59 protein-coding genes, 1 tRNA gene and 1 pseudogene (2 of these 61 cut by a window edge) are annotated in these 55,786 nt (G+C 68.6%); 30 read left to right on the top strand and 31 right to left on the bottom strand.

Annotation, left to right across the window (positions count from 1 at the left end; translation table 11 throughout):
* The 5 genes in view from JNB_RS12690 to JNB_RS12710 are tightly spaced (at most 42 nt apart) and all read right to left on the bottom strand, a layout consistent with a single transcriptional unit that may run on beyond the window.
* Positions 1-606, bottom strand: partial view of a hypothetical protein gene (locus JNB_RS12690; protein ID WP_050766620.1) — the beginning only. 717 nt of this gene lie to the left of the window's left edge; the window shows 606 of its 1,323 coding nt (coding positions 1-606); its start codon is at positions 604-606; its stop codon lies beyond the left edge, outside the window.
* Positions 603-2,222 carry an AAA family ATPase gene (locus JNB_RS12695; RefSeq protein WP_009776892.1) on the bottom strand — a complete coding sequence of 540 codons (1,620 nt, stop codon included), beginning with the start codon at positions 2,220-2,222 and terminating at the stop codon, positions 603-605. The genes JNB_RS12690 and JNB_RS12695 overlap by 4 nt, the downstream gene beginning before the upstream one ends.
* Positions 2,219-2,806 (bottom strand): hypothetical protein, encoded by a 588-nt coding sequence (locus JNB_RS12700; protein ID WP_040883789.1) that lies wholly within the window; start codon positions 2,804-2,806, stop codon positions 2,219-2,221. The genes JNB_RS12695 and JNB_RS12700 overlap by 4 nt, the downstream gene beginning before the upstream one ends.
* A gap of 6 nt (positions 2,807-2,812) precedes the next feature.
* Positions 2,813-4,033, bottom strand: coding sequence for a toxic anion resistance protein (locus tag JNB_RS12705; protein WP_009776894.1), 1,221 nt, complete (start codon positions 4,031-4,033; stop codon positions 2,813-2,815).
* Positions 4,034-4,075: 42 nt separating this feature from the next.
* The gene (locus tag JNB_RS12710) at positions 4,076-4,726 is read right to left on the bottom strand and encodes a LemA family protein (protein ID WP_009776895.1); all 651 of its coding nucleotides are present in this window, start codon (positions 4,724-4,726) and stop codon (positions 4,076-4,078) included.
* Between the two features lie 334 nt (positions 4,727-5,060).
* Here JNB_RS12710 and JNB_RS21940 point away from each other — a divergent pair.
* From JNB_RS21940 to JNB_RS21950, 3 genes and pseudogenes are all read left to right on the top strand, one after another.
* Positions 5,061-5,474: pseudogene (locus JNB_RS21940) on the top strand (AAA family ATPase); the annotation flags it as partial.
* Between the two features lie 144 nt (positions 5,475-5,618).
* Positions 5,619-6,341, top strand: a complete 723-nt coding sequence (locus JNB_RS21945) for an ATP-binding protein (protein ID WP_237700765.1) — start codon at positions 5,619-5,621, stop codon at positions 6,339-6,341.
* Positions 6,338-6,529: a hypothetical protein gene (locus tag JNB_RS21950; RefSeq protein WP_040883791.1), complete on the top strand. Its 192-nt coding sequence runs from the start codon at positions 6,338-6,340 to the stop codon at positions 6,527-6,529. The genes JNB_RS21945 and JNB_RS21950 overlap by 4 nt, the downstream gene beginning before the upstream one ends.
* On the opposite strand, the gene JNB_RS12725 is transcribed toward JNB_RS21950, so the two are convergent.
* Positions 6,493-7,155, bottom strand: coding sequence for a TetR/AcrR family transcriptional regulator (locus tag JNB_RS12725; RefSeq protein ID WP_009776898.1), 663 nt, complete (start codon positions 7,153-7,155; stop codon positions 6,493-6,495). The two genes, JNB_RS21950 and JNB_RS12725, sit on opposite strands and share 37 nt — an antisense overlap.
* 138 nt (positions 7,156-7,293) lie before the next feature.
* Between JNB_RS12725 and JNB_RS12730 the strand changes: the two genes are divergently transcribed.
* Positions 7,294-7,908 (top strand): NADPH-dependent F420 reductase, encoded by a 615-nt coding sequence (locus tag JNB_RS12730; RefSeq protein WP_009776899.1) that lies wholly within the window; start codon positions 7,294-7,296, stop codon positions 7,906-7,908.
* 7 nt (positions 7,909-7,915) lie between these two features.
* On the opposite strand, the gene JNB_RS12735 is transcribed toward JNB_RS12730, so the two are convergent.
* The 3 genes from JNB_RS12735 to JNB_RS12745 all read right to left on the bottom strand — a co-directional run bounded on the left by JNB_RS12735 (position 7,916) and on the right by JNB_RS12745 (position 10,166).
* A complete protein-coding gene (locus JNB_RS12735; RefSeq protein ID WP_040883792.1) occupies positions 7,916-8,104 on the bottom strand; it encodes a hypothetical protein in 189 nt (62 codons plus the stop codon).
* Positions 8,105-8,132: 28 nt separating this feature from the next.
* On the bottom strand, positions 8,133-9,170 hold the full coding sequence (locus tag JNB_RS12740; protein ID WP_009776900.1) for an acyl-CoA desaturase: 1,038 nt from the start codon (positions 9,168-9,170) through the stop codon (positions 8,133-8,135).
* An 87-nt stretch (positions 9,171-9,257) separates the two neighbouring features.
* A complete protein-coding gene (locus tag JNB_RS12745; protein ID WP_040883793.1) occupies positions 9,258-10,166 on the bottom strand; it encodes an RNA polymerase subunit sigma-70 in 909 nt (302 codons plus the stop codon).
* Positions 10,167-10,248: 82 nt separating this feature from the next.
* Here JNB_RS12745 and JNB_RS12750 point away from each other — a divergent pair, with 82 nt between their 5' ends.
* The gene (locus JNB_RS12750; RefSeq protein WP_009776902.1) at positions 10,249-10,617 is read left to right on the top strand and encodes a nuclear transport factor 2 family protein; all 369 of its coding nucleotides are present in this window, start codon (positions 10,249-10,251) and stop codon (positions 10,615-10,617) included.
* 17 nt (positions 10,618-10,634) lie between these two features.
* Here JNB_RS12750 and JNB_RS12755 read toward each other — a convergent pair whose 3' ends face one another.
* On the bottom strand, positions 10,635-10,985 hold the full coding sequence (locus JNB_RS12755; RefSeq protein WP_009776903.1) for a YciI family protein: 351 nt from the start codon (positions 10,983-10,985) through the stop codon (positions 10,635-10,637).
* A 131-nt stretch (positions 10,986-11,116) separates the two neighbouring features.
* Entirely contained in the window at positions 11,117-12,334 is a 1,218-nt protein-coding gene (locus JNB_RS12760; protein ID WP_009776904.1) for a hypothetical protein, read from the bottom strand.
* A gap of 125 nt (positions 12,335-12,459) precedes the next feature.
* Here JNB_RS12760 and JNB_RS12765 point away from each other — a divergent pair, with 125 nt between their 5' ends.
* Positions 12,460-13,332 carry an alpha/beta fold hydrolase gene (locus JNB_RS12765; RefSeq protein WP_237700656.1) on the top strand — a complete coding sequence of 291 codons (873 nt, stop codon included), beginning with the start codon at positions 12,460-12,462 and terminating at the stop codon, positions 13,330-13,332.
* Positions 13,333-13,366: 34 nt separating this feature from the next.
* On the opposite strand, the gene JNB_RS12770 is transcribed toward JNB_RS12765, so the two are convergent.
* From JNB_RS12770 to JNB_RS12780, 3 genes are read right to left on the bottom strand one after another with little or no spacing between them, the layout of a single operon-like run.
* Positions 13,367-14,407 carry an ABC transporter permease subunit gene (locus JNB_RS12770; RefSeq protein WP_009776906.1) on the bottom strand — a complete coding sequence of 347 codons (1,041 nt, stop codon included), beginning with the start codon at positions 14,405-14,407 and terminating at the stop codon, positions 13,367-13,369.
* The gene (locus JNB_RS12775) at positions 14,404-15,324 is read right to left on the bottom strand and encodes an ABC transporter ATP-binding protein (protein ID WP_009776907.1); all 921 of its coding nucleotides are present in this window, start codon (positions 15,322-15,324) and stop codon (positions 14,404-14,406) included. Before JNB_RS12775 ends, JNB_RS12770 begins: the two co-directional genes overlap by 4 nt.
* The gene (locus JNB_RS12780; RefSeq protein ID WP_237700657.1) at positions 15,321-15,695 is read right to left on the bottom strand and encodes a GntR family transcriptional regulator; all 375 of its coding nucleotides are present in this window, start codon (positions 15,693-15,695) and stop codon (positions 15,321-15,323) included. Before JNB_RS12780 ends, JNB_RS12775 begins: the two co-directional genes overlap by 4 nt.
* A 155-nt stretch (positions 15,696-15,850) precedes the next feature.
* On the opposite strand from JNB_RS12780, the gene JNB_RS12785 reads away from it, so the two are divergent.
* Positions 15,851-16,912, top strand: a complete 1,062-nt coding sequence (locus JNB_RS12785; protein ID WP_009776909.1) for an MBL fold metallo-hydrolase — start codon at positions 15,851-15,853, stop codon at positions 16,910-16,912.
* Between the two features lie 13 nt (positions 16,913-16,925).
* On the opposite strand, the gene JNB_RS12790 is transcribed toward JNB_RS12785, so the two are convergent.
* Entirely contained in the window at positions 16,926-20,168 is a 3,243-nt protein-coding gene (locus JNB_RS12790) for a P-loop NTPase fold protein (protein ID WP_083784483.1), read from the bottom strand.
* Positions 20,169-20,294: 126 nt separating this feature from the next.
* On the opposite strand from JNB_RS12790, the gene JNB_RS12795 reads away from it, so the two are divergent.
* Entirely contained in the window at positions 20,295-21,098 is an 804-nt protein-coding gene (locus tag JNB_RS12795; protein WP_009776911.1) for a hypothetical protein, read from the top strand.
* Complete coding sequence (locus JNB_RS12800; protein WP_148232415.1) at positions 21,095-21,760, top strand: hypothetical protein; 666 nt, start codon at positions 21,095-21,097, stop codon at positions 21,758-21,760. Before JNB_RS12795 ends, JNB_RS12800 begins: the two co-directional genes overlap by 4 nt.
* Here JNB_RS12800 and JNB_RS12805 read toward each other — a convergent pair.
* Complete coding sequence (locus JNB_RS12805) at positions 21,750-22,706, bottom strand: SDR family NAD(P)-dependent oxidoreductase (RefSeq protein ID WP_009776913.1); 957 nt, start codon at positions 22,704-22,706, stop codon at positions 21,750-21,752. The two genes, JNB_RS12800 and JNB_RS12805, sit on opposite strands and share 11 nt — an antisense overlap.
* Before the next feature lie 40 nt (positions 22,707-22,746).
* Here JNB_RS12805 and JNB_RS12810 point away from each other — a divergent pair, with 40 nt between their 5' ends.
* The 4 genes from JNB_RS12810 (at position 22,747) to JNB_RS12825 (ending at position 25,065) form a co-directional block, all read left to right on the top strand.
* Positions 22,747-23,088 (top strand): MmcQ/YjbR family DNA-binding protein, encoded by a 342-nt coding sequence (locus tag JNB_RS12810; protein ID WP_009776914.1) that lies wholly within the window; start codon positions 22,747-22,749, stop codon positions 23,086-23,088.
* Positions 23,089-23,251: 163 nt separating this feature from the next.
* On the top strand, positions 23,252-23,899 hold the full coding sequence (locus tag JNB_RS12815; RefSeq protein WP_009776915.1) for a hypothetical protein: 648 nt from the start codon (positions 23,252-23,254) through the stop codon (positions 23,897-23,899).
* Positions 23,900-23,988: 89 nt separating this feature from the next.
* A complete protein-coding gene (locus JNB_RS12820; protein ID WP_009776916.1) occupies positions 23,989-24,564 on the top strand; it encodes a dihydrofolate reductase family protein in 576 nt (191 codons plus the stop codon).
* A gap of 39 nt (positions 24,565-24,603) precedes the next feature.
* Positions 24,604-25,065, top strand: a complete 462-nt coding sequence (locus JNB_RS12825; protein ID WP_009776917.1) for an SRPBCC family protein — start codon at positions 24,604-24,606, stop codon at positions 25,063-25,065.
* Between the two features lie 18 nt (positions 25,066-25,083).
* Here JNB_RS12825 and JNB_RS12830 read toward each other — a convergent pair whose 3' ends face one another.
* A complete protein-coding gene (locus JNB_RS12830; RefSeq protein WP_009776918.1) occupies positions 25,084-25,899 on the bottom strand; it encodes an LLM class flavin-dependent oxidoreductase in 816 nt (271 codons plus the stop codon).
* Positions 25,900-26,102: 203 nt separating this feature from the next.
* Between JNB_RS12830 and JNB_RS12835 the strand changes: the two genes are divergently transcribed.
* The 3 genes from JNB_RS12835 (at position 26,103) to JNB_RS12845 (ending at position 28,653) form a co-directional block, all read left to right on the top strand.
* Entirely contained in the window at positions 26,103-26,888 is a 786-nt protein-coding gene (locus tag JNB_RS12835) for a DDE-type integrase/transposase/recombinase (protein ID WP_237700658.1), read from the top strand.
* A 195-nt stretch (positions 26,889-27,083) separates the two neighbouring features.
* Entirely contained in the window at positions 27,084-28,196 is a 1,113-nt protein-coding gene (locus JNB_RS12840) for an IS110 family transposase (RefSeq protein WP_009774909.1), read from the top strand.
* Between the two features lie 13 nt (positions 28,197-28,209).
* On the top strand, positions 28,210-28,653 hold the full coding sequence (locus JNB_RS12845; protein WP_256364585.1) for a transposase: 444 nt from the start codon (positions 28,210-28,212) through the stop codon (positions 28,651-28,653).
* Positions 28,654-28,692: 39 nt separating this feature from the next.
* Here JNB_RS12845 and JNB_RS12850 read toward each other — a convergent pair.
* The 3 genes from JNB_RS12850 to JNB_RS12860 form a co-directional block, all read right to left on the bottom strand.
* Positions 28,693-28,775: transfer RNA gene (locus JNB_RS12850), tRNA-Leu, on the bottom strand.
* A gap of 52 nt (positions 28,776-28,827) precedes the next feature.
* The gene (locus JNB_RS12855) at positions 28,828-30,066 is read right to left on the bottom strand and encodes a glycosyltransferase (RefSeq protein ID WP_009776921.1); all 1,239 of its coding nucleotides are present in this window, start codon (positions 30,064-30,066) and stop codon (positions 28,828-28,830) included.
* The gene (locus tag JNB_RS12860; protein WP_009776922.1) at positions 30,063-30,674 is read right to left on the bottom strand and encodes a MerR family transcriptional regulator; all 612 of its coding nucleotides are present in this window, start codon (positions 30,672-30,674) and stop codon (positions 30,063-30,065) included. Before JNB_RS12860 ends, JNB_RS12855 begins: the two co-directional genes overlap by 4 nt.
* A gap of 169 nt (positions 30,675-30,843) precedes the next feature.
* On the opposite strand from JNB_RS12860, the gene JNB_RS12865 reads away from it, so the two are divergent.
* Complete coding sequence (locus JNB_RS12865; protein ID WP_009776923.1) at positions 30,844-31,353, top strand: DUF4188 domain-containing protein; 510 nt, start codon at positions 30,844-30,846, stop codon at positions 31,351-31,353.
* A gap of 65 nt (positions 31,354-31,418) precedes the next feature.
* On the opposite strand, the gene JNB_RS21730 is transcribed toward JNB_RS12865, so the two are convergent.
* Positions 31,419-32,579 (bottom strand): NYN domain-containing protein, encoded by a 1,161-nt coding sequence (locus JNB_RS21730; RefSeq protein ID WP_009776924.1) that lies wholly within the window; start codon positions 32,577-32,579, stop codon positions 31,419-31,421.
* 232 nt (positions 32,580-32,811) lie between these two features.
* On the opposite strand from JNB_RS21730, the gene JNB_RS12875 reads away from it, so the two are divergent.
* Genes JNB_RS12875 through pknB form a run of 6 tightly spaced genes read left to right on the top strand, consistent with a single transcriptional unit; the run spans position 32,812 to position 40,397 of the window.
* Complete coding sequence (locus tag JNB_RS12875) at positions 32,812-33,738, top strand: DUF3662 and FHA domain-containing protein (protein WP_009776925.1); 927 nt, start codon at positions 32,812-32,814, stop codon at positions 33,736-33,738.
* Positions 33,739-33,756: 18 nt separating this feature from the next.
* Positions 33,757-34,302 (top strand): FHA domain-containing protein, encoded by a 546-nt coding sequence (locus JNB_RS12880; protein ID WP_009776926.1) that lies wholly within the window; start codon positions 33,757-33,759, stop codon positions 34,300-34,302.
* 3 nt (positions 34,303-34,305) lie between these two features.
* On the top strand, positions 34,306-35,700 hold the full coding sequence (locus JNB_RS12885; RefSeq protein ID WP_009776927.1) for a PP2C family serine/threonine-protein phosphatase: 1,395 nt from the start codon (positions 34,306-34,308) through the stop codon (positions 35,698-35,700).
* A complete protein-coding gene (locus tag JNB_RS12890) occupies positions 35,697-37,079 on the top strand; it encodes an FtsW/RodA/SpoVE family cell cycle protein (RefSeq protein WP_009776928.1) in 1,383 nt (460 codons plus the stop codon). Before JNB_RS12885 ends, JNB_RS12890 begins: the two co-directional genes overlap by 4 nt.
* Positions 37,076-38,533 (top strand): penicillin-binding protein 2, encoded by a 1,458-nt coding sequence (locus JNB_RS12895; protein WP_009776929.1) that lies wholly within the window; start codon positions 37,076-37,078, stop codon positions 38,531-38,533. Before JNB_RS12890 ends, JNB_RS12895 begins: the two co-directional genes overlap by 4 nt.
* A gap of 7 nt (positions 38,534-38,540) precedes the next feature.
* Entirely contained in the window at positions 38,541-40,397 is a 1,857-nt protein-coding gene (gene pknB / locus JNB_RS12900) for a Stk1 family PASTA domain-containing Ser/Thr kinase (RefSeq protein WP_009776930.1), read from the top strand.
* Positions 40,398-40,583: 186 nt separating this feature from the next.
* Here pknB and JNB_RS12905 read toward each other — a convergent pair whose 3' ends face one another.
* The 4 genes from JNB_RS12905 to JNB_RS12920 are packed head-to-tail and all read right to left on the bottom strand — an operon-like array spanning position 40,584 to position 42,983.
* Entirely contained in the window at positions 40,584-41,255 is a 672-nt protein-coding gene (locus JNB_RS12905) for an aminodeoxychorismate/anthranilate synthase component II (protein ID WP_040884802.1), read from the bottom strand.
* Positions 41,256-41,293: 38 nt separating this feature from the next.
* Positions 41,294-41,506 carry a hypothetical protein gene (locus JNB_RS12910; RefSeq protein ID WP_009776932.1) on the bottom strand — a complete coding sequence of 71 codons (213 nt, stop codon included), beginning with the start codon at positions 41,504-41,506 and terminating at the stop codon, positions 41,294-41,296.
* Positions 41,506-42,237, bottom strand: coding sequence for a class E sortase (locus tag JNB_RS12915; protein ID WP_040883796.1), 732 nt, complete (start codon positions 42,235-42,237; stop codon positions 41,506-41,508). Before JNB_RS12915 ends, JNB_RS12910 begins: the two co-directional genes overlap by 1 nt.
* Complete coding sequence (locus tag JNB_RS12920) at positions 42,234-42,983, bottom strand: DUF881 domain-containing protein (protein ID WP_009776934.1); 750 nt, start codon at positions 42,981-42,983, stop codon at positions 42,234-42,236. The genes JNB_RS12915 and JNB_RS12920 overlap by 4 nt, the downstream gene beginning before the upstream one ends.
* Before the next feature lie 67 nt (positions 42,984-43,050).
* Between JNB_RS12920 and JNB_RS12925 the strand changes: the two genes are divergently transcribed.
* A complete protein-coding gene (locus JNB_RS12925) occupies positions 43,051-43,305 on the top strand; it encodes a cell division protein CrgA (RefSeq protein ID WP_009776935.1) in 255 nt (84 codons plus the stop codon).
* 268 nt (positions 43,306-43,573) lie between these two features.
* Here JNB_RS12925 and JNB_RS12930 read toward each other — a convergent pair whose 3' ends face one another.
* The 3 genes from JNB_RS12930 to JNB_RS12940 form a co-directional block, all read right to left on the bottom strand.
* Complete coding sequence (locus JNB_RS12930) at positions 43,574-44,503, bottom strand: rhomboid family intramembrane serine protease (RefSeq protein WP_148232417.1); 930 nt, start codon at positions 44,501-44,503, stop codon at positions 43,574-43,576.
* Positions 44,504-44,513: 10 nt separating this feature from the next.
* Positions 44,514-45,500 carry an IS481-like element ISJs1 family transposase gene (locus JNB_RS12935; RefSeq protein ID WP_009776937.1) on the bottom strand — a complete coding sequence of 329 codons (987 nt, stop codon included), beginning with the start codon at positions 45,498-45,500 and terminating at the stop codon, positions 44,514-44,516.
* A gap of 293 nt (positions 45,501-45,793) precedes the next feature.
* Positions 45,794-46,312 carry a peptidylprolyl isomerase gene (locus tag JNB_RS12940; RefSeq protein WP_009776938.1) on the bottom strand — a complete coding sequence of 173 codons (519 nt, stop codon included), beginning with the start codon at positions 46,310-46,312 and terminating at the stop codon, positions 45,794-45,796.
* A gap of 174 nt (positions 46,313-46,486) precedes the next feature.
* On the opposite strand from JNB_RS12940, the gene JNB_RS20560 reads away from it, so the two are divergent.
* Entirely contained in the window at positions 46,487-47,470 is a 984-nt protein-coding gene (locus JNB_RS20560) for a hypothetical protein (RefSeq protein WP_009776939.1), read from the top strand.
* 97 nt (positions 47,471-47,567) lie between these two features.
* Positions 47,568-48,686, top strand: coding sequence for a PLP-dependent cysteine synthase family protein (locus tag JNB_RS12950; protein ID WP_009776940.1), 1,119 nt, complete (start codon positions 47,568-47,570; stop codon positions 48,684-48,686).
* A 31-nt stretch (positions 48,687-48,717) separates the two neighbouring features.
* Here the strand turns inward: JNB_RS12950 and JNB_RS12955 are convergent, their stop codons facing one another.
* Positions 48,718-49,116, bottom strand: coding sequence for a hypothetical protein (locus tag JNB_RS12955; protein WP_148232418.1), 399 nt, complete (start codon positions 49,114-49,116; stop codon positions 48,718-48,720).
* 191 nt (positions 49,117-49,307) lie between these two features.
* On the opposite strand from JNB_RS12955, the gene JNB_RS20565 reads away from it, so the two are divergent.
* Complete coding sequence (locus JNB_RS20565) at positions 49,308-52,328, top strand: carboxypeptidase regulatory-like domain-containing protein (RefSeq protein ID WP_083784484.1); 3,021 nt, start codon at positions 49,308-49,310, stop codon at positions 52,326-52,328.
* An 80-nt stretch (positions 52,329-52,408) separates the two neighbouring features.
* Here the strand turns inward: JNB_RS20565 and JNB_RS12970 are convergent, their stop codons facing one another.
* Positions 52,409-53,269, bottom strand: a complete 861-nt coding sequence (locus tag JNB_RS12970; protein WP_009776943.1) for a LysR family transcriptional regulator ArgP — start codon at positions 53,267-53,269, stop codon at positions 52,409-52,411.
* An 87-nt stretch (positions 53,270-53,356) separates the two neighbouring features.
* On the opposite strand from JNB_RS12970, the gene JNB_RS12975 reads away from it, so the two are divergent.
* From JNB_RS12975 to JNB_RS20570, 3 genes are all read left to right on the top strand, one after another.
* Positions 53,357-53,971: a LysE/ArgO family amino acid transporter gene (locus JNB_RS12975; protein ID WP_009776944.1), complete on the top strand. Its 615-nt coding sequence runs from the start codon at positions 53,357-53,359 to the stop codon at positions 53,969-53,971.
* A gap of 22 nt (positions 53,972-53,993) precedes the next feature.
* Positions 53,994-54,383, top strand: coding sequence for a PPOX class F420-dependent oxidoreductase (locus JNB_RS12980; RefSeq protein ID WP_009776945.1), 390 nt, complete (start codon positions 53,994-53,996; stop codon positions 54,381-54,383).
* 170 nt (positions 54,384-54,553) lie between these two features.
* Positions 54,554-55,630, top strand: a complete 1,077-nt coding sequence (locus JNB_RS20570; protein WP_148232419.1) for a PD40 domain-containing protein — start codon at positions 54,554-54,556, stop codon at positions 55,628-55,630.
* A 7-nt stretch (positions 55,631-55,637) separates the two neighbouring features.
* On the opposite strand, the gene JNB_RS12990 is transcribed toward JNB_RS20570, so the two are convergent.
* A protein-coding gene (locus JNB_RS12990; protein WP_009776947.1) for a glycoside hydrolase family 13 protein crosses the window boundary here: on the bottom strand, positions 55,638-55,786 show its 3' end. It continues 1,507 nt past the right edge of the window; 149 of the gene's 1,656 nt are visible here — the last part of the coding sequence; its start codon lies off the right edge, out of view — the gene reads right to left on this strand; it ends in the stop codon at positions 55,638-55,640.

Below are 55,786 nucleotides of genomic sequence, written 5' to 3' on the forward strand. Positions count from 1 at the left end.
CGTCACGAGGTTGTCGACGAGCGGCAGGGCGGTGCTGCGCAGTCCGGTGCTTGCCTGGTTGAGGTAGGCGGCGCCGACCGGGAACCCCTGCCGGTTGTTGGCCCGAGCCAGCTCCATCGAAGAGGTGTAGGTGAGGACGGCCTCGTTGAGGGCGGCGAGCGCTGCCCGGTCGGCCGGCTGGGCCTGCGCCGCATCGGTCAGCGTGCGCTCGACCTCGACCAGGGCACTGTCGTAGGCCGCGCGCTGCTCGGCCGGCTCGAGCCCACCGACGAGGAAGGCGTTGGTGGCGAGCGCGTCGGCGCGCAACAGGTTGACCTTGATGGTCTGGACCCGGACGAGCTGGGCGGTGTCGGCCGAGGCCGCTCGGGTGTCCTGCCACGTGTTCAACAGCATGAGCGCCGTGAGGGTTGAGGCGAGGACGCAGACGGCGGCAATGACCAGACGCCACTGGGCCAGCCAGCCGGGCGTCGTGGAGGTGGTCCTGCTGGCGCCGGTCTGCCGGCCGGTCACGGCACCCGGAGCGGAAGGTGCCGTGGCAGCGGGAGCCGGCACACCGGCATACGCCGTCGTCGTTGTTGCCTGCGCGACTCCTGCGGACTGACTCATGACGCCTCCTCCCCCGTGGGCTTCGGCTCAGTCTGCAACAACTCGGCCCCCACCGGTGGAGGTCCGTCAGACAGGTCCTCCGCCTCCAGGGAGCGCAACTGCTCGACGGTGGGCTCGTCGATCTCCCGCAACCGCCAGGCCTGGTGACCGACGGCGGCCTCGAAGACGTTGCGCGCATAGCGGCCGTTGCCGAAGGACGCGTCCCGGGCCTGCTCGCCGAGCAGCTCACGGAATCGGGCCTCGACGGCATCGGTCACGTCGTAGTCGCCGCCGGTCGCGATGCCGCAGAAGATCGCGACGAGCTCGTCGTCGGTGTAGTCCACGAAGTCGATCGTCGTCCGGAAACGGCTGGCCAGGCCGGGGTTCTGCGCGATGAAGAACTGCATCGGCACGGGGTAGCCGGCCACGATGACGACGAGGTCGTCGCGCTTGTCCTCCATCTCCTTGACGAGGGTGTCGACGGCCTCGGTGCCGTACTGGTCGCCAGCGAGGGAGTACGCCTCGTCGATGAACAGGACGCCGCCCATCGCGGACTTCACGACCTCCTGGGTCTTCATCGCGGTCTGCCCGAGGTAGCCGGCGACCAGCTCCGCGCGGTCGACCTCGATGAGCTGGCCCTTAGAGAGCAGGCCGAGGGCGCGGTAGATGCCGGAGACGAGCCGGGCCACGGTCGTCTTGCCAGTGCCGGGGTTGCCGGTGAAGACGAGGTGCCGGGTCAGGTCGGGGGTCTTCAAACCGGCGGCAGCGCGCTTGGCCTCGATCCGCAGGACCGCGACCTGGCGGTGGATCTCGGCCTTGACGGCGGCCAGCCCGGTGAGGGCGTCGAGCTCCGCGAGCAGCTCCTCGACGGACTTCTGCGGTTCCTCCGGTTTCGCCGGCTCGGGGGCGGGCTGCTCCGGCGGCTCACCTGCCGTCGCGGTGTCGTTGGGGCCGCTGGCGTCGGTGGGCCCGCTCGGCCCGCTCGGCTGGCTCGGCTGGCTCGGACGGGGGCCGGTCAGGTCGCCGAAGGCACCCGGACCCCACGGGTCGGCCTGCGGGTCGAGGTCCAACGGCGAGCCCGCGCGGACCTCTTCGGTGCGGGTGCGCAGGGTGTCCAGCTGACCCATGACCTCGCCCCAGAGGCCGCGAACCCCGCGGGTGAACTCGTCGGTCTGGCTGGGCGAGGTCGCGACCGGAGTCTGCGGGGTCGGCGTGGGCTGGAAGGCGCCGAGCTGGGCGGCGGCGGCCTGCGAGGCGTTGCCGATGGTCTGGGTCGTCGGTGTCCCCAGACCGGCACCTGCGGTGCAGACCAGAGCCAAAGCCTTCGCGTATGCCGGTGCCTCACCTGAGCGTTCGGCTGCCAGTCGGGCGAGGGTCGGGGTGGGTGTCGACCGCCACCGGCGGCCGCGGGACGCAGCCGCCGTGAAGTCCTCCGCCGACCGGTCGCCGCCGGTCTGGGCAACCCAGTCGACCCATGCGCCCGTGGCCGCCTCGGCCACGGTCGCCGCCAGCGCCTCACCCTCGGCGCGGGCATCGGGCTCCGGCACGCCGGCGGCCAGGGCCACCTCGAGCAGGGACGCCAGGGCGGCAGACAGGGTGGGGCTGGAGCTGGCCGGGTTGGTCATGGGGTCGCTCACTCCAGGTCAAGGCTGTTGGTCGACGGTGACTGTGGTGATCCAGACTGTGGTGATCTGTCAGACGACGGGCTGGGCAGGGGAGTTCCCGAGGGCACCTCGAGGACGCCGCCACCACTGGGTGCACCGAACTTGGCCTCGAGGAACCGGCCGTGCGCGATGAGTGCCTGGGCGTCGGAGCGGTTGGCGGCGTCGAGCACCTTGTCCATCGTCGAGCCGAGCAGCTCAAGTTGGTCGACGAGCATCATCAGGGCGGTCCGGCCGGCGTCGATCGGCCGCGTGTCGGCCCAGTCGCGCGGAAGCCGCAGGTAGCCAGCCACCGCCTCCGGGAGATAGCTCGTGGCCGTCGCGACCACGGCATACGCATCGGCACTGCCCAGCCCGAGCGCCGCGAGACGCGGAAGCGTGGCTCGCACGAGTCGGTCGATCCGGGCCACCCGCAACCCGATGAGCGGCGACGCCTTGCCCTCGACGAGCGCCGCGGACACCCGATCGAGGGAGCCCAGGATGTCGGCCTCGGTGGGCGCGGCGGGCACGCTGGAGGCCGGGGGGTCGGGCGCCCCGCGCAGCCAGTCCCGAAGGCCCACCGCCGCTCAGGCTCCGTCGAGATCGAGGTTCTGGGTCCCGCGGGCGTCCTGGTTCTGGACCCGGGCGAGGTAGTCCTTGGACTTGTCCACCTCGGTCTCGAGCACCCCGATCGTCTGGGCCATCGTGTCGAGCGCCTTGAGCTTGAACTGATCGATCGAGTCCATGGTCTGGTAGATGTTCTGGAACGCGGCCTGCAGCTCGGCCACCCCGATCGTCGAGGACGCCGCCTGCTCCTGGATCTGCGCCGAGTTGTCGCGCAGCATCTCGGAGGTCCGCTGGATCATGCTCGACGTCGTGGAGTTCAGCGCCGAGATCTGGTCGAGGACCAGCTTCTGGCTGCCGAGGGCCTGGGCGACGATGACCGCCGTCCGAAGGGCCGAGACCGTGGTCGTCGAGGCCCGGTCGACGCCCTTGATCAGCTCGATGTTGTTCTTGATGATGATGTCGATCGCGAGATAGCTCTGGATCGAGACGGCGAGCTGGGTGAGCAGGTCCTGGTGCTTCTGTCGCACGTAGAACAGGACGTCCTGGGACAGCGCCTTGGCGGCCTCGGGGTCGCTCAGCTCGAGCTCGGCGATCTTGGCCGCGAGCTTGGTGTCGAGGCGTTCGGCGATGTAGATGTACTGGTTCAGCCGGCCCATCGCGGCCCAGAGGTTGGTCTTCTCCAGGTTGAGGGCGACGTTGTCCTTGGTCAGCTCGTCCTGGCCGCTGCGCAGGCTGTGCAGGATGCCGTTGAGCTGGGTCTGGGCGGACTGGTAGCGCCGGAAGTAGTCGGTGACCTTGTCGCCGAACGGGATCATCCCGAGCAGCTTGCGGCCACCGGTCATCCGTCCCGGGTCGAGGTCCTCCACCGTGCGACGCAGCTCGAGCAGGGTCTTGCCGACGTTGCTCCCCTGCGACAGTGCGCCCTCCTTGAGCGCCTGGACCGGCTTGTCGAGCAGCCGGTTCGACGTCTCCGCCGCGCGCCTGATGTCGGCGTCGCCCATGGTGCGGACGTTGTCGGCCTGCTGGGCGAACTCCGGGCTGCGGGGCGCGGCCGTGGTCAGGGCATCCATGAACGACTCGACCTTGGCGTCCAGCCCGGGCACGGCTTCCGCGCTCACCTGGGGCGCCATCTTGGGCGCCTGGGTCTCGACGACCTGTTTGGGCGCCTCGGGCGCGATCAGGGTGAGGGTCTGGTCGGGCGGCTGGAGCGGCGCGACGGCTGCGGATTCGTCTGTTGACATGTGTGGGTTTCCTTGTGGGAGTGGACGATTCGCGTATGCCGGTCAGGCCGGCGGTTGCTCGGACGGAGACTGACGCTCGGGCTGGGGTTCGTCGACCCCGACCTGGGACTGCGGCGGTGGGATGGCCGTGTCGCGCTGACCGAAGTCGACCTTGGGGGCCTCGCGCTGCTCGCCGACGGCCTCGAAGTACTCAGCCGTCTTGATGCCGAACATGCCGGCGACGAAGTTCGTGGGAACCGTCTCGACCTTGGTGTTGAGGTCACGCACCGTCGCGTTGTAGTAGCGGCGGGCCGAGGCGATGCGGTCCTCGGTGCTGGTCAGCTCCTGCTGCAGGGCCATGAAGTTCTGGTTGGCCTTGAGGTCCGGGTAGGCCTCGGCAATCGCGAGGAGTCGGCCGAGCGCCTGGCTCAGCATGTTCTCGCTCTCGGCCTGCTGGCCCGGAGACTGGTTCGGCGCCATCGCCTGGCTGCGCGCCTTGACGACGTCCTCGAGGGTGCCGCGCTCGTGCGCCGCATAGCCCTTGACCGTCTCGACGAGGTTGCCGATGAGGTCGTGCCGACGCGTGAGCTCGACATCGATCTGGCGCCAGGCCTCCTGCACGAGGTTGCGCAGCTTGATGAGGCCGTTGTACATCCCGACCGCGACGAGCACGAGCAGCACGACGATGACGAGAACGACGATGAGCGGGATCACGTGGGCTCCCCTGCGAGTAGGTGACCTGTCCGAGCTCGATCCTATGCGTGGCGCACGGACTCGTACCGGGTTCGCGCGGCATACGTCCGCGTGACGACGTCCGCTCGGGAAGGGGATGCGCCTGCTCGGCCCAGTAGCCGTCAGCGAAGGCTGCTCACGGGTCGTCCATCCCGAGCGGTCTGATGAGCACCTTCGAGGAACCCCTGGAGTCGAGCCTGGCCTCAAATTTCCCGGCTTCCGGCTCTCCAGTTGTGCGTTAAGAAGTCCTCCAATATTACGGTGAAACATCCTCCAATTTTACGGAAAACATCGCGCTTGGTGGTAGTTTCGCTCCATGAGCGGACCCCCAGCGGAGAAAATCGAGCGCCGCCTCAGCCCGCTGCTGACGGAGAGGGCCGAGGTTGAGCCCGTCATCGCCCTTCACGGGCCTCGCTCTGTCGGCAAGTCCACGATCCTGACCACGTTTGCTCAAGCCCACGGCGTCCCCGTCATCGACTTGGACGACCCAGCGACCAGGGACGCGGTGGTCAGCAACGCTGCCTCAGCGGTCAACGAGCACACCCCCCTGTGCCTCGACGAATACCAACACGCCCCAGTTGTGCTCGATGCGCTCAAGGCCCGGCTCAATCGTGAGGGTGCCCAGCCGGGGACAGCGGTTCTCACAGGATCCACTCGTCAAGATGCACTACCCCGGACGGCCCAAGCACTGACCGGACGTCTACATGCGATGACCATCTGGCCGTTGTCCCAGGGCGAGATTGACGGAACCGTCGAAAACCTGCTGCCTGCACTTCACGCAGACCCTGTGTCAGCCGTCGGAGCACACCCAACCTCCCGCACGACGCGGGCGGACTACGTCGCACGGGTCTGCTCAGGCGGCTTCCCTCTCGCTTTGCGGCGCCCAGTCGGCGCCACCCGCAATCGGTGGTTCGACGACTACATCACGCAGTCCATTGAGCGCGACGCGCTCGAACTCGCCCGCATCCGCCAACGACAGGTGCTCCGAGATCTCTTGGGACGATTGGCCGGCCGGACCGGCCAAGTTCTCAACCTGTCTGCTGCCAGCCAAGGTCTCGACCTTGCCCGCACGACGGCCGAGGAGCACACCCGACTGTTGGAGGACCTCTTCCTCATCGAGCGACTCCCGGCGTGGGGCAAGACCCTGCGAGCCCGCACGGTTGCCTCGCCCAAGGTTCACGTCGTTGATTCCGGGGTGGCTGCCAGGCTGCTCAAGGTCAGCCCCGACAAACTCGCAAGCCTGGATCCAACGGCTCTGACCGAGTTCGGAAACCTGTTGGAGACCTTTGTCGTCGGCGAGCTCCGCAAACAGGCCTCCTGGCTGGATGAGCCTGTGACTGTCGGGCATTGGCGAACCCACGACGGCGATGAGGTCGACTGCGTCATGGAGTTCGACGACGGGCGGATCCTCGCCTTTGAGATCAAGGCCAACGAGCGCGTCGCTGGCAGCGACCTGAAGGGACTTCGTACCCTGCGTGCGGCGCTGGGGGACCGGCTCATCGCCGGGATCGCGTTCAGCACCGGAGCTCGGTCCTACACCTACGAAGAACGGATCCACGTCATGCCGGTGGATCGCCTCTGGCGCCCTGTCCCGTGATCACGCCGGGTGTCGGCGGTGACGACCGCTGTGCCACACCGGAACTCATGCTCTTCTGCGACAGCCAGCCCACCGGCATACCCACTGGTGGTGCGATTCTCGTCGCCCGGCTCAAGGCTGAGTTCGACACGACAAGCCTGACCAGTCGGCGCTACCTCGCGTCGCGGAGATGGACCATCGCGTCGTAGAGCTGCTCCGATGTCATGGGCGGCTCGGCAATCGGATGCGCTCGCTCAGCTCGATACGCGTCGAGCATGAGGTGGAGGTTGCGTCGCCAGGCGTCCGGAGCGGTGGTGCCGGTGGCATCGATGATCCGCCCGGTCGCCCAGATGAGGTTGACGATGTCGGCCAGGACGATGTCCGGGCGGGCCGCCCCGGCATCCTGGGCTCGAGTGAGCACGCCTTCGATCTGGTCGCACATCTCGTCGTGCATCCGCTCGGTCTCCGCGTTGTCGGTGAAGCGGCGGGAGAGGAAGTCGCTGAACCCTCGATCGCCCACCTGCATGCCGAACAAGTGCTCCAGGTAGGCGACCAAAGCTGTCCACGGATCGTCCATCGCCAGAACCTCATTGGCCCCGTCGACGAACTCCTGGAGTCGCGGTCTCAGGGCGGCCATGAGCAGGTCCAGGCGCGCCGGGAAGTGGCGATAGAGCGTGCCGATCGACACGCCGGCGTCGCGCGCGATCTTCTCCAGCGACGCATCCACACCACGCGCGGCGAACTCGCTCTGCGCTGCGGCGATGAGCTTGTCGCGGCTCTCCCGAGCATCGCGACGCAAGGGGCGGCGCCCCTGTTCCACCTCGCTCTGGCTCACCGTCGCAGCCTACCGCGAAAGTCGAGGCATCCCTCCGGAATAGATTGAGGCACCCCTCCGCTTACCTGGGAGCAACGGAGCAACACCGGACGGGTCACTCACCCGGACGCACCGCCACATCACGGAGGCACGTTCATCATGACAAGCATCAGCATCATCGGTTCGGGCAACATGGCCACCGCCATCGGCACCAGGGCCGTCGAGGAGGGCCACACGGTCGAGTTCCTGAGCCGTGAGGCCGCCAAGGCCCAGGCCCTCGCCGACCAGATCGGCCAAGGAACAACCGTCGGCACCTACGGGTCGCGACCGGCGGGCGACATCGTCATCCTGGCCGTCCTGGCCGGCGCCGCGGTGGACGTCGTCACGCACTTCGGCGAGGCCCTGTCCGGCAAGATCCTCGTCGACATCACCAACCCGTTCAACGCCGACGGCAGCGGACTCGACACCACCGCGGGCAACTCCGTGGCCGAGCAGATCGCCGCGGCCGCCCCCGACAGCGCGGAGGTCGTGAAGGCCTTCAACACCCTCTTCAGCAGCGTCCTCAAGCAGGGCAACGTCGACGGTTTCCTCGCCGGCGACAGCGTTGACGCGAAGGCTCAGGTCGCGGCCTTCATGGAGAGCCTGAACCTGCGGCCCCGCGACGCGGGCGCGCTCAGCATGGCTCACGCCCTCGAATGGGCCGGTCTCCTCCTCGTGGGAGTGGCACGCAACGGCGCGGGCTTCGACCTCGCCCTGGCCACCCAGGTCGCGTGAGCTCAGGTCACCCGTCGCCGCGCGCCTGACGATCGAGTCGGCCGAGGAAGAACTGACCGACGCCGTGCAAACCGCGCGCGATGCGGGTGACTCCTGGACGGTGATCGGAGCCGCGCTCAACACCTCGCGACAGGCTGCGCAGCAGCGGTTCGGCCACGACTGAGGTGAGTATGCCGCCCGCTCGAGCGGGCGGCATACTCCCGTTCTGCTCGTTCCACCCCGGATCAACTGTCGCGCAGCGGTGCACCCACGTGGTGCAGGTGACGCAACGCCTCGGCGTACGACTTCACGAGTGACGCCTCCGCATAGTCGACACCGATCTCCGCGCAATAGGCCTTCACGATGGGGCGGGCCTTGCGCAGCTGCGGTGTCGCCATGCTGGGGAAGAGGTGGTGCTCGATCTGATGGTTCAGGCCGCCCAGTGCGACGTCGACCAGCACCCCTCCGGTGACGTTGCGTGAGGTCAGCACCTGCTTGCGCAGGAAGTCCGGCTTGTCGTCGCCGGTCATCGTCGGCATCCCCTTGTGGTTGGGAGCGAAGATCGCACCGAGGTAGAACCCCCACAGCGCCTTGTGCACGATCGCGAACGCGAGCGCCTGGGCCGGTGACATCACCAACAGCAACGCACCGGCATACGCCACCGCGTGAGCGACGAGCAGCGCCGCCTCCGTCCCACGGTTCTTCAGGCCGGGCTTCGACACCGCGCGCACAGCGGACGCATGCAGGTTCAGACCCTCCAGCGTGAGGAGCGGGAGGAACAGTCGGCCCTGCAGTGGCGCGAGGCGGCGAGCGATACCCGTGCTGTTGCGCGCCTGGTTCTGCGACCAGACCAGGAGGTCCGGGGCGACGTCGGGGTCGAGCTCCTCGTGGTTGGGATTCGCGTGGTGCCGGGTGTGCTTGTCCATCCACCAGCCGTAGGACATCCCGAGCAACAGGTTGCCCACGATCAGCCCACAGAACTGGCTGGGCCGCCCCGTCCGGAAGATCTGGCGGTGCGCCAGATCGTGCGCCAGCAGCGCGAACTGGCCCGACAGGATCGCGAGCACCGCGGCCACAGCCAGTTGCCACCACGAGGCGCCCAACGTCATCGAGGTCGCGATCAGGCCAGCGCTCACCAGCGCGAGCAGGCTCACCCGCACGGCGTAGTAGGCGGGTTGGCGCTCGAGGAGCCCAGCCGCCTTGATCCGGCGGGACAGCTCGGTGAAGTCGGACCCCTTGCGTTCGCGGGTCGACGGAGTCTGGGCATGCGCACTGTTCGACATGCCTGCGAACGTAGGCACGACCAACGCTGCGGGTCGTCACTCGCCGGAGTGAGTTCGCGGTGCTACCTCAGGGTGACCGCCAAGCGGTCAGGCCAGGAAGCGGTGGACGGCGCTCACGGCTTGTCCGTCCGGGCTTGCGGTGATCACGAGCCGTCCACGGTCCTCACCGTCCAGCAGGCATGCGTATGCCGGGTGCCCACCTTCCCAGCCCACAGTCACCAGCTCGTAGCGCCCGCCACGACCTGCGGCACTGACCCGAAGGAAACGGCTGATGGCGTCGACCCCCTGGTAGCAGTGCGGCGCTGGAGGCATCCTCAACCAGGCGTCGTCGGTCAACAGAGCCACGACGCCGTCGACGTCATCGCGGGCATAGGCATCCGCCAGCTTCGCGGCCAGCGCCACCTCGGCGTCAGCGGGAGCCAGGTCGACACCCGGTGGCATGGCGGCGCGGGCTCGCTGTAGCAGACCCTTCGTGGCGGTCACGGTGCTGCCCAGCATTTCCGACACCTCTGACAGCCGGAAGTCGAGGACGTCGCACAGCACGAGAGCCGCAGTCTGTCGTGGTGGCAGGGACTGAAGGGCTGCGATGAACGCGATCTCGATGCCCGCGCGCGCGGTGAGGGTTTCCTCGGGGCCGAGCAGCCACCCGGGGTAGGGCTCGAGCCACGTCACGGACTCCCGGCTCGTCGGCTCGGGTGGGTCGAAGGGTGGCAAGGGTGCTGCCTGCGGTCGGCGGGCCCCATCACGGATGGCGTTGAGGCACCGCGAGGTCGCGATCCGGTAGAGCCAGGTCCGCAGGGAGGAGCGCCCCTCGAACTGCCCGAGGGCGCGCCACGCCGACAGCAGGGTCTCCTGCAGGGCGTCATCGGCGGCATGGACCGAGCCGAGCAGCCGGTAGCAGTGCACGTGCAGCTCCCTCTCGAAGGGGCGCACCAGGGCGGCGAAGGCCGCATCGTCCCCGGCAACTGCGGAGTTCAGCGTCGTTGCGTCAGCCACGGTTCCATCGTGCAGCGTTCCGATCGGGTTCGGGGCGGTGTCCATCTCTCATCACCTCATCGACGTTCAAGGAGAGATCACCGTGACACCACTAGAGACCTCGCTCGCGTACTTCCGCGCATGGACCACCGGCGACACCGACACCGCGTGGGCGCTGCTCGCTGAGGACGTCGTCTGCCTCACACCCGCCGGCCCACTCCAGGGCAGAGACGCCGTCGCGGGGTTCATGGGGCCGTTCGCCGCGATGCTCACCCACTCGAACCTCCTCGCGAGTGGTGGTGATGCGCAGGAGTCCACCCTCGTCTACGACACCGCCAATGCGGCCGTCCCCAGCGCACCGGCCGCAGAGGTTCACGCTGTCAGCGAGGGGCTGATCACCGAGATCCGGATCATCTTCGACCGGCTGCCCTTCGCTCTGGCGCGCGGCGAGGTGGTTCGGGCCGCACGCTGACGACGTGGTTCGCCCTGCTAGTCCGGCATGGCGCCGATGCGCCGGACCTCCTGCGGCCAGCCACATCCGACGGCCACCTTGCCCGCCCACATCTTCGCGGTCTCGTCGTCCGGCACCCTGATGACGCAGAACCCACCCAGGAACTCGGTCGTCTCGACGAAGGGTCCATCGGAGATGACGACCTCGCCACTCGTCGCGTCGGCGGCGTAGACCGGTGCCCCCTCCTCGAGCCCGCCGGCGAAGACGTAGACGCCGGCCTCCTGCATCTCTTGCATGACGGCCACCGAGGGCTCGACCCGCGAGAGGAACCACTCCTCGGAGTGGTCACCGACCCACTGCTGGTTGAAGTAGATGAGGTAGTCGGTCATGGGTGCTCCTCTGTGCGAAGTGTCGGCGGACCCGGTGCCCGCGTCACCTCCATGACGAACGAGGCGACCCGGAATCGACAGCAGCATCCTCTCTCGAAACGAAGAATGTGGTCGAGCCGACGTACTCGGAGTCAGTTGCCAGCCGAGTTCGGCGCAAGCTGGGCGCACACATCGCCCGCACCCAGATGCGGGCAAATCGTCTGCTCAAGGGTGGGCGCAGAGACGGTGAGCATGATGACACTGAGAATGAGGAAGGCAGTCCAATAGTGCGTGGGTATCGAGCGCCGCAGGCCGCGCAGGCGCAGCCCCTCGCGCAGGCGCATCATGATCCCAACGACGTAGCAGACATAGATCAAGAACCCCACGAACAACAGGCTCGTCGCACCCCACATCGGGAGTCCTCGAACGGCTGTCACCGCGGCCGTTGTCATCAGAACCATGGACGTGGCCACGTGAACCCACCACGGGTACCCGCGTTCCATCCGCAGAGCCAGGACAACCGACAGAACCACCCCAATGACGATGGTCAACGCGAGCAGATAGAACGGTGCACCTGACGAGCTCGAGCGCGCGAGGAAGGCGACAGCCAGGGCCAACATCCCCGGGGCGCCGGTGGCGAAGGTGACGTAGGTCGCCGAGTCATGCGTCGCTTCGAGGCCGCATTTGAGGACGAACGCCATCCCTGCGAGTACCGCCAGGAAAGTCACCCACGGAATCGGCTGGGCGTTGCCTGTTTCCCACGTGGCGATCTGGACCTCGAGGAGAAGAATGACCGACGAGGTTCCGGCGAAGACGGTGATCGCGAGCCAGAGGCTGTTGAGGAATGCGTGGAAATGCAGGAGGGAATAGCCGGTGATGTCGTCATTGCGTTCAGGTTGCAGTCGAACCCGTTGCTGCTCAGCCACTGCGAAGGCAAGGGCTATGAGAACTGCCAAGGGAATGGTGACGTCAAGGGTGAGCTGTTCCGCGGCCTGACGGGCGGCACCAGCGCCGGCGGCGACCCGCCTGGCTGCGAGAACGAGGGCGACGATCGCGGCCGCGCCGACGAGGTTGGCCAGCAAGTGGCTCACGAATCGTGACGACTCGTACACCTTGCTGCCATGTCGCGAAAGTCGCCCTTCCGCCAGTCCTACCAGCGGAGGTAGCGCAGCCATGAGAAGGACGAGGAGCGCGATCATCGCCGAACTCGCACTCCACGCCACGGGTGCCACGCTCAGGCCCAACTTGGTGAGCAGAAACGTTCCTACCGTGGCGAGGCCGATGAAGGTTTTGGAGGCACCCTCTGGTTCCGGAGCACGAGCGGCAATGCCCCACACCAACAAGGCAGCGACGAGGATGACGGCGATCATGAATACTCCCGACTGACGCGCGACCGAGTGTGATCCAATCTTGTTGGACTGGCTGACCGCGCAGGCATGAATGATGGGAATTGGCTGTGAAACAGCGTGCGGGCACGATCGCGAGGCGAGTATTCGTGGCCGCTTGCCTGGTCGCACTGCTGGATTTCTCCAGCGGATTCTTCGTGCAGACAGACCGAACTCCCCACCTGTGCACGAAGTCCCCGTCGGAAAGCGGCCTACCTCTGCTCCTCGTCTTCCCGGGCTTCGCAGCAGACGGGTGCTCGAGCCATGATGCGTTCACCGCCGCCCTTGGGCAGCCAGTGCACGTCGTCGCAGTGCAGTATCCCGAGGGCGACATTGACGACGACGCCATCTACGCCTTGGTGCGGCAGGAGATAGAGCAGGCATCACCTGATCGGATTGTCGTGCTCGCCGGCTCCATGGGGGGCATGGTTGCCACACGCTTTCTTGGGCGCCTCGCCCAGGACTCGTCCATGTCCGAATTCCATTCGGTCGAGCTGTTCCTCGACGCCGCACCGATCTCACAAGCGACGGTTCGTAGATCGTCAGCCCTGTTCGCCTTCTCCCAGATCTACCGTGGGGGCGTCGTGAGCTCCCTTGGGTGGCGGCTCATTTCACGCTTTCAAACTCTTCCTGATCCTGAAGCCGGGGTGAGCACCGTGGCTGTGGACGAGGGCAATGCGTACAACCACGGCTTGGGCACGTGGACCCTTGCCGCTCAGGCGCGGTACATCGCCGACTTCGACCCGCGCGAGATCAGCAAGGCCCTACCCGCAGTCCGCAGAGCCACGTACCTGTCCGCACCACAATCCGCCCTCGACCCTGTCGTCGACGTTCCACGCTCGATCCAGGGATGGAGGCGCTACGTCCCCTCCTTGGAGGTTGTTGAAACTCCAAGCCGACACGGCGAGTGGCACCTTCCTTGGACATATCGGCCTCGCGAACTACTTGTCGCGATGGGCTTCGCGACCACGACGCCCGACTGAGGATGCCGAAGGCCGTGAGCTCACCGCCCGCTTCCTACGACAGCTTGCGCTTCGTCCACCAGAAGGCGAGGCCGGCGAGCAGCGCGGACACGGCGGCATACAGACCGGTTTCGGCCCACTGGAGCGGCCAGAAGTGGGAGACGGGCTGGACGACGACCCGCTGCTGGTAGCCCTCCGTCGCGAGCCGGTCGAAGCACGCGTCGAGCGACGCTGCGGGGGCCTGTGACGGCACATCCCCACTGCCCGAAGGCGGCTGGCGCGGCGGCTGCGGCATGCACTTGGCGAACCAGGCGGGCAGTCCGGTGACCTTGCCGGTGGAGTCGACCGTGTCGTTCGCGATCACCCAGTCGCCGGGGTCCTTGGCCTGCGCCTGGAACTCGACGACGTCGCTGCCCCCTTGGGAGCCAAGCCCGGCCATCGTGTCCATCGAGATCGCGACGGTCTGGGTCTGCGTCGGGATGAGGTTCGCGCGCACGACGAACGGCACCGCGATCTGGACGACGACATAGATCGCCAGCGTGAGCGCCATCGCCGGGAGCGAGCGACGCAACAGGATGCCGAGGGTGACGCCGAGAACGAGGGCGAACACGGCATACGAGATGGGAACGATGCCGCGCATCGCGAACGCCACGGGAGCGAGGCGCGACGGCAGACTGCCGCGCGTTTCACTCTGTATGCCGTCCAGCGGGTTGGTCCACCACGTCACCGCGAGCGTGAGCGTGCCGACCGCGAGCGCGGTGGCGAGGGTGGCGACGCCGAGCTTGGCGGCGAGCCAGCGGGTGCGGGTCACCGACTGGTTCCAGGCGAGGCGGTGCGTGCCGTTCTCGAGCTCGCGGGCGACGAGCGGAGCACCCCAGAAGATGCCGATCAGCGCAGGGACGACCGCGAGGACGACGATGCCGGAGTAGTAGGTGAACCGGTCGAGCTGGGTCAGCTGGCTGAAGATGCTGCCGTCCACCGGTGTGAGGTCTGCGAGTCGCGGCCCGGACACCGCCAGGACGACAGCGCCAGCCGCGACGAGCGCATGGACGGCGAGGAACTGCGTGCGGATCTGCCGCCAGATCAACCAGGTCATCCCAACACCTCCAGGGTCGGTCGGGTCGCTGGCGCCGGTGGGGTCGCGACGGCGCGACCTGAGCGGGCCGCCTGTTCCATGTAGGCCAGGACGAGGTCCTCGAGACCGAGCGCGCCCACCGACCACGCCGGGTCGAGGATCGGCTCGGCGGTGCGGATGACGAACGTCGACTGGCGATCGGTGTGGCTCTCGGCGACGACGTACTGGTCGGCCGGCAGCGTCGCCGCGTCGCGCCGCGGCCCGGTGAGCCGGTGGTGGCTGTCGAGGAGGGACTCGACGTCGCCCTCGACCCGGACTTCGGAGTCGACGAGCACGACGACGTGGTCGCACACGCGCTCGAGGTCGGAGACGACGTGCGAGGAGAGCAGCACGCTGAGCTCGTTCTCGGCGACCGCCTCCATGAGCGCCTGCAGGAACTCGCGCCGGGCCAGCGGGTCGAGGCTGGCGACGGGCTCGTCGAGGATGAGGAGGTCCGGACGCTTGGCGAGTCCGAGGGTGAGGGCGAGCTGGGCCCGCTGGCCGCCGGAGAGCTTGCCGGCCTTCTGCTTCGGGTCGAGCCCGAGGGCGGCGATGCGCGACTGCGCGATGGACGCGTCCCAGCGCGGGTTGAGGTGCGCGCCCATGCGGAGGTGGTCGGCGATGCTGAGGCTGGAGTAGGTCGGGGTGTCCTGCGCGACGTAGCCGACCTTGGCCAGCTGGCCCGCGTCGGCAGCGGGCCGACCACCGCAGACCTCGATGGTGCCCTCGGTCGGCTCGAGCATCCCGACGGCGAGGTTGAGGAGCGTCGTCTTGCCGGCACCGTTGGGGCCGACGAGGCCGGTGACGCAGCCCTGCGGGATGTCGAGCGTGCAGTTCCTCAACGCCCAGGTGCGGCGGTAGCGCTTGCCCAGTCCGCTCGCCGCGAGGATCGCGCTCACGCTATGTCCTCGTCGGCGGCACGAAAGGTGTTCGTGAACAGGTCCTCGATGCTCTCGTCATCAAGGCCCGCGAGCCGCGCCTTCGCGAGCCACTTGGCGAGGTCGCGGCGCAGCGGCTCGTGGGCGGCCAGCGAAGAACTGGCCAGGGTCCGCGTCACGAAGGTGCCGACGCCGGGGCGGGCGGCGACGAGGCCGTCACGCTCCAGCTCGCGGTAGGCCTTGAGCACGGTGTTGGGATTGATCGCCAGGCTGGCGACGACGTCCTTGACGGTGGGGAGCTGGTCCCCCTTCTCCAGCAGGCCGAGACGCAGTGCCCGGCGCACCTGCTGGACCACTTGGAGGTAGGGCGAGACACCCGACCGCGCGTCCAACGAGAACTCGATGATCAGAACCTCATTCCACTAGGTAACTAGCACAATAGGTCACTGATGCTGACGTGACAAGGGGCAGCCGATGAGACAGTGGCACCTCGGACTTCCCCGACGACAGGACTCCACTTCGTGCTCACCTCCAGCAGAGGAACCCGATGACCTCCTCTGGTGCGTCGACCGCCAATGCGGTGTCACCGGACTCCGGTGAGCACTGGTCTGCCGAGGGGGCATGGCAGGTGGCGGACGGCATACACCGCATTCCGTTGCCGTTGCCGCTCGACGGCCTCAAGGCCGTCAACGTCTATGTGCTCGAGACCGACGACGGACTGGTCCTCATCGATGGCGGCTGGGCGATCGAGGCGGCACGCTCGGTCCTGGAGCGGTCACTGCGTCAGATCGGGGCCGGCTTCGCCGACATCCGGCGCTTCCTCGTGACGCACGTGCACCGCGACCACTACACGATGGCCGCGGTGATCGGTGGCGACCACGGTGCGCCGGTCTCCCTCGGGGCCGACGAGAAACCCGCCCTGGACCTGCTGCTCGGACCGGAGGGCGCAGCGCAGGAGGCCATCCTGAGGGGTCTCGTCACGGCGGGAGCCGGTTCCCTCGTGGAGGGCTGGCGGCGCGCACCGGGTGATGCGCCCGACCCCGCGATGTGGAGGTACCCCGACACCTGGCTCGACGGAGACCACAGCATCGCCGTCGGTGCGCGCACCCTCGACGCCGTCCACACCCCCGGGCACACGCCGGGCCACTTCGTCTTCGCCGACACCTCGGAGCAGGTGCTCTTCGCCGGTGACCACGTCCTGCCGACCATCACCCCGTCCATCGGTTTCACGGCCCCGGCACCGATCGACCCCCTGGGCGACTTCATGGCCTCACTGACCAAGGTGCGGACGCTGCCCGACCTGCGCCTGCTGCCGGCCCACGGACCGGTGGCGCCGTCGTCGCACGCCCGAGTGGACGAGCTGCTCGCCCACCACGAGCACCGCCTCACCCTCAGCCTCGCCGCCCTCGCGCACGGTCCGGCCACGGGATTCGATGTCGCTCACGAGCTGGGGTGGACCCGGCACGAGCGTTCGTTCGGCGAGCTCGACCTCTTCAACCAGGGCTTGGCGGCGCAGGAGACCAAGGCCCACCTGGAGCTCCTCGTGGCCCGGGGCCTGGCCACCCGCGAGGACACCCCGGTGGGGGTCGTCTTCGCGCCGGTCCCCTGACCTCCGGTCCGGCTCACCACTCGACGTGGTGGAAGGAGTAGCGGGCCACCTTGGGCAGCCACGTCGCGATGAGCTCGGGGGTGAGGGTTCCGGTGGCGAGAGTCGCGCAGGCGTCAGCGATGGTCTGCCATTCGGGCCTCGGGGGAACTCCCGTTGAGTCGCCCTTCACGGACGCCGCGAGGAAGGCGCCGAAGTCCGGCTCGGTCATCGTCGCCAAGTCGGCGATCATCGGATCCCTGACAGGAACGGTGCCGGTCACCAACGCGAGGAGGACGAGCACCGGTTCGTACTCCTTGGCGGCCAGGAAGGCGTCCACGTCAGCGACGGTCACCCGCAAGAGCTGGTAGGTGTTGATGAACCTCTTGGCCGCGCGAGGCGTGCCGACGAGCGGGAGGAACGTCGTCATGCAGTCGCGCTCGTCGGACGTGAGCCGCAGCGCTTCGGGGTTGAGGTCGTCCGGTGGGGTGTCGTCGGTCGTGCCGGTGGTGGTCGTGCCATCGCCCCCACCCTCACCGTGCGCAGTCTCGGTCACCGGTTCCCCCTGCTGACCGTCTGGGTCCGGGTCGTCGGCCGGCCCGCCATGGCCCGCGATCCACGGGTTGGTTTCCGTGGGATGGGTGGCGTCGTCGAGGTCGCCCGGTGCGTTGGTGCCATCGGGCGTCGTGGGGGCCGGCGACTGGGTGACCTCACCGGCCAGACTCGTGATGAGCCGCCCAAAACCCGGAGGCTTCATCGGCTGGACCCAGAACGGGATCTGGATGATCTTCTCGAGGTAGTTCTGCGGGGTCGGCGCCGCAGCGTCGTTCTTGTCAAAGGCCGCGCTGAACTCGGTGTCCAGGGATCGCAGCAGCCAGCGGGAGTCGACCGCGACGATGACGACGAAGAGCTCGAAGCCGAACAACAGGTTCACCGCCTCGAGCACCTGGACGACCTGGGATGCAGGACAGCGGTCCAGGTCGTCGATGTAGATGACGATCCGATCAATGCCGGGTATGCCGTCCTTGCCGCGAGCGAGGTCGGCGAGCCTTTGGAGGTCGTCACGAATCATCGGCGCCATCCCGAGGGGCTGGAGGTACTCGGCGGCCTTGCTGCGATCGTCGACGAACCCGTAGAGGCCGGCGAGCCCCGACATCTTGGCCGACTGCATGTCGTTGGTCGCGCGGGCGAGGTCCACCTCCGCTCGACGCAGCTCGTCCTTGTCCCTCGCGTCGGCGCGCAGGATCTTGCGGGCCTGCTCGAGCCCTTGCCGGACGGGTCCGAGCACGGGCAGGACGGCGCCGAGGATGGCGACGACGGCCCCCAGCAGGGCGGCCATCAGGTCGGGTTTGACGACGACAAGAAGTCCGAGAGCACCGACAACCAGGAGGCAGGCGACGACGAAGATCTGGCGCGCCCGCGATGCTGCGGACCAGCCCTGTGCGACCTGGGCGGCGAGGGGCCTGAGGCGGTCGTACTCGTCCTTGAGCTCGCTCATCTGGGACGTCGCGAGGGTCACCTGCAGGCCGATCTCCACCTTCTTCGCCTCGGCGGTGGAGATGTCGTCGTGCTTGTTGACGACCTCCTCGATCTGCCGGTCGTCGGCCGCGGGAAGGGCATCGGTGACCTTCTGCTTCGCCGCGTCCAACCTCACCCGGGCCTTCACGACGGCGAGGTCCTTGTCGGCGAGCTTCTGCATCACCTCCTCGTAGCGATGCTGCTTGGTGAGCTCCACCCGGACCTGCTCGAAGACCTTGTTGATGAGGGCGGCCCACAGCGCGGTGCCGTGCGCGTACTGCCACGCGTTGAACTCGACCGGGATGACCTCGGTCAGGTAGCCCGTCGTCTGCGGAGCGTTGCTCTCGGCGGCATGGGAGTCGAGCGTCGCAGGGTGGGGTTGGGATCGCTCGGCCAGGTCCTTGATCCGCAGCTGGACCTGGTGCATGAGGAAGCTCTTGCCGGATCCCCACGGCCCGAAGAGGCCGATGGACAGGGGCGGCTTCACGTCCCTGGAGGCGATGAGCTTGGCGAGCATGTCGACGTCCGCTCGGACGCCGAGATCGTCGGTGTCCGGTTCGAGCAGACCCGCAGCGGCCGAGTCGGCGGCGAAGTTGGCCCGCACGACGCCGCGACGGCGAACCGTCGCACCCACGAGGGCGGACACCGCAGGGACCTCGCCTTCGTAGAGTGACCGGGCCCGCGACCCCTCGTCCTCCGAGAGCTCGGCGGTGAGCTCCAACCGGCTGGCAGGCGCGAGGCCGAGTCCGGCCGCCAACTCCACGTCTTCGGGACGCACGATGAGGACCACGGTCGCGGCGAGCGTGTCACGGCGAGCGAGGAGCCAGTCCCTGACGACCGAGTCCAGGCGGACCAGCTCGCCCAGGACACGGACCCAGACCACGTCAGGGCCCTTGGCGAGCAGTCGGTCGAGGTCCTCGACGCTGGTCGCCCGGTCACTCCGGACCGGGTTCAGGGCCTCGTGCAGGAGCAGCACCCGGTCGTCAGAACGCTCTCGACGCAACGCCTCGTAGACCGTGCGAACCGCCCCGCTCACGGGCGGAGCCACGACGGCCACGACCGGCAAGCCCTCTCGCAGCTGCTGGCGCAACGCGTCATCGACGTCCCGAGGGACGTAGGGGCCGGGGTCGGACGTGTCTGGCGGGAGCACGACCCCGAACTGGAGCGGCGTGATGTCGCGCATCCGCGGCAGGTCATCGCCCTCCGCCTCTGGCTGTCCACTCGAGCCGTCGGTTCCCCCTCCGCGAAGCGTCGAGAGAACCGCGTCGGCGGTCGTTCCCAGTGTGATGAGCCGGTCACCGACGAGGCCACCGTGGGCCACGATGTCCTCCAGAACCGCCACCGCCAGCGATGAAGGTGTGACCGTCAGGGGACCCGCCTGAGGAGAACCGACATAGGTCCTCAGGGCTCGTTCCAAGTCCGCGGACAGCACGTAGGGGCCGACGTGCGGTGCTTGCTCAGTGCGGATCCCAATCTCGTTCTGCCATGCGCCGAGACCAACCGAGTTCCGCTCGAGCGCCGTCCGGACCCTGTCGTCCATCCGCGCGAGCGCCCACAGGAAGGTGCTCCGGTTGACCGCGGATCCGTCCGCTCGCCGATCCACGAGTCGCTGCGCGTGCGCTGCGGCCGCCAGCCGAGCGATCTCGAGCACTCTCGGGTCGGCTTCGTGGCCGGCGTTCTCGATGATCGCCACGACGGGATCGCGCGCTTCGCCGTACGGCACGCTGCTCGAGCTGGACGAAGGGGATTGGCTCACGCTCATGTGCCCTCCGATCCCGTTCTTTCGTGCCTCCACTGTCCTCCCCAACAGGCCCTCGCGACAGGCCTTTTGCCCACCGATTTCATGGCCGTGGACACGCGACGAACTGGACGGTCTAGCGTGCGTCGGGTGAAGCCTTCCGCTGCGGTCTTTGACCTGTATGCCGTGCCCGAGGACTCCGTGCCCCTCGGCGGCGGACAGGGGCAGAGCGTCCTCGCGGGCGACCTCGTCCTGTCGCCCGGCCGCAGCGAGCGCACGGCCAACTGGCTCAACCCGATCATCGCGCCGCTCTCCGCTGAGCTCGACCACGAGCGGCCGCGGTCGATCCGCCTGGCGATGCCCATCCCGACGCGCGATCTCAAGTGGGTCGCAAACGGTTGGGGCGCAACGAGATTCGAGCCCGGCACTCGTCCGTGCACGGACCTCGACGTCCTCCTCGCCACCGGCCGGCTGCTTCATGCTCGCCTCGCGGCCAAAGTCGCCACAGCGCCCCTGGGCATCAACCGCCGTGACGACCGCTGGGCCACAGCGGAACGGATCGCGTTCGGCGAGAGCCAGCCCAGCGGCATACCCACTGCTGTTGGAGCGCTCGTCTCCCGGCTCATGGCCGAGCTCGACACGACCAGCCTGGGACCCGACCAGCTGGTCCACGGCGACCTCGCCGGCAACGTCCTCCTCGACGCGACGGGCATCCCGTTCGTGATCGACGTGTCGCCGTACTGGCGGCCCGCGCTCTGGGCCGAAGCCGTGTGCGTCCTCGACGCCGTGACGTGGATGGGCGCGGACCCGGCGGTGTTGGGCGAATGGCCCGGGGGAGCGCGGCGCCAGGCCATGCTGCGCGCGGCCCTGTTCCGGATCCTCAGCGACGAGAACCCCGACGTGGCTGCCTACCAACGCGTCCTCGACACCAGTCTCGGGAAGGCGAGGTCGTGATGGAGACCCTCGGCGGCATCGCCGCCCTCGCGGCCGTGCTGGCGGTCCCGATCGGCATCATCCTGCTCACCCGGTGGCGGCGCCCGATCGAGGACGTCGTCACGACGGGCTCAGCGCAGGGGAAGACGGGGCTGGCGATCCACCCCCAGCGGGGTCACCCGACGGTCAATGTCATCGCGGTGATCATCGTCGTCGCCGTCCTGGCGCTCGGCCTGTGGTACCTCAACTCGTCGCTGTATGCCGCCGGGCTCTTCCTCATCGGTGGCGGGCTCATGGCCTACGTCGGGTGGGCGCGCGTGACCGGCAGGGCAGGGGACGGGACGCTGACCTTCACCCCAGAAGGCCTGCACCAGCTCTATGGCGGCTCCGAGGTCTTCGTCCCGTGGGACGACGTCACGGGGCTGGTCACCACCCCCACGGAGCTCATCGTCGAGACCACGAGGCCAGTCGTCCCTGTCCACCACATGCTCCCGCTGTTCGGGCGGCGGGGGGTCGTCAGGCACGACGCCATCGGGCTGCCGCATCGCCAACTGCCACTACTGCCCTACCAGGAGATGGTCTGGCTCTACGCGACCTCGTCGGCAGCCCGGGACGAGCTCGCCACTGACGCGCCGGTCGAGCGCGCCCGCGACCTGCTGACCCATCCGCCTGTCACGGAATGACGTCCAAGGAGGCGGCCACCCACTCCCACACGCGGCGGCGTTCGTCCGAGCTGGGACGGTTGCGGCCGAGGTAGGCGGTGGGCCGCTCGCGACGGTCCATCCAGAGTCCTCCGCCACGCGGTCGCGGAGTGGCGGCGACGAGCCAGGTCGTCGTGTCGGCTCCGGAGTCGGCATCGCGCAGGATCGGCCCGAGCACCCTGTCGAACGTCGGCAGCGAGTCGGTCACGCCGGGAGTCGCCGCCCAGCCGGGGTGCATGGCGTAGACCGCGACCCCAGCAGCGGCCCATCGGCTCGTGAGGATCGGTAGGAGCTCCACCTGGGTGCGCTTGCTCCGGGCGTAGGCCGTGGCACCGGAGTACTCCCCGCGCTCGTAGTCGGGGTCGTCGACCGGCAGTTTCTGCGCGTACATCCCTCCAGACGTGACGAGGACGACGCGGGCCTCGTGACCCGTGAGGGCCGGCAGGAGCAGTTCGGTGAGCAGGACCGGTCCAAGGACGTGCAAGGACATCGACAGCTCGTGACCCTGGGGCGACTCGGTGCGCTCCGGCGGCATGGCCCCCGCGTTGTGGACGAGGGCGTGGAGCTCCAGGCCGGCCGCCACGATGCGGCTGGCGCAGTCACGCACGCTGTCGAGATCGCCGAGGTCACACACCCACGTCGTCGACGGTCCGGGAAGGTCGGCAGCGACCTCCGTCGCCTTGTCGGCGTTGCGGACGATGAGGTGGACGTGGGCGCCGAGCTCGCTGAGCTGGTGGGCCGTCGCGACACCGAGGCCAGAGGTGGCGCCGGTGACGGCGACGTGGCGGCCCGCCAGGGCTCCGACGGCCGGGTCGGCCGGCCACGTCGGAAGGCGACGGCGCACGGCATACCCAATGCTGGAAAAGCCGGGCACGACCGCTCGGTCGAGCACGGTGTCGAGCGCACGGGCCAGGGGTCGCAGTGTCATCACTCGACCCTACGTCGGTGGGGAGTGCCACGCTGGACGCATGCCGGTCACGATCGACGACGTGCGCGCAGTGGCGGACGGGTTGCCTCGCAGCTACGAGGTGATCGTGCGCGACCGGGTGAAGTTCCGGGTCGGAAGCATCGTGTGGCTCGCGTTCAACCAGGCGGAGACCGAGATGGGGTTCGCGTTCCCGAAGGAGGAGCGCGCGGCCCTCGTCGAGAGTGAGCCGGACGTGTTCCTCCTGCCGCACCCCTCGGACCTGCGCTTCAACTGGGTGGAGGCGCACCTTGATCGCCTCGACGTGGAGCGCATGACCGAGCTCGTCCTCGACGCCTGGTGCCTGGTCGTCCCCCAAAAGCTCTGGCCCATGGCCGGTCGGTGACCGGAGTCAACGCCGCGCGAGGTGTCTTTGCTTCGGCACGTGATGCAAAGACACCTCTCCAGCGGGTATGCCGAGCACTTCCGCCCGGGTCTGGCGCTCACGGTCGGACCTGAGAGAGTCTGTCCCAGCAAGGGCTGTTCGGGGTCGGCGAAAGGGATGCACGATGTGGCCGTGGCTCATGATTGCCGTCGGCGTGCTCCTTGTCGTCGGAGGACTCGTCGCCCGCCATCGGATGATGCGCGACCATCGGGCCCAGCTCGCCGAGGCCGCGCCGACACCGACAACCAAGCCTGCGTCGGTGACCAAGCCTGCGCCCACGCCAGAGCCGGCGCGGTCAATCCCCTTCCCCGACCGCCCGGCCAGCCACCGGCTCACCTCGCCCCCGATGCTGCGTGCGCGGTCCTCGGACGTGCCGCTGCTCGACTGGCTGCGCTACTACTCCGACGGCAACGCCTGGTCCGGGGTGATCCAGAGCATCGCCGACCGGATCTCCGGCGACCAGCTGCTCAAGCCCTGGTTCGGCTCGATGGACCGGCCCACCCTCCAGCGCCACGTCATGTCCATCGTCATGGAGCTGACCGGCGAAGGCCTCACCGTCGGCACGGTGCGACGTCTGGCCGACGCCCACGTCCAGTTCGTCGCCGCCGGCGGGGCACACATCACCGAACCCGTCTGGGACAAGCTGCACGCGCCCTTCGCCAACGCGCTGCGCGAGCACCTTGTCCCCGAGTCAGCAGTCCTCGCCCTGGAAGACACCCTCGCGCCACTCAAGGCCGTCATCGTCACGCGCTCCGACTCCCACGCGGGCTGAGATTGCGTCGAGTGTCGTATCGGGCGGATGCCGTTCGTAGGTGAAGTGAAGGACAGCCACCCGGGCTGACCCGCACGAGGAGGAACACCATGACCGCCACCTACACCTGGGACGTCTTCTGCAGTCTCGACGGATTCGGCACCGCGACCGGTGACTGGACCGGCTACTGGGGCAAGCAGGGGCCCGAGCTGCTCGAACACCGCAATTCCTTGTATGCCGGTGAGCAGCGGATGGTCTTCGGCGCCAACACCTATCGCGCGTTCGCGGGCATGCTGGCCGCGAGCACCGAGGACTCGGACGTCCGCGACCCGTGGGTCACCCGCATGGTCAACCTGCCGGCCACCGTCGTCTCGACGACGCTGCGCGAACCCCTCGACTGGCCGGACGCCACCGTCATCAGCGGCGACGCCGTCGACGTCGTTGCCCGGCTCAAGGCCGGGTCCGACGTGCCGCTTCGATCGCACGGCAGCCTGTCGATGAACCGCGCCCTCCTGGCCGCCGGTCTCGTCGATCGCGTCCAGGTCTCGGTCTTCCCGGTCATCACCGGCCAGAACGGTACGGAGCCGATCTTCGGCGGGGCGGCTGACTTCGACCTGGAGCTGCTCGAGGCACTCACCCTCGACGGCCGCACCCAGGAGCTCACCTACCGCCCCACCCTCCACTGAGGGTCTTGCCGCCGACCGCGGGGAGGCGGACGATGAGGCATGGGTGTCGTCGAGTTCGAGCTGACGCGGACCGTTCACGCGCCCATCGAGGACGTCTTCGCGCGGCTGGCTGACATCACTCGCTACGACGACTGGATGCCCCGGCAGGGGAGCATCCTGCGTCGCACGGAGGTCACCTCATCCGGCCCGCCTCAGCTCGGCACGACCTACCTCGACACGACGTCCTTCGGTGCCACGCCGGGCGAGATCGTCGAGTTCGAGGCACCCCACACGATCGTCTTCCACTGGTGGGACACGACGAAGGCGGGCAAGACCAAGGCCGAGGGTTGGCCGGGCTACTCGCTCACAGGGACCGGTCCCGACACGACGCTCGTGCTTCACCGGGCGAGACTGCGGACTGCGGGCACCTACCGCCTGGCCACGCCGGTGCTCGCCCGGATCGCGCGGCGGGAGCGTGCCGCCACGCTGCAGGCCCTCGCGACATCGTTCGAGCCTCGCTGACCCGCGCGCGAAACGTCGCTAGTGGCCTGCGAGCCGAGCGACCACCGGGGCAAGGGTTTCGGCGGAGTTGGAGCCGATGACGACGTGGGTGGCGCCGATCTCCTCCCGGCGTCGCTGCAGCTCCTCCACAGCGGCAGCAGGGTCGGCCGGCAGGATCGCCAACGAGTCCGCCGCGCGGAGCTGGGCCGGGTCGACGCCGGGGCCGGTCATGAACGGCGCGGCGGTGTCCCCGACGAACGAGACGTGCAGCGCGACGGGGATCTCACGGATCGCCCGCAGGTCTCTCGCCATCTGGTCCACGTCCTCCCGCCGGTCGTCCGGCGACGAGGGGAACGTGACGATGTCGGCGATCTCGGCGGCGAGGGCGCGTGCCTTGGGACCGCGAACGGCCATCGCCACCGGCGTGTGCACGTTCGGGCCGTCGTACTCCCGCAGCAGGGCAACCACATCTCGGATGCGCTCCACCCGTTGGCCCGGGGTGAGCGTCGGCAGGTCGAGCTCGCGCAGCAGGTCGTCCAGTCCGGGCCGGCCGGTCCCGATGCCGAGGTCGAAGCGGCCATCGGTCAGCTGCGTCAGGGAGTGCGCCTCCCACGCCAGGGTCGAGGCGGGCCGCAGCGGCGACGCGCACACCCAGGTGCCCACCCGAATGTCCGCGAGGCCCGCTGCGACGGCCAACGCCGGGCCGGGTGCTGGCTGCCATCCCGGCACGTCAGGCATCAGCACCGTCGAGTAGCCGAGGTCGGCGATGCGCCGCACCTCGTCGCGCCACGTCGCCGGGCCGTCCCCGACCGGCGTCACCACACCAAACCGAAAAGGCTCCTCGATGAAGGGCATGACTTCACGCTATCCACAGGCTGCGCCCCGTGTGAAGGTCGCAACGACGGCACCCCCCCCCCACGCAAGAAACCCCGAACCGTGAGGTCCGGGGTTTCTTCGATGTCCCGAGGGACAAACGTGCGCAAGGGGGTGTTGAGTCTCAGGACATCCGCAAGGCATGTCTCAAGACATAGGCAAGGCCGTGGCGCTGCGATGGGGTGGTGTCTCGAGCGAAGCTGGTCATCACCGCTATCACTGTCGAAGGCCTGAGTCAGGCGGACGCCGCGCGGCGTTACGACGCCTCGCAGGCGTGGGTGTCCCGCCTGATGGCCCGGTTTCGTGATGAGGGCGAGGCCGCATACGAGCCGCGATCACGTCGGCCGAAGTCCTCACCGACAGCGATCGGTGGCGAGGTCATCGAGGCGATCCTTGCCCAGCGCGACCGGCTCGTCGCAGCCGGTCACGACGCCGGCCCGGAAACGATCCACTGGCACCTCGAACAGTCAGACACCCTGGTGCGAGTGCCCTCACGGGCGACCATCGCCCGCACGTTGACCCGCCAGGGCCGCGTCACGCCGGAGCCGAAGAAGAAACCCAAGAGCGCGTACCTGCGCTTCGAAGCCGCCCAACCCAACGAGTGCTGGCAGTCCGACTTCACCCATTACCGGCTCACCACGGGCACCGACGTCGAGGTCATCACCTGGCTCGATGACCACTCCAGGTACGCCCTGCACATCAGCGCCCACAACCGCATCACCGGCCAGCTCGTCCTGGGCACCTTCCGGGCCGCCATCACTGAACACGGCTGTCCCGCAGGCACCCTGACCGACAACGGCATGGTGTACACCGTGCGCCATGCGGGCCAAGGCCGCCGCGGTGGACGCAACGCGTTCGAAACCGAGCTCGCCACCCTCGGCATCCGCCAAAAGAACGGACGCGGAAACCACCCTCAAACCCAGGGCAAGGTCTGTGAGCATGTTGGTAGGCGCTGCACCGGCCCGGTCTGACCCCGGCCAAGGTATGACCAAGGTGTCCTGCGTTCGATTTGTCGACCGGTGCTGGTGCAGCGCCGTGGCGCGCACCGGCCAGACGGAACTGACCTGATAGGAGCTTGGACTAGAAGCCCCGTCACAGACCTGTCGTCCGTCCGGCCGGTTCGCCGCATCCGTCAGATCAGCCCTAACGGAGGAGCGAAATCCAGCATGACAACCACCACCGCGACTGTCACCGTGATTGGCGGCGTCGACACCCACAAGCACACCCACTACGCAGCAGCCATCGACGACCACGGCAGGTTGCTCGGCCACCACGAGTTCCCGGCAAACGATTCGGGCTACCAGGCGCTCCTGGGCTGGATTCGCCAGCACGGGACCGTGCAGGCAATCGGCGTCGAGAGCACCGGCTCCTTCGGCGCGACGCTGACCAGGGCGCTCACGACCGCTGGTGAACGAGTGGTCGAAGTCAACCGACCCAACCGGGCAGCCAGGCGCATGGATGGCAAATCTGATCGCCTGGACGCCGAGCAGATCGCGCGCGCCGTACTCGGCGAAACGTCGACAGCAACCCCGAAGGCCAAGTCCGGTGCCGTTGAGGTGATCCGCACCTTACGAGTGACCCGCACCAGTGCCGTGAAAGCGCGCACGCAGGCGTTCAACACCCTGTTCGGGGTAATGATCGGTTCCCCGTCACCGTTGCGTGACGAACTGGTGATCCTCAGCAAACGAACCTTAGTCAACCGCTGCCTCGGGCTACGTCCGGAAACTGATGACCTGCAGTCTTTGGCCCACGACCCCAACCGGATGCTGATGGCAGGGGTCAAGACCGCGCTGCGGGATTTGGCCCGCCGCTGGAAGGGCCTCGACGCCGAGATCAAGACTCTGAACAAGCAGATCGAGGCCCTCGTCCAGGCGGCTGCACCGGAACTGCTGGAGCTGCATGGCGTCGGAGTAGAGATCGCCGGCCAGTTCCTCGTCACCGCCGGTGACAACACTGATCGGATCCGCAACGAGGCCGCGTTCGCGAAGCTTTGCGGTGTCGCGCCTCAACCTGCCAGCAGCGGCCGCACCCGCGGGAGACACCGCCTCAGCCGAGGTGGTGACCGGGCCGCCAACAGCGCGCTGTACATCGTCACGCTCGTCCGGATGCGCCACCACCAACCAACTCGTGAATACGTCGAGCGCCGAACCGCCGAGGGCCTGAGCAAACGCGAGATCATCCGGTGCCTCAAGCGTTACATCGCCCGCGAGGTCTTCAACAACCTGCCCACACCCGCCATCGCGGACCCACTCGCGCGCACGGTCGAAACTGCCGCTTGACGAACATAGGAGCATCGAACGCTTCCAACAAACAATGAAGAAGTGGCTCAGCAAACAGCCGACCCAGCCCGCCACGATCGGCGAGCTCCAAACCCTGATCGACCAATTCCGTCGCGAGTACAACCACGACCGGCCCCACCGCTCCCTGAAACGGCGAACCCCAGCAGCCGTCTACATGTCCATGCCGAAAGCGAACCCTCAGCCCGAACCCACAGGCCACACCCACTCCCGAGTGCGCACCGACAAGATCAACAACGGCAAGATCACCCTGCGCCACGGCGGGACGCTCTACTCCATCGGCATCGGCCGCCGCTACGACGGCACCACCGTAAAAGCGCTGGTCAACGGCCTAGACATCCTGATCGTCGACGCCACCACCGGCGAACTCCTCCGCCAGCTCACCCTCGACCCCACCTGCAAATACCAACCCCAAACGCAAGAAACCCCGAACCCGTGAGGGTTCGGGGTCTTGCCGATGTCCTGAGACATCACAACGTGCGCAAGGGGGGATTTGAACCCCCACGCCCTTTCGGACACTGCGACCTGAACGCAGCGCGTCTGCCGTTCCGCCACTTGCGCTTGGAACTGGTCCAGTGTGCCGTAGACACGCGCCTGTCTCCAAATGGGTCCCTCAGGTGAGCAGGGCGACCGCCCGCCCGACGCCGTCCTCACGCCGGATCTCGGCGCCCACGGCCGCCGCCCGCGCGGCGCTCTCACCTCGAGCGAACCCGCGCAGCACCTCCGTCAGCCACTCCGCCGACAGCTGGTGCCGCCGCACCGGTCGCGCCCCGACGCCGAGCTCCCACACCCGTCGCGCCCAGTACGGCTGGTCCCCGATGTGCGCCACGACCGCCTGCGGCACCCCGGCCCGCAACGCCGCCGCCGTCGTCCCGGCCCCACCGTGGTGCACGACGCCCGCCATCCGCTCGAAGAGCCACGCGTGCGGCACGTCCCCGACCACCTGCACCCACTCGTCATCGGTCGACCCCAGACCGGCCGCCCCCGCGTGCAGCACGACCCGAACCCCAGCCTTTCGCGCTGCCTCGGCAACCACCTCGCTCGTCGCCGCGGCTTCACGAGTCGACATCGAACCGAAACCGACATATGCCGGTTTCGAACCTTCCTTCAGGTATGCCGCGAGCGCCGGTTCCGTTGTGTACGTTGCCTTTTCGTCGAGGAACCAATACCCCGTGGCCTCCGAGGTGCCGTGCCAGTCGGAGGGCGGAGGCACGACGAGAGGCGATGCGGCCAGCACTCCGGGGGTCCGCCTGATCGCGTCGAGGAACCCGCGTCGACCCGTCGCCGGAAGTCCGAGCTCAGCCCTCAACCGGTCACCGGGCGGGGCGAAGACCGAGGACATCGTCTGCAAGGTCCCCTGTCCCGCAATGAGATTCGCGATCGACGACCGCGTCGTGAACGCCGGCTGCATCGTCGCCGCACCGGATCGCGTCGGCCGCATCGGGGCGAACTCGGCCACCACGTGCCTTCCACCGCCGACCGACACCAGGGCATCGACAGCGTGGACGGTGAGCACTCCACTCACCCACAGGTCAGCGGAACCGACGAGTGGAACGAGCGCGCCGGCATACCCCTGGGTCGATTGGCGCACGAAGCGGCGCAGGGCGGAGAGCTCGCGGAAGGGGTTGCGGCTCGAGTGCCCGAGCCATTCGACGCCGAGGGGGGAGGCGATGAGTTCGTCGATGCGTACGCCGGCCGGGACGAAGGCGAGTCCGTGGCCGGTGACGAAGCCCTCGAAGTCGTTGCCGGCGCAGATCGTGACGTCGTGCCCGGCGCGGGTCAGCCCCACCCCGAGCGCCACCATCGGCTGGACGTCGCCGCGCGAACCCGCGGCCATGATGTTGACCTTCATCGCTGAGCGGCGCGCCCCATCGAGACGTGCTGCTGGGCCAGCCGGCGCAGAGCGGCGAGGACGGGATCGACGAGCACCGTGCCGAGGATGACCTGGCGGATCGCGCCTTCCGGGTCGGCGGGAACCGTCCGCACGTCGATCTCGGCGACGCCCTCGACGTGGTCGGCGTAGGCGTTCATCCGCTCTTCGTCGAGGCCGAGTCCGACGTCGTCGCAGGCGGCCCACGCGCGGTCGAGGTCGTCGATGAACGGGTCCTCCGGGTCGACGTGCCACCCGCGGGCGGTCACCCAGGCCGACGCCCGACCGAGGTTGTCGACGACGCGGGCCTCCCGTCCACCGACGAGTGAGCGCTGGGCCGTCGAGAGCACCGTGATCCAGTCCTGGCCGGGCGACGTGATGACGTCGAGGACTCGCCCGATCGTCGCGAGCGACAACCCGCCGACCTCGCTGAGAGCGCGGACCAGCCGCACCCGCTCGACATGGGTCTCGTCGTAGTCGGACTGGGTCCGCGACACCGCCCGCCCCGGGTGCAGCAGCCCCTCGCGCAGGTAGTACTTCAGCGTCGCGACCGCCACGCCAGTGGTGTCGGACAACTCGGCCAGCCGCACGGCATACCTCCACGCCTTTGATTCCCGGCTACCGCACCCCAAGTGGGGCAATCACCCCACTTGGGGTGCGGTAGCCGGAGCGATACGGAAACTCCTTGACATTGGATAGTAGACCTCTCCAAACTGGAGAGCGCATCAGGTAGTCCAACTATCCCAACAGGAGCAGGTCATGGCCGACCGCGTCACCCACACGACCCACGCGCATGATGGCGAGATCGTCGTCTTCCACATCGGCATGACGATCCGGAAGTGGCACCGCCCCGACCTCTGGATGCCCGTCTTTGCGGCCATGCCCAAGATGCTCGCCGAGCTGGAGCGCAACAAGGCGGCGGCCGGGCACGGGGACGCGGAGGACCTGGGATTCATGGGCGCCGCAACGCTTTTCGGAGCCCAAGGTCCCTTCATCGTGCAGTGGTGGCGCAACACGGACCTGCTGTACGCCTATGCGAGGCGGGCCGAGAGCAAGCATCTCCCGGCATGGCAGGCCTTCAACGCGGCCGCCCGCAAGCACCCGGGGGCTGTGGGCATCTGGCACGAGACGTATGCCGTCCCGGCCGGTCACATCGAGTCGATCTATGGCAACGGCGCCAAGGTGGGCCTGGGCAAGATCACGGGGACGGTGCTCGTGATGCAGCGCGGTCGGGGCGCCCGTGAACGCCTCGGCGCCACCCTCAGCTGACCACCCCTTGCGTCTGCGCTTGCGGTCGCCAGAGCAGCCACATCCGCAGACGTTGGAGGGATGGGTCAGGCGAGGCGGACGCGAGCGACGTGGAACCAGAAGCGTTCGCGGACGTCCTGCCGACTCGCGTCGTCGATGTCGTAGACCCCGGCCCGGCCCGACAGGTCGAGCAGCAGCGCGCGGTCGAGCTCGCCCGGGATGGTCGGCTTCGCAGCGCGCAGGGCGACGAGGTCGTCGGGAGTGGCCGTGCGGCACCAGGAGTCGAGCACGTTCTTGGCGACGACGTCGATGAGTTCGGGGTTGAACACTCCGTCGGCGTCAACCACGGGCAGGTCGCCGGTGGTCGTCGACCAGGTGGGCGTGGTCTGGGCCGAGGGGAGGACGACCTCGGTGGCCCGCTTGCGACCGAACACTGCCGGGGTCGGGGGAGCGGACGGGGTGGGCGCCGCCGGAGTCGGGGCTGCAGGGGGCGTGGCTCCGGCAGGCTCGGGTTCGGCACACGGTGCTTCGGGCTGGCTTGCGGCAGGCGTGCCGGCGGCGCTCTCGGCGCGCACGTCCGGGGACTCGCCGTCGGGCGCCACCACCTGCTCGCCAACCGGGACGTCGCCCGGCTGGCCCGACTCGGAGACCTGCTCGTGCCCGGCCGCCTCGACCGGGATGAGGCCTTCGGGGATGGCCCGCGACCGCACGCACCGGTCGATGATCTCGGCGTCGATCGGCTGCTCGCCGTCGGCCGCGCGACGAAGGTGCTTGGAGACGGCGTGACCGTGTCCGTTCAACCCGGGAACGCTGAGCAGCACGACCTGGACGCCGGCGCTCTGGGCCTCTTCGACGGCTTCGGTGAGGTCGTCGTCGCCGGAGACGAGGTAGACGACATCCGCGACCCGGGCCCTCCCCTGCAACGCCAGGTCGAGACCAAGGCGCACGTCGACACCCTTCTGCTCACCGGCATACGAGAGACGTCCGAGGCGGAGCTTGATGCGGGGGAGGAGGCCGATCTGGTCCTGGTGGTAGTCGGGCTGACCACCGGAGCGCGCGCCCGAGTCGTACCAGTTGACCCGCAGCAGCGGCAGCCCCGAGTCGGCCTCGACCTGCGCGACGAGGCCCGCGATGAGGCCGGGGTAGTCGACCTCGATGCCGCTGCGCAGCGATGACCCGGTGACGCGCGTCGCCGCCGAAGCGAGGAGGTAGCCGACGTCGACATAGACCGCGCAGTAGGACCTCATGCCCCCACTGTCTCAACCCGAACGCCAATTCCGGACCCGACGCCCAAACCTCCCCACCTTCATGGGGCCAAACGCGCGCCATCCCGCGCCTTTGGCCCCGTGGACCTATCGGGAAAGGGAGTTCACGCCAGCCTCACGAGTCACCACAGCCCCGCCGGATAGCATCGAGCCGGACCGACGACCGACTCACCGCTGACCGCAGCACCGATCGCACGACCAAAGGAGGCGCGCCATGGGCCTGTTCGACCGCATGGAAGGCAAGCTCGAGCGCGCCGTCAACGGTGTCTTCGCCAAGGCGTTCCGCGCCGAGGTCCAGCCCGTCGAGATCGCGAGCGCCATCCGTCGCGCCATGGATGACCGCGCCGCCAGTTCCGGCCGCTCCCGCAGCGTCGTCCCCAACGTCTTCACGATCGAGCTCAGCGAGACCGACTTCGAGCGCCTCACCGACCACGGCCAGGAGCTCGAGAACGAACTCATCGCCGCCGCCGAGGAGCACGCCGACAGCCAGCACTACCAGCCCGGCGGCCCCATCGACATCCTCTTCGACGAGGATGCCGATCTCGAGACGGGTGTCTTCCGCATCCGCCCCAGCACCGCCAAGCGCCCCCGCGCGACGGGAATGACCGGCCAGCACCAGCCCGTCCGCCGGGCCACGGCCTACGACGACGAGGACTACGACGACGCGTATGCCGGCGAGTCACCCGCCGCTGCCGTCGCACCCCCCGTGCCCACCCCCGCCCCAGCGCGCCCAGCCCGTCCGGCCCCGAGCCGACCACGTCACGAACCGGTCGACGACGACCTCGGCGAGACGGCGGCATACCGGCCGGCGAAGCCGCCTGCCAAGAAGAAGCGCACCAACCCGGCCGACCGACCATGGCTCGACGTCGACGGCGAGCGCTACCCGCTCATGGGTGCGATCACGATCCTCGGCCGCGACGACAGCGCCGACATCATCCTCGACGACCCGGGAATCTCCCGTCAGCACAGCGAAATTCGCGTGACGCAGGACGGTCCGCACACTGTCGCGACGATCCGCGACCTGGGTTCCACCAATGGCACGTTCGTGGGTGGCGAGCGTGTCACGTCTGAGCACCTCGAGGACGGTGACCGGATCACTGTCGGGCGCACCTCAGTCACTTATCGTGCCGGTAGAAAATGACAGAAGTGAGCACCTGGGATGAGTGAACTCACCATCACCCTCATGCGCCTCGGGCTCCTCGTCGCGCTCTGGGCCTTCGTCATCGCCGTCGTCGGCGTTCTGCGGGGGGACCTCTACGGCACCCAGGTGACCCCGCGTCGGGCTCCGGGACAGCGCGCGGCCACCCCGCGCCCCGTCCCCCGTGGGGGCAACCCCGCTGCGGTCCCCGCCGAACAGCGCCCCGTCACCCCCCGGCCGACCGGCCGGCGCTTCAACGCCCGCCCCGCCGAGCGCGAGCCCAACCACCTCCGCGTCACGAGCGGCCCACTCGCCGGCACGAGCCTGCCGCTGCGCGAGTCCGGCACCCTCGTCGGCCGCAGCCCCGAGTCGGCGCTCGTGCTCGAGGACGACTTCGCATCCGGTCGGCACGCCCGCATCTACAAGGGCCCCGAAGGCTGGATGGTCGAGGACCTCGGCTCCACCAACGGCACGTTCATCGGCCAACTGCGGCTCACCACACCGACGCCCGTGACGGCCGGTAGCGAAATCAGGTTCGGCACGACCGTCGTCGAGCTGCGGAGGTAGCGCATGGCGATCGCCTTCCACTTCGCCGCCCGCTCCGATGTCGGGATGGTGCGAACCAACAACGAGGACAGCGGGTATGCCGGCCCGCACCTTCTCGCGATGGCCGACGGCATGGGTGGTCACGCCGGTGGCGACGTCGCCTCGTCCGCGATCCTCGGCGCGCTCGTCGGGCTCGACGGTGAGTCGTTCTCGGGCGTCGACGCGACCCGGACCCTGCTGCGCCGGATCACCGCCGCCAACACCGAGCTCGGCCAGCTCGCCCACGACGACCCCGACCTCGACGGCATGGGCACCACGCTCATCGCCATCCTGCGTGCCCGCGACAAGCTCGTCCTCGCGCACATCGGCGACTCCCGTGCCTACGTCGTCCGCGGTGGCGAGGTCAGCCAGATCACCAAGGACCACAGCTTCGTCCAGTCCCTCGTCGACGAGGGCCGCCTCACTCCCGAGGAGGCATCAACCCACCCGCAGCGTTCCCTCGTGACCCGCGTCCTCACCGGCGCCGAGGGTGAGGAGCCCGACGTCGTCGTGCGTCAGGCGATCGTCGGCGACCGCTACCTCATCTGCTCAGACGGCCTGTCCGACTACGTCGCCCGCGACACGATCGACGAGATCCTCACGACCGAGCGCAAGCCCGGCGACTGCGCCGAACGCCTCGTCCAGCTCGCCCTGCGTGCTGGGGCGCCGGACAACGTCACCGTCGTCATCGGGGACGTCGTCGACATGACCCAGTTCGTGCCCAGCGACTCGCCCCAGATCGTCGGGGCCGCGGCCGCGATCCGCCGCCACACCCGCCCGATCCCCGTCACACCCGCCGCCAAGGCGGCCGCCCTGTCCCACGAGGCGAGCGGTGGCTCGGCCGACGACGACATCGAGCTCGCCGACGAAGGCTCGCGCAGTCGCACGACCACGATCCTGCGCACGCTCGGCGTCGCCCTCGTCGCCGCGATCCTGCTCGTGGGTGGCGGGTATGCCGCCTACTCGTGGTCGCAGGCCCAGTTCTACGTCGGCGTCAACGACGGCCGCGTCGCGGTCTTCAAGGGCGTCGACCAGACCCTCGGCCCGCTGGACCTGTCGCAGGCCGAGACCACGAGCGGCATCGACGTCGACGACCTCCCCGACTTCTATCGCGGGCAGCTCGACCGTGGCATCACGATGGAGACGCGCTCCGACGCCGCCGCCCTCGTCCGCAACCTCGAGGTGCAGGCCCAGGCGTGCCGCTACGCGAAGTCCCTCGGCCGCTCGTGCGCGACGGTGCCCTCCACCTGGACGACGCCGACTCCCACGCCCACCCCGAGCGGTTCTCCCACCGTCAGCCCCACGGGTCCGCTTCCCACCGGCACCCCCGGCGTCACTCCCAGCGGTTCCCCGTCACCGACCATCAGTCCCAACGCATGACGACGGTTTCCTCACTCGCCTCCCGCAAGGGCCGCAACGTCGAGCTCGCGCTCCTCGTCTTCGCGGTCGGCATCGTCGTGCTCGCCTACGTCAACGTCGGCATCGCGGTCGAGGGTGCGATCCCGCCGAGCCTCGTCGCCGTGGGTTCCGGCTTCGCCATCATCACGGCCGTCTTCCACCTCGTGATGCGCTGGCGCGCACCGTATGCCGACCCGCTGATCCTCCCGATCGCCACGCTGCTCAACGGTCTCGGGCTCGTCATGATCAACCGCCTCGACCTGGCTCATGGCAAGGACCTCGCCGAGGGGCTGGCCCTGCGCCAGCTCATGTGGAGCGCGCTCGGCGCCGGCCTCGCGATCGCGGCGCTCATCATCCTGCGCGACCACCGCATCCTGCGCCGCTACACCTACCTTGCGGGGGCGCTCGGTTTCGGGCTGCTCCTCCTGCCCCTCGTGCCGGGCCTCGGGATCGAGAACTACGGCTCCCGCATCTGGATCAGGCTCGGCCCCTTCTCGTTCCAGCCCGGTGAGATCGCCAAGCTCGTCCTCGCGATCTTCTTCGCCGGCTACCTCGTGCAGACCCGCGACGCCCTCTCGGTCGCCGGTCGCCGCATCCTCGGCCTCACCCTGCCCCGGGCCCGCGACCTCGGCCCCATCCTCGTGGCCTGGATGCTGTCCGTCGGCGTGCTCGTCCTCGAGAAGGACCTCGGGTCCTCACTGCTGTTCTTCGGCCTCTTCGTCGCCATGCTCTACGTCGCGACCGAACGCACCTCGTGGGTCGCCATCGGCATGCTGCTCTTCTGCGTGGGCTGCTACGTCGCCAACATGCTGTTCGACCACGTGCAGCGACGCGTCATCCTCTGGCTCGACACGTTCAGCACCGAGGCCCTCAACATCTCGGACCAGCTGGCCAAGGGCGTCATGGGCATGGCGTCCGGCGGCATGTTCGGCACCGGACTCGGCCGCGGACGCCCCGACCTCACCTACTTCGCCGAGAGCGACTTCATCATCCCGAGCTTCGGTGAGGAGATCGGCCTCGTCGGGCTCTTCGCCCTCCTGATCCTCTACGTGCTGCTCATCGAGCGCGGCCTGCGCACCGCGATCGGCGCCCGCGACGGGTTCGGCAAGCTACTCGCCTCAGGCCTCGCGTTCTCCCTCGCGCTGCAGTGCTTCGTCGTCGTCGGTGGCGTCACGCGCGTCATCCCGCTCACCGGCCTGACGATGCCGTTCCTCTCCCAGGGCGGCTCCTCCCTCCTTGCCAACTGGACGCTCGTGGCGATCCTGCTCCGCATCAGTGACCACGCGCGTCGACCTGTCCCCGACCCAGAGGCTCCCCGTCCTGCTTCCCAAGACCAGACCCAGGTGGTGAAGGTGCGATGAACTCACCGATCCGCCGCCTCTCCTTCGTCGTCGCCTTCCTCTTCGCCACGCTGTTGGTGTCGACGACGCTCATCCAGTTCGTCTACGCCAAGGACCTCAACGCCCGCCCGGACAACCGGCGCACCCTGCTCAGCAGCTACGCCCGTGAGCGCGGCCAGATCCTCGTCGGCGACACCGCCATCGCGAAGTCGGTCCCGGCCAGCGACGAATACAAGTGGCTGCGCACCTACCCCGGCGGCGCGGCATACGCACACATCACCGGCTACTACTCGTTCTATGGCGCGGGCGGCGGCCTCGAGCAGGCCGAGAACGGTCTGCTCTCCGGCAGCAGCGACAAGCTCGCCTTCCGCCGTGTCTCCGACTTCTTCACCGGCCGCAAGACCAGCGGTGCCAGCCTCGAGCTGACCATCGACGCCAACGTGCAGGCGGCCGCGATCAAGGCCCTCGACGGTCGCAAGGGAGCAGCGGTCGCGGTCAACCCGTCGACCGGCGAGATCCTCGCCATGGTGAGCAACCCCGGCTACAACCCGGCCGACCTGTCGACCCACAACCTCACCAAGCTCAACGCGTCCTACAAGGCTCTCAACACCGACAAGGACAAGCCGCTCGCCAACCGCGCCATCGCCGGCGACCTCTACCCGCCGGGCTCGACGTTCAAGATCGTCACGGCCGCCGCGGCACTGTCGAGCGGGAAGTTCCAGCCCGACACCGAGCTGCCCGGCCCGGCCGTGCTCGACCTGCCCCAGACGACCGTCGGCCTGCCCAACATCGGCAAGAAGTCGTGCGGCGCCGACGACAAGACGACGTTCCTGCACGCGATGGAGATCTCCTGCAACAGCGCGTTCGGCTACCTCGGCCTCCAGCTCGGTGCCGACGCCCTGCGTGACCAGGCGGCGAAATTCGGTGTGGGAGACCAGCTTTCGATCCCGATGAGGGTCACCCCGAGCAGCGTTCCCGCCGAGCTCAACCAACCGCAGCTTGCGCAGTCGGCGGTCGGTCAGTACGACGTGCGCGTCACGCCGCTCCAGGTCGCGATGCTCAGCGCAGCCGTCGCCAACCACGGTGTCGTCATGAAGCCCTACCTCGTGAAGTCGGTCCTCTCGAGCGACCTCAGCGTCATCGAGCGCGCCGAGCCCGCGCAGCTCTCCGAGGCCGTGACCCCCGAGGTCGCCGCGCAGCTCACCGAGATGATGGAAGCCGTCGTCGAGAACGGCAGTGGCAAGCCCGCTCAGATCGACGGGGTGCGCGTCGCCGGCAAGACCGGCACCGCCGAGACCGACGGGAAGGCCCGGGCCCACGCCTGGTTCACCGGGTTCGCACCCGCCAATGACCCGCAGATCGCTGTCGCCGTCGTCGTCGAGAACGGCGGAGACCCCGACAGTGAAGCCCGTGGTGGTGGCGCCGTGGCCGGCCCCGTCGCCAAGGCCATGCTCGAAGCAGGACTGAAGAAGTGAGGAAGCAATGAGCGAGGATCCCCTGCTGCTCGGGGGCCGCTACGAAGTGGGGGAACTCATCGGCCGTGGTGGCATGGCCGAGGTGCATCTCGGCCACGACACCCGTCTGGGACGTCAGGTCGCGATCAAGATGTTGCGCAGCGATCTGGCGCGCGACCAGTCCTTCATCAAGCGGTTCCGGCGCGAGGCTCAGTCCTCGGCCGGGCTCAACCACGCCTCCATCGTGGCCGTCTACGACTCGGGTGAGGACCACTCCATCGAGTCCGGCGGCGCCAAGGTTGCCGTGCCCTACATGGTCATGGAGTACGTCCAGGGGCGCACGCTGCGCGAGATCCTCACCGAGCGCGACCGGCTCCCCACCGAAGAAGCCTCGCGCGTCACCGAGGGTGTCCTGGACGCCCTCGCCTACAGCCACCGCATGGGCATCGTCCACCGCGACATCAAGCCGGCCAACGTCATGATCGCCAAGGACGGCACTGTCAAGGTCATGGACTTCGGCATCGCCCGGGCCATCGCCGACACCGCCGCCACGATGACGCAGACGCAGGCCGTCATCGGCACCGCGCAGTACCTCTCACCCGAGCAGGCGCAGGGGCAGAGTGTCGACGCGCGCTCCGACCTCTACTCCGCCGGCTGCATGCTCTACGAGCTCCTCGTCGGCCGCCCGCCGTTCGTCGGCGACAGCCCCGTCTCCGTCGCCTATCAGCACGTCGGCGAGCAGCCGGTCGCGCCGTCGGTGCGCGAGGAGAGCATCAGCGAGGAGCTCGACGCAGTCGTCCTCCACTCCCTCGCCAAGGACCGCGAGAAGCGCTACCAGGACGCCGGAGCCTTCCGCAACGACCTCCAGGCCGCCCGCCTCGGCCGCCCGATCAGCGCGGCTGCGATGGCATCGCTCGCGGCCCTCGCCGCCGGTCCCGCTGCGATCAGCACCTCAGAACCCACCGAGGTGTATGCCGCCACCACCCGTCCCAAGGACGGCTCACCCGGGCCTTCGCCCGGGTCGACGACCTCGACGTTCCCCGCCGCGGTGGACCCGGCGGAGCGGGGTCGGCGCCGTGGCGCGACCTACGTCATGCTCACGGTCGGCATCATCGCTGTGCTGGCCCTGCTCGGCTTCGGGGGGCAGCAGTACCTCCAGATGCGCGCAGAGGCCAGCAAGGTCGCCGTGCCTGCCCTCGAGGGCAAGCCTCGGGCCACCGCCCTCAAGCTGCTCAGCGACGCCAAGCTCGGCTTCACCGAGACCACGGCCAAGAGCGACACGGTGCCGGAGGACTCGGTCATCAGCCAGACCCCCTCCGTTGGCACACGCGTCGACCCGGACCTCACGAAGGTCAAGATCGTCATCTCGACCGGTCCCAATGCCGTGACCGTCCCCGATCTCAGGGGCATGACCGTGGCCGAGGCGACCGACGCCCTGAAGACGGCCAAGCTCGCACTGGGGACGACCACCAAGGTCGACACCGACGACCAGCCCAAGGACAAGATCGTGTCCAGCGATCCGGCGGTCGGGGTCTCGCGCCCGCCCGGGTCCATCGTCAACATCAGTGTTGCCACGGGCCTGGTCGTCGTGCCTGATGTGACGGGCAAGACCCAGGACGAAGCCTCCGTACTCCTGTCCTCGATGGGGCTCACCCCGAAGACGGAGTACCGGCAGACCTCGCGGGCCAAGGTCGGCACGGTCGTCGACCAGGACCCCGCCAAGGACGAGAAGGTCGCCGTCGGCTCGGTCGTGACGATCTACGTCGCCCAGAAGGCGCCGCCGCCCCCGGTCACCACCACGCCAAGCCCGTCGACCTCACCCTCTCCATCGGTGACCCCCAGCCCGAGCCCGAGCCCGTCGGTCTCGATCAGCCTCCCCGGCTGAGGCTGACCCACTCCGACTTCGTGCCCCGCACGGACACAACGCGGCCCGACTTCGTGCCCCACACGGACACAACGCGACCCGACTTCGTGCCCCACACGGACACAACGCGGCCCGACTTCGTGCCCCGCACGGACACGCCCCCCGGCCGAAGGCCCATCGCTTGTCCGTGCGGGGCACGAAGTCGATTCAGCCGGTGACTTTGGCGGCGACGTCGGCGCCGTCGTGCACCAGCGGGCTCAGCCCGTGGGAACGCTCGACCGCGCCCGCGTCGCCGCACACCTCGAGCCAGTTGGCGAGGAGCCGGTGACCACCCTGTGTCAGGACGGACTCGGGGTGGAACTGCACCCCGTGCAGGGGCAGGTCGCGGTGCTGGACAGCCATGATGATGCCGCTCTCGGTGTGACCGGTGCCGATGAGCGAGTCAGGCAGGGACGGCGGGTCGATCGTCAGCGAGTGATAGCGCGTCGCCGTGAACGGCGTCGGCAATCCGGCCAGCACACCCTCGCCCGAGTGGTGCACCAGAGAGGTCTTGCCGTGGAGCAGTTCGGGTGCGCGACCGACCACGCCGCCGGCCACGACACCGAGGGCCTGGTGCCCGAGGCACACGCCGAGCATGGGCTGCGACCGCTCGCCACACGCCTCGATCATCGCCATCGAGACACCGGCCTCCTCGGGCGTGCCCGGCCCGGGTGAGACGAGCACCCCGTCGAAGTCGGCGCCGTCAGCAGGGGCGATCGCGTCGTTGCGAACGACGGTGCACTCCGCGCCGAGCTGCTCGAGGTAGCCCACGATCGTGAACACGAACGAGTCGTAGTTGTCGATCACGAGGATCCGACTGGTCGGGGCAGCTGGGGACATCGGGGCAGTCGGGGCATCAGGTGCGTTGGTGGCGTTCATCACAGGACCTCACGGTGCGAAGACAGCTGGGGCAGAAGGGCACTGGCACCAGTGTCAGTACCAACGGTGGTCTCGTCGTAGGGCAGCCAAGATGCGACCAGTGGGAAGACCCACTCGAAGCACACCACGACGACGCCCGCGAACAAAGCCACGAGCAGCAGGGCCTTGAGCGCGACGGGACCGGGAAGCACACGCCAGAGGGCGGCATACATCAGCTTGCTCCGTTCGCCGGTGCAGCCGGCACCGAGACGGCGAGCGAGGGCGCGCCCTGGGCGCGGGTGCGGGACTCGACGAGTTCGGCGTGCACGACCCAGCGCTGCTTGGCGCTGAACTTCGGGTGGCAGGACGTGAAGGTCAGTAGGCGCTTGGTCGGCTTGGCGCTGCGATCGCCGGGGACGGGGGCGATGACCTCGGACTGCCAGGGGCGGACGATCTCGTGGCTCGACACGGCATACACGGTCCATCCGGCGGCGGTCTCGACGATGATCCGGTCGCCATTCTTCAGGCGGTCGATCTCGCTGAGTGGCTTGCCGTAGGTCGTGCGGTGCCCGGCGATGGCGAAGTTGCCGACCTCACCGGGACCGGCTGTCCCCGTGTAGTGCCCGAGGCCTTCCGCCAGCTGCTTGGCACTGGTGCCCTCGACCAACGGACGCGCGTAGTCGGCGCCAAAACGCGGCACCCGCACGATCGCGAACGCCCCGTCCGGGACCTTCGCCGCACCCGAACCGGCTGCGGCACCGGGCGCCGGAGCCGCTGCGAACTCTCGCGACAGGGTCGACACCGTGGCGGCGTGGACCTTGTCGGACTGGACATCGGTCCACCACACCTGCCACACGACGAAGAGCAGGACCAGGACCCCGAGCGTCATGACCAGCTCGCCGACAACCCCCAGGACCCCGCCCCCACGTCGTTCCTGGCGGTGCCGGTGACGTGGTCCGCTCACTTCGTCACCGTGGCGTGCTCGGGCGTGATCGAGCCCGCGTATGCCGGGAACTCCTGTCGTTCGTGCGTCGTCACCTCGTAGCCCAGGCCGACCGCCTTGACGTACTCCTGGTAGATCTGGATCTCGGGCGACTGGTTCAGGATGTCGCGCAACCTGGCCGGGTCGCCGATGGCGCGGATGCGGTAGGGCGGCGAATAGACGCGGCCCTGGAGGATGAGGGTGTTGCCGACACAGCGGACGGCACTCGTCGCGATGATCCGCTGGTCCTGGATCATCATCGCCTCGGCACCGCCGGCCCAGAACGCGTTGACGACGGCCTGGACGTCCTGCTGGTGGACGACGACGGAGTCGACGCCGAGGTTCTCGGGGATCCGGTCGGTGGGCAGCTTGGAGTCGTCGAGCTGGACCTCGACGACCGGACCCTGCACGGCGGTGCGACCGGCGCTGACGCCGAGGGCATCGGCCTTGCGCTCGAGTCCTTCGACGGCCGCGTTGCCCGGGGCCCCGTCGTGGGTGAGCTGGTCGACCTCGTTCGTGAGCTTCTGCAGGTCCCCGGTCATCCGCGCGTTGTCCTGCGTCTTCTCGCGGATGATGTCGGGCAGTCCGGCAGCGTCGGAGCGCAGGCTGCGGCCCTGTGCGGCGGTCCCGCTCGTGGCAAAGAGGATGCCCGCGATGACGGCCACGATCGGCACGAGCACCGACCATGGGCCGGGTCGTGTCGTGAGGAACGCCTTGCCTCGCACCACGGGTCCACACCTCTTCCTGTTCAGGCTCTACGCTAGGCCACGACACCACACGCCAAGGAGACAGTCCGTGCCAGAGTCCAAGGGCCGCTCAAAGCCCGCATACACGCCGCCCCGCACGGCGCAGAGCCGCGTCACCAAGCCCAACCCGCGCTGGTTCGTGCCGCTCATGCTCGCGCTGATGGTCATCGGGCTCCTGTGGGTCGTGACCTATTACATCTCCGGCTCCAACGAGTTCCCTGTTCCCTCGCTCCACCGCTGGAACCTCGGCGTCGGATTCGGGTTCATGATGGCTGGCTTCCTCATGACGACGCGCTGGCGCTGACGCCGCGCCTCACCCACGCTGAACGGCCCCTGACCTTCGTGGTCAGGGGCCGTTTCGCTGTGTTCACTGCCTCGATCGGGGTATGCCGTGTGGACAAGTGTGTGGATATCCAAGAGTTGTCCACAGGGGTTGTCCCCAATGTGGATGAATGACATCGATGTAATCCACAGGCCCTGAGCGGACTTCGTGCCCCGCACGGACACGCAAAAGGAGGCCTTCGGCCGAGGGGGCGTGTCCGTGCGGGGCACGACGTCGAAGGGGCGGGCGGTCAGATGGGGGAGGTGGTGACCGCGTACTTGGCCACCGCGAGCACGACGAGCAGCACCGTGATGCCGGCGAGAGCGATCCAGTGGATGGCGAAGCTCGCCCGCTGCGTGCCCCCGACCTCGGGACGCTTTCCCAGGTAGGCGAAGACCGCAGCGCACGCGATGCCGACGAGGAACCCGCCGAGATGGGCCTGCCAGGCGATGCCGGGGACGACGAACCCGATGACGGCATTGATGGCGATCGTCGCGTACATCGTGGCGGCAGACCGGCCGAGCCGGCGCTGCAGGATGAGGAACGCACCGAAGAGCCCGAACACAGCACCCGACGCCCCGACCGCCGCGGTCTCCCACGGGCCGTAGTCGCGGTTGTTGAGCTGCGCGATCGAGTGGGGGAACGCGAGGAGCAGGTAGACGACCGACCCACCGAACGCGCTGATCAGATAGAGCGCCGCGAACCTGGCCCGACCGAGCATCGGCTCGAGGTACTGGCCCATCATCCACAGCGCCCACATGTTGAAGCCGATGTGGAGGAAGTTGTTCGGGGCGTGCGCGAACGCCGACGTGAGGAACCGCCACGGCTGCGTGTCACCCAGGTAGGGCGCGAACGCCACGTCGTCGGTCAGGCTCGGTATCGCCATCTGCCCGACGAACACGGCCACGCAGATCCCGATGATCGTCAGCGTGACGAGCGGACGTCCACCGATCGCAGCAACGTCTCCACCGAAGATCGTGCGGCCCTGCCGGATCGTCTTCGCACCCTCACGGACACAGTCGACGCACTGCACCCCGACCGCGGCCGGGCGCTGGCACTCGGGGCAGACCGGTCGTCCGCACCGTTGACAGCGGACGTAGGAGACGCGGTCGGTGTGGCGCGGGCAGACCGGCACCTCGTCCGGGGCATTGGACTGTGGGTATGCCGTGGGCTCGCTCACCGTCCCGAGTCTAGTTGTACTGACCCGACAGGTTGGTTAAGCGGGTGATGGGTGGCTTGTTCCCGCAGGCGGTGTGGGGTCGGTGGTGGTTGTACTCGTGGAGCCATGCTGGCAGAGCTTGGCGTCGTTCGGTTTCTGAGGTGTAGCAGCGGGCGTATCCCCACCCGTCGGCCATGGTGCGGTGGAAGCGTTCGATCTTGCCGTTGGTCTGCGGACGGCGGGGTCGGGTGCGGGAGTGCTTGATCCCGAGCTCGGCGCACACGTCGCGCCACAGGTGCGAGATGTAGGCGGATCCGTTGTCGGACAGGACTCTGCGTGTGGTGATGCCACGGACAGCGAACCAGGCGACGGCGCGGCGTAGGACACCAGTGGCGGTCACGGCGGTTTCGTTGTCGTGGACCTCGGCGTAGGCCACACGAGAGTGGTCATCGATGACGGTGTGCACGAACGCGTGGCCCATCTTCGGCTGGTAATGCTTGTTCCTCGGTTTGCCCGGGGTGCCTGCCCGGTTCTTCCCGCCTTGGGCTCGGCCCACGAAGCGCCACCCGCCACCGTCGGGGATGTTTCCGAACTTCTTGACGTCCACGTGCAGCATGTCCCCGGGGCGCTCGTGCTCGTAACGGCGCACCGGCTCCCCGGTGGCACGGTCGACGTGCGCCAACCGGTTGAGGTGGCACCTGGTGAGCACCCGGTGCACTGTGGAGGGTGCAACCCCCACGTGTGCGGCGAGCTGGACCGGGCCCAACCGTTTGCGCAGCCGCAACGACACGATCCGCTTCGTCGTCGAGGGAGACGTCTTGGCGGGCATCGCGTGTGGACGGCTCGAGCGGTCGCTCATCGGTTCACCAGCGGCGTACCGATCGGCCCATCGCTTCACCGTCGGCCAGGAACATTGGAATCGTGCCGCGACCTCGCTGATCGGGACTCGCTGATCGACGACGAGCTGAGCGACCTTGAGCCGGTGACGAACCGTCAGAGCGGCGTTAGCGTGGGACATGAGGGCCTCCTGTGTGTGGCAGTGGTGACTTGGCAGTTCCACTCCACCGCGGGAGGCCCTTCCCGCGCCACTGATCAGATCAGCGGATCGCAATCACTCAACCAACCTGTCGGGTCAGTACATCTAGTGGCGCACTCTGGACCTTCCCTGAACGCGGCACCGGCTCGCGACGAACCACCGCCCCCGAAAACGACTTCGTGCCCCGCACGGACACGATCCGTCGGCCGAAGGCCTCCGTCGTTGTGTCCGTGCGGGGCACGAAGTCGAACTCCCGCGTGGGGGCGCAGGCGTGCTCAGGCCTCGATGTCGAAGCTCTCGATGACGACGTCTTCGCGGGGCTTGTCCTGGCCACCGGTCTGGACGGCCGCGATCTTGTCGACGACGTCGCGGCTCTCCTGGTCGGCGACCTCACCGAAGATGGTGTGCTTGCCGTTGAGGTGAGGCGTCTTCGTCACGGTGATGAAGAACTGCGAGCCGTTGGTGCCCTTGCCCATCTGCTTGCCGGCGTTGGCCATGGCGAGGAGGTAGGGGCGGTCGAACTGGAGCTCGGGGTGGATCTCGTCGTCGAACGCGAAGCCGGGGCCACCGAAGCCCTGACCGAGCGGGTCGCCGCCCTGGATCATGAAGCCCGGGATGATGCGGTGGAAGATCAGACCGTCATAGAAGCGGTCGGGGTTGGTGCGACCCGCGTCGTCCTTGTACTCGAGGTCGCCGGTGGCGAGACCCGTGATGGTCTTGACCGTCTTGGGAGCCTGGTCCGCGAAGAGGTTCAGGTTGATGGTGCCGTGGTTGGTCTTGAGAGATGCCTTCATGCCTCCACTCTAGGGCCGCTCGACAGGTGAGCAAATGCGCAGGTGAGAGGGTCGCGGAGGCGGGCGGGCGGCATACCCACGATGTGGTCTTCGGGGGCACCCCAACTGTCATGACCAGCGGAAACAGTGTTTGATGGAAGCAATCGTTCATTCGTTCATCGATAGGAGAACGCTGTGTTCCGCACCAAGAGCAAGACCGAGCAGGCGCGCGAAGCCGTTGCCGCTCGCGTCGAAACCGCCGCCTCCACCGCATCCGACGCCACGTCGGCGGCACAGTCCACCGCCGCAGACTTCACGTCGCGCGTTGCCGACTTCAAGGACAAGGCCGGCCCCCGCGTCGCCGACCTCCGCGACAAGGCTGCACCGCACGTCGAGAGCGCTCGCGACACGGCTCGTGCCTACGCCGACCAGGCCGCCCCGCGCGTCCAGGAAGCCGCTGACCACCTCGCGCCGAAGGTCCAGGACGCCAAGGACACCTTCATCGACGACATCGTCCCCAAGCTGGCGTCCGCCCTCGCGACCGTCGTCGCCGGTGCCGCCGCAGCCAAGGGCGCTGCGTCCGAGGCCGCCGACCGTGCGCCCGACGCGTACCACGTGCTCAAGGGCGATGCCGTCGCCAAGCAGAGCAAGCGTGGCGGCAAGGGCTTCCTCGTCCTCGGCCTCCTCGCAGCGGGTGCCGCGGCCCTCGCCTGGAAGAAGTCGACGCAGAAGAAGGACCCGTGGGCTACTGCGGGCGCCTACACGCCGCCGGCCGGTGGCCGTGCCTCGACCGTTGGCGGTCACGGCGCGACCAACGGTGCGTCGGTCAGCGACAAGGTGACCGACCTCGCCGCCGCCGCCAAGGACAAGGCTGCTGCTGCGGGTTCGGCCGTCAAGGAGAAGGCCGCCGAGGCCAAGGACGCCGCGTCCGACAAGGCCGCCGAGGTCAAGGACAAGGCGACCGACGCCAAGGACAAGGCCGCTGACAAGGTCGACGAGCTGACCGACGAAGCGAAGGCCTCGGAGTTCGGTGGCGAGCCCACGACCGAGTCCGTCGAGGGCGACGCCTGGTCCAGTGCCGGCGAATGGGCCGAGGGCTCCGCTCCCGCCACGTCGGGCACGTCCGAGGGCGCTGACCTCTCGACCCCCCACATCGACCAGGGCCACGACAAGGCCTGACCCTTCGGGTCCACGAACGCGAGGCGGTATGCCGGGCACTCACCCGGCATACCGCCTCGCGTTTGGTTTGTGAACAGCCGCCGATAGGTTGAGCGCCATGTCATCGCCGACCTCGCCCGTCCCTGCGCCCCTCGTCGACACGGGACTGCGGACCGAGCCCGACCGGGCCTGGGTGCGCGACGCCATCCGCAAGCTGCGAGCCGACGCGACGCGCACCTCCGACACCCACCTCATCAAGGTGCACCTGCCCGGTTGTGGGCGCGTCGACCTCTATCTCAAGGACGAGTCGACGCACCCGACCGGTTCGCTCAAGCACCGGTTGGCGCGCTCGCTGTTCCTCTACGGCCTGTGCAACGGGCTCATCGGGCCGAGCACCACGGTCGTCGAGGCGTCGTCGGGATCAACGGCCGTGAGCGAGGCGCACTTCGCACGCATGCTCGGGGTGCCGTTCGTCGCGGTGATGGCGTCGTCGACGTCGCCCGCCAAGATCAAGCTCATCGAGCGCGAGGGCGGCACGTGCCACCTCGTCGATGACCCCACGACGGTCTATGACGAGGCGCGGCGGTTGGCCGATGCCGCGGGCGGCATCTATCTCGACCAGTTCAGCAACGCCGAGCGGGCGACCGACTGGCGCGGCAACAACAACATCGCCGAGTCGATCTTCGAGCAGATGGCGATGGAGGAGCACCCGGTCCCGAGCTGGATCGTCGTCGGCGCGGGGACCGGCGGGACGTCAGCGACGATCGGCCGGTTCGTGCGCTACCAGGCGCTCGACACCCAGGTGTGCGTCGTCGACCCGGAGCGTTCCGCGTTCCTGCCCGCGTGGCAGCGCGATGGCGAAGCGCGGCTGGAGCCGTCGCGCATCGAGGGCATCGGGCGGGCGCGGCTGGAGCCGTCGTTCCTGCCGCTCGTCGTCGACCGGATGCTCGGCGTGCCCGACGCCGCATCGATCGCGGCGACGCGATTCCTGCGCGAGCGGACCGGCATACACGCTGGTCCCTCGACCGGCACCAACATCTACGGCGCCCTCAAGCTGGCGGCTGAGATGCAGTCCGCGGGGCAGCGCGGGTCGATCGTGTCGCTGGTGTGCGACCGCGGCGATCGCTACGAGGACACCTACAACAACGATGCCTGGGTCACCGAGAAGGGTCACGACCTCGAGGCGTATGCCGCGGTGCTCGCCGCCGCGTGGGACGACGGCACCTGGATCGGCTGAGTTCCTGGTCGAGCTGCGTGTGGCGCTGGGGTCAGGCCTTGGCGAGGACGACGGCGACGGCCTTGTTGAGCATGACGAGACCCTCACGGGTCACCATCGTCGCGCCACCCTTGGCCGTCGTGCGATTGTCACAGGCGGGGGTCCACTTGAGGCCGGACTTCGACGTGATGAGGGCAGCCGTCTCGGGCATGGTGCCGGCCTTGACGCCACAGGCCTTGGCCGCAGCGGCGAAGACCTCGCCGGGCAGGGTGCTGTCGGCGCCGACCTTCGCGGTCGGGATGGCGAGCTGACGGCACAGGCGATCGAGCTGAGCCTGCATGCCGTTGCCGAAGACATTGCGTCCTGCGGTGGGTGACAGAGCACGATCGTCGTCACCTCGGCACGATGCACACCACTCGGGGTTCAAACCGTGCCTGCAGTCTTCGCTCATGTTCGCAACCTATCCGCTCTGGCAACCCCCTCAGACCACACCGAGGCCGCCTGAGCACGGCTCAGGCGTGCAGCCAATGAACTTGGAGCCATAACGTCACCGGGCGTGGGCCGCTACGATTTCCGGCGGGGGGTCACGTTCATGCGGATTGACGACTCCAAACCGGTTCAGCCACGTCCTAGGAGTTGTCCATGAGCATGTCTGTTGATACATCCAAGCGGCGTATGCCGCGGCTCGAGCGGGTGCGGCGGCTGGCCGTCCTGCTGCTCACCGCGATTTTCGGCCTCACCTTCGCGGTGGCCGCGGCCACGCCCGCGCAGGCGGCCTCCGGCTACACCATCACCGGAGTCGTCACGGGCCTCGACGCCGCGGGCAACCCGGTCCCGATCGCTGACGCGTACCTGTATGCCGAGCCGGTCGACTGGGCGGACAACCGCAACATCTACGGCGAGGCCGACGCCACGGGTCGCTTCACGATCGATGTCGGTGAGCCGGGCGAGTACACGTTGTGGGCGAACTGCCAGACGACGGCCTGCAGCGACGTCTACGGGGACCAGTACTACGACCAGGCCAACGGTCACGGCGACGCCAAGACCATCGTCGTGAGCACGACGACCCCCGTGACGGCCAACATGCGCATGCCGCGCTGGGCCACCGTCAAGGGCAAGGTCACCGACACCGCCGGTGTGGCCATCCCCGGGATCACCATCGAGAGTGCACCCTCTGCTGGCGGCTCGGTCATCAGCACCACGAGCGACGCCTCCGGCAACTACACCCTGTCCAAGGTCATGCCGGGCAAGGTGAACATCACCGCTCGCGAGGGGTGGGACCAGCACACGTGGACCGCTGAGTACTGGAACGGCACCGCCCAGAGCACCCCGACCTATCCCTCCCCTGCACCGATTCTCCCGGCGGGTCCGACGGTCACGACGGCGAACTTCCAGCTGGCCCAGACGTCCGGCTTCTACGGGCGGGCCGTGGACACTGCGGGCGCCCCCATCCAGGGCGTGGGCTGGACCGTCTACACCTACAACGCGACCACCGGTAAGTGGGACACCCCGCAGTACGGACCCCTCATCACCGACGAGAACGGTCAGTTCTTCTGGAAGACCGTGGCCGGAGGCCGCTACAAGGTCTGCTTCTCCGACTCGTACTACGGTCCCGAGGCGCCCGACCGCGACGTCCGCTACGGCTCACGCTGCTGGGACAACGCCGCGGACAGTGACTCGGCGACGATCTTCACCCAGCCGACGACGCCCCTGCAGCGCACCCTGAGCGTCACCCTGCCCACCCTCGGCAAGTCGCTCACCGCGAGCGAGCCCTGGGTCGATGGTGCCTCGAAGGTCGGCTCACCACTGAAGGTCTACCCCGGTGCCTGGGGACCCACGGGGGTCCAGCTGACCTACCAGTGGGGTTGGTACGACGAGGCCAACGACTGGGCCTTCGTGCCGATCGCCGGCGCGACGGCAACGACGTTCACGCCGACGGCAGACCTCCAGGGCAAGTACCTCGCCATCCGCGTCACCGGGACGCTCGCTGGCTACGCCCCCGCCCAGATGTCAGGCGGCCCGTACGGCACCGTGGGTGCCGGCGGCGTCACTCTCACGTCGCCACTGACGATCACGGGTAGCCCCGTGTCGGGCCAGGTCCTCACCGCCACTCACGGCACGCCCGCCAACGGTGCCGAGATCGACTATGACAGCTACGAGTGGCGGGTCGATGGCGTCGGGGCTGGTTACGACAAGACGCTGACGCTGACCCCGGCCATGGTGGGCAAGACCGTCGCCGTGCGCTACTACGTGCGGACCACGGCGGGCAACGACGACACCGCCTTCGTTGCCACGGCCGGTCCGGTCACGGCCCCGCTGGCCACCCTCACCGCACCCACCCCGACGATCACGGGCACGGCCAAGGTTGACTCGACCCTGACCGCCGTGCCCGGCACCTGGGGTCCGGCACCCGTCACGCTGGCCTACCAGTGGAAGCGGGCCGGAGTCGCCATCACCGGCGCGACCGCCAGCACCTACAAGCTGACCGGCGCTGACGCTGCCAAGGCGATCACCGTCACGGTGACCGGCACCAAGTCGGGCTACACCACGGCCGCCAAGACGTCGGTGGCCACGGCTGCCGTCGCTGCGGGCACGCTGACTGCACCGGTTCCGACCATCTCGGGGTCCAAGACGGTGGGCCAGACCCTCACCGCCGTTCCGGGCACGTGGGGTCCGGCACCGGTCACGCTGGCCTACCAGTGGTACCGCTCGGGTGTCGCCATCACCGGCGCCACGGCCAGCACCTATGCGCTCACGGCGACCGACCAGACGAAGACCATGACGGTCCGTGTCACCGGTTCGAAGACGGGCTACACCTCGGTCGCGAAGACCTCGGTGGCCACGACGGCAGTGCTGGGCGCACTCACGGCTCCCACGCCCACCATCTCGGGCTCCAGGACCGTGGGCGCGACCCTCACCGCCGTTCCCGGCACGTGGGGTCCGGCACCGGTGACGCTGGCCTACCAGTGGTACCGCTCAGGCGTCGCCATCACCGGCGCCACGGCGAGCACCTTCGCGCTCACGACGCTCGACCGGGGCAAGACCATGACGGTCCGCGTCACGGGCACCAAGAGCGGCTACACCTCGGTCGCCAAGACGTCCACCGCCACCACGGCCGTCCTCCTGGCCCTCACCTCGGGAACGCCGACGATCACCGGCACGGTCAAGGCGGGCTACACCCTGACGGCCAACCCGGGTACGTGGGGACCGGCACCGGTCACGCTGGCCTACCAGTGGAAGCGGGCAGGAGTCGCCATCACCGGGGCCACCGCGAGCACCTACAAGCTGACGGGCTCCGAGACCGGCAAGACGATCACGGTGACCGTCACGGGCACGAAGACCGGCTACACCTCGGTGGCCAAGTCCTCGGCGGCGACCGCCGCCGTCGTGGCCGGCACCCTGACCGCTCCCACACCGACGATCTCGGGGACGAAGACCGTGGGCTCGACCCTCACGGCGGTCCCCGGGACGTGGGGACCGGCACCGGTGACGCTGGCCTACCAGTGGTACCGCTCAGGCGTCGCCATCACCGGCGCCACGGCGAGCACCTTCGCGCTCACGACGCTCGACCGGGGCAAGACCATGACGGTCCGCGTCACGGGCACGAAGACCGGCTACACCTCGGTCGCCAAGACCTCGGCAGCGACGACGGCGATCCTCTGACCACGTTGGTGTGATCACCCGCACGACAGAAGGGCCCGACCACCAGGTTGGGCCCTTCTGTCATTCCCGCCCCGACCGGCTCAGCGGGTCGGGGCGTGGTGTCGGATCGCTTCCGTGAGGCGTTCCACGAGCGGGGAACGCAGCCGCCAGGACTGCCAGTGGAGCGGGACGTCGACGTGCTCACGAGCACTGAGCCGGACCAGCCTGCCTGCGTCAAGGTCGTCGGTGCACTGCACGGTCGGCAGAGCGCCCCAGCCGAGCCCTGCCCGCACCGCCTCGGCGAATGCTTCCGACGAGGGGATGCGGTGCGTCGGCGGGTCCCCCTCGACGCCGCGCCCACGAAGGACACCACGCTGGAGGTCGTCGTGGTCGTTGAACTCGAGCACCGGCATACGCTCCCAGTCGACTCCTCGACCCAACGCAAACTGCTCGCGCAGCTCGGGCGTCGCGACCGGGAGATATCGCATCCCACCGATCCGCTCGACCGAACACCCCTGCACCGGAACGGGGTTCGACGTGATCGCGCCGAGCACGGTGCCGGCGCGCAGGAGCTCGTGGCTGTGGCCCTCGTCCTCGACATGGAGGCGGAGGACGACCCCGTCCCAGTCAGCCACCTCACGCAGGATCGGCCGGAACCACGTCGCCAGCGAGTCGGCGTTGACGGCAATGGGGAGCTCGGTCGCGGCGGCCGACTCGTCGAGAGCGGCCTGCGCCTCCTGCTCAAGGAGGTGCTGCTGGCGCGCGAGTCGGACGAGCACCTCGCCGGCGGCCGTTGCTGCACACGGCTGCCCGCGTCGCACCACGACCTGACCCATCGAGTGCTCGAGCGCCTTGATTCGCTGGCTCACGGCCGACGGGGTGACATGGAGTTCGCGAGCGGCAGCCTCGAACGTCCCCGTGTCGACAACGGCGAGCAAGGCCCTGAGCTGGTCGGTGTGCACGGGCCGATCCTACGATGAAGCACTGCTAAGGACACCCGAGAAACCTTCGCTGGCCTTCACCCCTCCCCGCCTCTAGCGTCGAGGGCAATGAACACCACGATCCTTGCCGCAGTCGTCGCCGGCCTCTTTTCCGGCTTCTCCCTCATCGTTGCCATCGGCGCCCAGAACGCCTTCGTCCTGCGCCAGGGTGTGTCCCGTCAGCACATTGGCCTGGTCGTCGCGATCTGCGCGATCAGCGACCTCGCCCTCATCGGCGCCGGGGTTGTCGGCGTGGGTGCGCTCGTCCAGGGGCACCCCACGATCCTGCGCATCGTGACCGTCGGCGGGGCGGCATACCTTGTCTGGTTCGGGGTGCGATCGCTCCTCGCGGCGCGGCACCCGAAGACGCTCGTCGCCGGGGCGCCGTCGGCCAAGACGTCCGCGGTGGCAACGGCATTCGCGCTGACCTGGCTCAACCCGCACGTCTACCTCGACACGGTCCTCATGCTCGGCAACCTCAGCACGTCCTACGGACCCACCGGCCGTTGGTGGTTCGGTGCGGGTGCCGGGGCGGCGAGCATCCTGTGGTTCACCACTCTCGGGTATGCCGCCCGCCTCGCCTCGCGCTGGTTCGCTCACCAGCGCACGTGGCGGGTGCTCGACACCGTGATCGGGCTCGTCATGTTTGCCCTTGCGGCGATGCTGCTGCGTACCAGCTTCTGAGCCACGTGGAAGACTCCCCGACGTGGCCCTCGACCCGCGCAACCTCTCCGCTGACGCCCTCGACTTCCTGACCGAGCGGCACCTGGCAACGCTCACGACGCTGCGGGCTGACGGCTCGCCGCACGTGGTGCCGGTGGGGTTCACCTGGGACAACGAGGCCGTGGTCGTGCGGGTCATCACGAACGACGTCTCCCAGAAGGCGATCAACGCGGGCCGGTCAGGCACGGCTGCGGTCTGTCAGGTCGAGGGCCGGCGCTGGCTCTCCCTCGAAGGGCGCTCGCGAGTCCTCGACGATGCCGACTCAGTGCTCGATGCCGAGACCCGCTACGCGGCCCGCTACAGGCCCCCGCGCATCAACCCCACGCGTGTCGTCATCGAGATCGCCGTCACCCGCATCCTCGGCAACCTCTGAGCGCGACTGTGGGGTCATTCCGCGCGCTGAGGCGGGGCATGCACATGCGGGGCTGGCTCTCAGTGACTATTGCCTGCCGAACCGGACGACCATCACGCTGAAAGGCGCGGCTCGACACTCGCTCGAGTGCTCGCCGCGGACCCCTCCACGTCACGGAGAAGGAGCTGATCGTGAGGCCCCGTTCGAGCATGTGGTTCCGCGCACGTCCAGGGCGCCGGACCGACACCTCCGCTCTCACCGCCCTGGTCCTCGTTGCTCTGGTGGGCATGACGGCCCCGAGTGCGGCGGGCACGACACCGGGGGTCAACGGTCGGATCAGCTTCATGCGCATGGACGACACCGGGCACTGGCAGACCTGGACGGCCAATCCGGATCTGACCGCCCAGCACAAGATCACTGACGGGGACTTCGACAACAGCTGGGCGGCGTGGTCTCCCGACGGCACCCGTCTGGCCTTCGACTCCTCTCGGCTCGCGCCGGAGGCCAACGGTGATCTCAAGGAAATCTTCACGATGGCCCCCGACGGGACCGACGTCCATCAGGTGACGAATCTCGGCTTCTTCGCGGGCCAGCCCACTTGGTCCCCCGACGGCCGCTGGATAGCCTTCACCACCGATGGTGGTGACTACCCCACCTCCCAGGGCATCTACGCGATCCACCCCGATGGCACCGGCCTGCACAGGATCGTTGCCCTTCCAGCCGGACCTCGATCGGTCTGGCTCGATGCCCCACGGTTCTCGCCCGACGGGTCCCGACTCGCGTACACGTTCTTCCAGGGAGGAAAACCGACCCGATCTCCGTGGAGCTGGAAGGGCGAGACCTCGGCCCTGTGGACCGTCGGTGTCGACGGTGCGAACGCCCGTCAGGTCGTCGCTCCCGGACAGAAGGTGGGAGACGCCGACTGGTCACCCGACGGTCGCCACCTCGTCTTCGAGCAGATGGGCAACGACCCCGGGTCATTGTCGCGCGTCCTTCGGGTACCCGCCACCGGCGGCGGCATCACAGCCCTGAGCCAGGACACCGGTCTGCGGGGAGGTCGCAGCGATAACTGGTCCTTCCAGGCCAGCTTCGACCCCGTGTACTCGCCGGACGGAACGACCATCCTCTTCCCGCACGACGAGTACTCACCCACGTTCGGCTGCACCAGCCTGCAAGCCATGAACGCCGACGGAACCAACCCGCACTGGGTCAACGATCAGTGCGGCGTCGAGCACCAGGTCGACTGGGGCACTGCGCCGCTGGAGTGATGCGAACTCAGCGTGACGGCAGGAGAAGCCAAGCGGCCGCGTCGACGGGCAGCAGCCCGCCCACGACCGGAGCACTGCAGAGCACCACGTCCGCGGCCGGGACCTCGACCGGCTCGGGGCCCAAGTTGACCACGCAGCGCAGGGCGGTGCCTCGAT

It is taken from the genome of Janibacter sp. HTCC2649, assembly GCF_000152705.1.
GTDB lineage: Bacteria > Actinomycetota > Actinomycetes > Actinomycetales > Dermatophilaceae > Knoellia.

What these genes read in the sequence shown, in the direction of transcription:
- JNB_RS12820 (WP_009776916.1), top strand. Translation starts at nt 23,989, where the DNA reads ATGACCGCCACCTACACCTGGGACGTCTTCTGCAGTCTCGACGGATTC.
- JNB_RS12760 (WP_009776904.1), bottom strand. Translation starts at nt 12,334, where the DNA reads ATGATCGCCGTCATCCTCGTCGCTGCCTTGTTGGTGTGGGGCATTGCC.
- JNB_RS12950 (WP_009776940.1), top strand. Translation starts at nt 47,568, where the DNA reads ATGTCATCGCCGACCTCGCCCGTCCCTGCGCCCCTCGTCGACACGGGA.
- JNB_RS12755 (WP_009776903.1), bottom strand. Translation starts at nt 10,985, where the DNA reads ATGACCGACTACCTCATCTACTTCAACCAGCAGTGGGTCGGTGACCAC.
- JNB_RS12935 (WP_009776937.1), bottom strand. Translation starts at nt 45,500, where the DNA reads ATGTCCCACGCTAACGCCGCTCTGACGGTTCGTCACCGGCTCAAGGTC.
- JNB_RS12855 (WP_009776921.1), bottom strand. Translation starts at nt 30,066, where the DNA reads ATGAAGGTCAACATCATGGCCGCGGGTTCGCGCGGCGACGTCCAGCCG.
- JNB_RS12830 (WP_009776918.1), bottom strand. Translation starts at nt 25,899, where the DNA reads ATGCCCTTCATCGAGGAGCCTTTTCGGTTTGGTGTGGTGACGCCGGTC.
- JNB_RS12730 (WP_009776899.1), top strand. Translation starts at nt 7,294, where the DNA reads ATGACAAGCATCAGCATCATCGGTTCGGGCAACATGGCCACCGCCATC.
- JNB_RS12910 (WP_009776932.1), bottom strand. Translation starts at nt 41,506, where the DNA reads ATGTATGCCGCCCTCTGGCGTGTGCTTCCCGGTCCCGTCGCGCTCAAG.
- JNB_RS12875 (WP_009776925.1), top strand. Translation starts at nt 32,812, where the DNA reads ATGGGCCTGTTCGACCGCATGGAAGGCAAGCTCGAGCGCGCCGTCAAC.
- JNB_RS12865 (WP_009776923.1), top strand. Translation starts at nt 30,844, where the DNA reads ATGGCCGACCGCGTCACCCACACGACCCACGCGCATGATGGCGAGATC.
- JNB_RS12825 (WP_009776917.1), top strand. Translation starts at nt 24,604, where the DNA reads ATGGGTGTCGTCGAGTTCGAGCTGACGCGGACCGTTCACGCGCCCATC.
- JNB_RS12880 (WP_009776926.1), top strand. Translation starts at nt 33,757, where the DNA reads ATGAGTGAACTCACCATCACCCTCATGCGCCTCGGGCTCCTCGTCGCG.
- JNB_RS12705 (WP_009776894.1), bottom strand. Translation starts at nt 4,033, where the DNA reads ATGTCAACAGACGAATCCGCAGCCGTCGCGCCGCTCCAGCCGCCCGAC.
- JNB_RS12895 (WP_009776929.1), top strand. Translation starts at nt 37,076, where the DNA reads ATGAACTCACCGATCCGCCGCCTCTCCTTCGTCGTCGCCTTCCTCTTC.
- JNB_RS12740 (WP_009776900.1), bottom strand. Translation starts at nt 9,170, where the DNA reads ATGTCGAACAGTGCGCATGCCCAGACTCCGTCGACCCGCGAACGCAAG.
- JNB_RS12905 (WP_040884802.1), bottom strand. Translation starts at nt 41,255, where the DNA reads ATGTCCCCAGCTGCCCCGACCAGTCGGATCCTCGTGATCGACAACTAC.
- JNB_RS12815 (WP_009776915.1), top strand. Translation starts at nt 23,252, where the DNA reads ATGTGGCCGTGGCTCATGATTGCCGTCGGCGTGCTCCTTGTCGTCGGA.
- JNB_RS12955 (WP_148232418.1), bottom strand. Translation starts at nt 49,116, where the DNA reads ATGAGCGAAGACTGCAGGCACGGTTTGAACCCCGAGTGGTGTGCATCG.
- JNB_RS12890 (WP_009776928.1), top strand. Translation starts at nt 35,697, where the DNA reads ATGACGACGGTTTCCTCACTCGCCTCCCGCAAGGGCCGCAACGTCGAG.
- JNB_RS12940 (WP_009776938.1), bottom strand. Translation starts at nt 46,312, where the DNA reads ATGAAGGCATCTCTCAAGACCAACCACGGCACCATCAACCTGAACCTC.
- JNB_RS12885 (WP_009776927.1), top strand. Translation starts at nt 34,306, where the DNA reads ATGGCGATCGCCTTCCACTTCGCCGCCCGCTCCGATGTCGGGATGGTG.
- JNB_RS21730 (WP_009776924.1), bottom strand. Translation starts at nt 32,579, where the DNA reads ATGAGGTCCTACTGCGCGGTCTATGTCGACGTCGGCTACCTCCTCGCT.
- JNB_RS12735 (WP_040883792.1), bottom strand. Translation starts at nt 8,104, where the DNA reads ATGCCGCCCGCTCGAGCGGGCGGCATACTCACCTCAGTCGTGGCCGAA.
- JNB_RS12785 (WP_009776909.1), top strand. Translation starts at nt 15,851, where the DNA reads ATGACCTCCTCTGGTGCGTCGACCGCCAATGCGGTGTCACCGGACTCC.
- JNB_RS12790 (WP_083784483.1), bottom strand. Translation starts at nt 20,168, where the DNA reads ATGAGCGTGAGCCAATCCCCTTCGTCCAGCTCGAGCAGCGTGCCGTAC.
- JNB_RS12770 (WP_009776906.1), bottom strand. Translation starts at nt 14,407, where the DNA reads ATGACCTGGTTGATCTGGCGGCAGATCCGCACGCAGTTCCTCGCCGTC.
- JNB_RS12975 (WP_009776944.1), top strand. Translation starts at nt 53,357, where the DNA reads ATGAACACCACGATCCTTGCCGCAGTCGTCGCCGGCCTCTTTTCCGGC.
- JNB_RS12840 (WP_009774909.1), top strand. Translation starts at nt 27,084, where the DNA reads ATGACAACCACCACCGCGACTGTCACCGTGATTGGCGGCGTCGACACC.
- JNB_RS12810 (WP_009776914.1), top strand. Translation starts at nt 22,747, where the DNA reads ATGCCGGTCACGATCGACGACGTGCGCGCAGTGGCGGACGGGTTGCCT.
- pknB (WP_009776930.1), top strand. Translation starts at nt 38,541, where the DNA reads ATGAGCGAGGATCCCCTGCTGCTCGGGGGCCGCTACGAAGTGGGGGAA.
- JNB_RS20565 (WP_083784484.1), top strand. Translation starts at nt 49,308, where the DNA reads ATGAGCATGTCTGTTGATACATCCAAGCGGCGTATGCCGCGGCTCGAG.
- JNB_RS12805 (WP_009776913.1), bottom strand. Translation starts at nt 22,706, where the DNA reads ATGACACTGCGACCCCTGGCCCGTGCGCTCGACACCGTGCTCGACCGA.